41 protein-coding genes are annotated in these 48,046 nt (G+C 71.9%); 17 read left to right on the top strand and 24 right to left on the bottom strand.

Going from position 1 to position 48,046, the window contains the following annotated elements; all coding sequences use genetic code 11:
* Positions 1-116: 116 nt before the first annotated feature.
* Positions 117-2,528 (bottom strand): endopeptidase La, encoded by a 2,412-nt coding sequence (lon, locus tag ACZ7LS_RS08370; RefSeq protein ID WP_382517879.1) that lies wholly within the window; start codon positions 2,526-2,528, stop codon positions 117-119.
* A gap of 236 nt (positions 2,529-2,764) precedes the next feature.
* On the opposite strand from lon, the gene ACZ7LS_RS08365 reads away from it, so the two are divergent.
* The 6 genes from ACZ7LS_RS08365 (at position 2,765) to ACZ7LS_RS08340 (ending at position 11,573) form a co-directional block, all read left to right on the top strand.
* Positions 2,765-3,118 carry a hypothetical protein gene (locus ACZ7LS_RS08365; protein WP_385137133.1) on the top strand — a complete coding sequence of 118 codons (354 nt, stop codon included), beginning with the start codon at positions 2,765-2,767 and terminating at the stop codon, positions 3,116-3,118.
* Between the two features lie 152 nt (positions 3,119-3,270).
* Positions 3,271-4,023 carry a flavin reductase family protein gene (locus tag ACZ7LS_RS08360; RefSeq protein ID WP_385137135.1) on the top strand — a complete coding sequence of 251 codons (753 nt, stop codon included), beginning with the start codon at positions 3,271-3,273 and terminating at the stop codon, positions 4,021-4,023.
* Positions 4,024-4,364: 341 nt separating this feature from the next.
* On the top strand, positions 4,365-5,081 hold the full coding sequence (locus ACZ7LS_RS08355; RefSeq protein WP_385137137.1) for a spermidine synthase family protein: 717 nt from the start codon (positions 4,365-4,367) through the stop codon (positions 5,079-5,081).
* Between the two features lie 104 nt (positions 5,082-5,185).
* A complete protein-coding gene (locus ACZ7LS_RS08350; protein ID WP_030355662.1) occupies positions 5,186-5,923 on the top strand; it encodes a response regulator transcription factor in 738 nt (245 codons plus the stop codon).
* Between the two features lie 437 nt (positions 5,924-6,360).
* Positions 6,361-7,416: a HAMP domain-containing sensor histidine kinase gene (locus ACZ7LS_RS08345; protein ID WP_385137147.1), complete on the top strand. Its 1,056-nt coding sequence runs from the start codon at positions 6,361-6,363 to the stop codon at positions 7,414-7,416.
* 269 nt (positions 7,417-7,685) lie between these two features.
* Positions 7,686-11,573 (top strand): multifunctional oxoglutarate decarboxylase/oxoglutarate dehydrogenase thiamine pyrophosphate-binding subunit/dihydrolipoyllysine-residue succinyltransferase subunit, encoded by a 3,888-nt coding sequence (locus ACZ7LS_RS08340; protein WP_385137139.1) that lies wholly within the window; start codon positions 7,686-7,688, stop codon positions 11,571-11,573.
* A 173-nt stretch (positions 11,574-11,746) separates the two neighbouring features.
* Here the strand turns inward: ACZ7LS_RS08340 and fxsT are convergent, their stop codons facing one another.
* The 8 genes from fxsT to ACZ7LS_RS08300 all read right to left on the bottom strand — a co-directional run bounded on the left by fxsT (position 11,747) and on the right by ACZ7LS_RS08300 (position 25,514).
* The gene (gene fxsT / locus ACZ7LS_RS08335; RefSeq protein WP_382675888.1) at positions 11,747-14,770 is read right to left on the bottom strand and encodes an FxSxx-COOH system tetratricopeptide repeat protein; all 3,024 of its coding nucleotides are present in this window, start codon (positions 14,768-14,770) and stop codon (positions 11,747-11,749) included.
* Between the two features lie 78 nt (positions 14,771-14,848).
* Positions 14,849-16,255, bottom strand: coding sequence for an aKG-HExxH-type peptide beta-hydroxylase (locus ACZ7LS_RS08330; protein ID WP_385137140.1), 1,407 nt, complete (start codon positions 16,253-16,255; stop codon positions 14,849-14,851).
* Positions 16,252-17,499, bottom strand: a complete 1,248-nt coding sequence (locus ACZ7LS_RS08325; protein WP_385137149.1) for an FxsB family cyclophane-forming radical SAM/SPASM peptide maturase — start codon at positions 17,497-17,499, stop codon at positions 16,252-16,254. The genes ACZ7LS_RS08330 and ACZ7LS_RS08325 overlap by 4 nt, the downstream gene beginning before the upstream one ends.
* Before the next feature lie 318 nt (positions 17,500-17,817).
* Positions 17,818-18,111: an FxSxx-COOH cyclophane-containing RiPP peptide gene (gene fxsA / locus ACZ7LS_RS08320; protein WP_385137142.1), complete on the bottom strand. Its 294-nt coding sequence runs from the start codon at positions 18,109-18,111 to the stop codon at positions 17,818-17,820.
* 73 nt (positions 18,112-18,184) lie between these two features.
* Positions 18,185-21,577, bottom strand: a complete 3,393-nt coding sequence (locus ACZ7LS_RS08315) for an SAV_2336 N-terminal domain-related protein (RefSeq protein WP_385137143.1) — start codon at positions 21,575-21,577, stop codon at positions 18,185-18,187.
* A 7-nt stretch (positions 21,578-21,584) separates the two neighbouring features.
* Entirely contained in the window at positions 21,585-22,703 is a 1,119-nt protein-coding gene (locus ACZ7LS_RS08310) for an AAA family ATPase (RefSeq protein WP_385137145.1), read from the bottom strand.
* Positions 22,704-22,809: 106 nt separating this feature from the next.
* Positions 22,810-24,894: a VMAP-C domain-containing protein gene (locus tag ACZ7LS_RS08305; RefSeq protein WP_382524867.1), complete on the bottom strand. Its 2,085-nt coding sequence runs from the start codon at positions 24,892-24,894 to the stop codon at positions 22,810-22,812.
* A complete protein-coding gene (locus ACZ7LS_RS08300; RefSeq protein ID WP_385371177.1) occupies positions 24,891-25,514 on the bottom strand; it encodes a CU044_2847 family protein in 624 nt (207 codons plus the stop codon). The genes ACZ7LS_RS08305 and ACZ7LS_RS08300 overlap by 4 nt, the downstream gene beginning before the upstream one ends.
* 163 nt (positions 25,515-25,677) lie before the next feature.
* On the opposite strand from ACZ7LS_RS08300, the gene ACZ7LS_RS08295 reads away from it, so the two are divergent.
* Entirely contained in the window at positions 25,678-25,860 is a 183-nt protein-coding gene (locus ACZ7LS_RS08295) for a DUF6104 family protein (RefSeq protein ID WP_003961784.1), read from the top strand.
* A 63-nt stretch (positions 25,861-25,923) separates the two neighbouring features.
* On the opposite strand, the gene ACZ7LS_RS08290 is transcribed toward ACZ7LS_RS08295, so the two are convergent.
* Complete coding sequence (locus ACZ7LS_RS08290; protein ID WP_382524871.1) at positions 25,924-26,730, bottom strand: hypothetical protein; 807 nt, start codon at positions 26,728-26,730, stop codon at positions 25,924-25,926.
* Between the two features lie 175 nt (positions 26,731-26,905).
* Here ACZ7LS_RS08290 and ACZ7LS_RS08285 point away from each other — a divergent pair, with 175 nt between their 5' ends.
* Both ACZ7LS_RS08285 and ACZ7LS_RS08280 read left to right on the top strand, forming a co-directional pair.
* A complete protein-coding gene (locus tag ACZ7LS_RS08285) occupies positions 26,906-27,808 on the top strand; it encodes a DUF4097 family beta strand repeat-containing protein (RefSeq protein ID WP_382675902.1) in 903 nt (300 codons plus the stop codon).
* A gap of 2 nt (positions 27,809-27,810) precedes the next feature.
* Complete coding sequence (locus ACZ7LS_RS08280) at positions 27,811-28,731, top strand: PadR family transcriptional regulator (RefSeq protein ID WP_385135370.1); 921 nt, start codon at positions 27,811-27,813, stop codon at positions 28,729-28,731.
* Between the two features lie 221 nt (positions 28,732-28,952).
* Here ACZ7LS_RS08280 and ACZ7LS_RS08275 read toward each other — a convergent pair whose 3' ends face one another.
* The 6 genes from ACZ7LS_RS08275 to ACZ7LS_RS08250 form a co-directional block, all read right to left on the bottom strand.
* Entirely contained in the window at positions 28,953-29,513 is a 561-nt protein-coding gene (locus ACZ7LS_RS08275; protein ID WP_382524877.1) for a Clp protease N-terminal domain-containing protein, read from the bottom strand.
* The gene (locus ACZ7LS_RS08270) at positions 29,513-29,722 is read right to left on the bottom strand and encodes a helix-turn-helix domain-containing protein (RefSeq protein WP_329063560.1); all 210 of its coding nucleotides are present in this window, start codon (positions 29,720-29,722) and stop codon (positions 29,513-29,515) included. The genes ACZ7LS_RS08275 and ACZ7LS_RS08270 overlap by 1 nt, the downstream gene beginning before the upstream one ends.
* Positions 29,723-29,772: 50 nt before the next feature.
* Positions 29,773-30,726, bottom strand: a complete 954-nt coding sequence (locus ACZ7LS_RS08265) for a zinc-binding dehydrogenase (protein WP_382524879.1) — start codon at positions 30,724-30,726, stop codon at positions 29,773-29,775.
* A 73-nt stretch (positions 30,727-30,799) separates the two neighbouring features.
* Positions 30,800-32,359 carry an alkaline phosphatase D family protein gene (locus tag ACZ7LS_RS08260; protein WP_385135367.1) on the bottom strand — a complete coding sequence of 520 codons (1,560 nt, stop codon included), beginning with the start codon at positions 32,357-32,359 and terminating at the stop codon, positions 30,800-30,802.
* Positions 32,356-32,940 carry a phosphoesterase gene (locus ACZ7LS_RS08255; RefSeq protein WP_385135365.1) on the bottom strand — a complete coding sequence of 195 codons (585 nt, stop codon included), beginning with the start codon at positions 32,938-32,940 and terminating at the stop codon, positions 32,356-32,358. The genes ACZ7LS_RS08260 and ACZ7LS_RS08255 overlap by 4 nt, the downstream gene beginning before the upstream one ends.
* Positions 32,941-33,356: 416 nt before the next feature.
* Entirely contained in the window at positions 33,357-34,586 is a 1,230-nt protein-coding gene (locus tag ACZ7LS_RS08250; RefSeq protein WP_382524885.1) for an NAD(P)-dependent malic enzyme, read from the bottom strand.
* Positions 34,587-35,119: 533 nt separating this feature from the next.
* Between ACZ7LS_RS08250 and ACZ7LS_RS08245 the strand changes: the two genes are divergently transcribed.
* The 3 genes from ACZ7LS_RS08245 to ACZ7LS_RS08235 are packed head-to-tail and all read left to right on the top strand — an operon-like array spanning position 35,120 to position 37,835.
* A complete protein-coding gene (locus tag ACZ7LS_RS08245; RefSeq protein WP_385135363.1) occupies positions 35,120-36,082 on the top strand; it encodes an ABC transporter substrate-binding protein in 963 nt (320 codons plus the stop codon).
* Between the two features lie 44 nt (positions 36,083-36,126).
* Positions 36,127-37,077, top strand: coding sequence for an amino acid ABC transporter permease (locus tag ACZ7LS_RS08240; RefSeq protein WP_382524889.1), 951 nt, complete (start codon positions 36,127-36,129; stop codon positions 37,075-37,077).
* Positions 37,078-37,082: 5 nt separating this feature from the next.
* Positions 37,083-37,835: an amino acid ABC transporter ATP-binding protein gene (locus tag ACZ7LS_RS08235; RefSeq protein ID WP_129770882.1), complete on the top strand. Its 753-nt coding sequence runs from the start codon at positions 37,083-37,085 to the stop codon at positions 37,833-37,835.
* Between the two features lie 99 nt (positions 37,836-37,934).
* Here the strand turns inward: ACZ7LS_RS08235 and ACZ7LS_RS08230 are convergent, their stop codons facing one another.
* Positions 37,935-38,750, bottom strand: a complete 816-nt coding sequence (locus ACZ7LS_RS08230; protein ID WP_385135361.1) for a class I SAM-dependent methyltransferase — start codon at positions 38,748-38,750, stop codon at positions 37,935-37,937.
* Positions 38,751-38,841: 91 nt separating this feature from the next.
* Between ACZ7LS_RS08230 and ACZ7LS_RS08225 the strand changes: the two genes are divergently transcribed.
* The gene (locus tag ACZ7LS_RS08225) at positions 38,842-39,471 is read left to right on the top strand and encodes a CGNR zinc finger domain-containing protein (protein WP_129770380.1); all 630 of its coding nucleotides are present in this window, start codon (positions 38,842-38,844) and stop codon (positions 39,469-39,471) included.
* On the opposite strand, the gene sodX is transcribed toward ACZ7LS_RS08225, so the two are convergent.
* Positions 39,375-39,791 carry a nickel-type superoxide dismutase maturation protease gene (gene sodX, locus ACZ7LS_RS08220; RefSeq protein ID WP_382675918.1) on the bottom strand — a complete coding sequence of 139 codons (417 nt, stop codon included), beginning with the start codon at positions 39,789-39,791 and terminating at the stop codon, positions 39,375-39,377. The two genes, ACZ7LS_RS08225 and sodX, sit on opposite strands and share 97 nt — an antisense overlap.
* 150 nt (positions 39,792-39,941) lie before the next feature.
* Here sodX and sodN point away from each other — a divergent pair, with 150 nt between their 5' ends.
* Positions 39,942-40,337 carry a superoxide dismutase, Ni gene (sodN, locus tag ACZ7LS_RS08215; RefSeq protein ID WP_382524895.1) on the top strand — a complete coding sequence of 132 codons (396 nt, stop codon included), beginning with the start codon at positions 39,942-39,944 and terminating at the stop codon, positions 40,335-40,337.
* A 32-nt stretch (positions 40,338-40,369) separates the two neighbouring features.
* Here the strand turns inward: sodN and ACZ7LS_RS08210 are convergent, their stop codons facing one another.
* On the bottom strand, positions 40,370-41,365 hold the full coding sequence (locus tag ACZ7LS_RS08210; protein WP_385135358.1) for a DMT family transporter: 996 nt from the start codon (positions 41,363-41,365) through the stop codon (positions 40,370-40,372).
* 92 nt (positions 41,366-41,457) lie between these two features.
* Here ACZ7LS_RS08210 and ACZ7LS_RS08205 point away from each other — a divergent pair, with 92 nt between their 5' ends.
* Complete coding sequence (locus tag ACZ7LS_RS08205; RefSeq protein ID WP_385135357.1) at positions 41,458-42,102, top strand: TetR/AcrR family transcriptional regulator; 645 nt, start codon at positions 41,458-41,460, stop codon at positions 42,100-42,102.
* A 22-nt stretch (positions 42,103-42,124) separates the two neighbouring features.
* Here the strand turns inward: ACZ7LS_RS08205 and ACZ7LS_RS08200 are convergent, their stop codons facing one another.
* The gene (locus ACZ7LS_RS08200) at positions 42,125-43,105 is read right to left on the bottom strand and encodes a LysR family transcriptional regulator (RefSeq protein ID WP_385135355.1); all 981 of its coding nucleotides are present in this window, start codon (positions 43,103-43,105) and stop codon (positions 42,125-42,127) included.
* Positions 43,106-43,295: 190 nt separating this feature from the next.
* Between ACZ7LS_RS08200 and snpA the strand changes: the two genes are divergently transcribed.
* Positions 43,296-43,952, top strand: a complete 657-nt coding sequence (gene snpA / locus ACZ7LS_RS08195) for a snapalysin (RefSeq protein WP_382524903.1) — start codon at positions 43,296-43,298, stop codon at positions 43,950-43,952.
* A gap of 116 nt (positions 43,953-44,068) precedes the next feature.
* Complete coding sequence (locus ACZ7LS_RS08190) at positions 44,069-44,749, top strand: hypothetical protein (RefSeq protein WP_385135353.1); 681 nt, start codon at positions 44,069-44,071, stop codon at positions 44,747-44,749.
* Positions 44,750-44,830: 81 nt separating this feature from the next.
* On the opposite strand, the gene ACZ7LS_RS08185 is transcribed toward ACZ7LS_RS08190, so the two are convergent.
* The 4 genes from ACZ7LS_RS08185 to ACZ7LS_RS08170 all read right to left on the bottom strand — a co-directional run bounded on the left by ACZ7LS_RS08185 (position 44,831) and on the right by ACZ7LS_RS08170 (position 47,862).
* Positions 44,831-45,274 (bottom strand): DUF6304 family protein, encoded by a 444-nt coding sequence (locus ACZ7LS_RS08185; protein WP_382524907.1) that lies wholly within the window; start codon positions 45,272-45,274, stop codon positions 44,831-44,833.
* A 43-nt stretch (positions 45,275-45,317) separates the two neighbouring features.
* Positions 45,318-45,902 carry a dihydrofolate reductase family protein gene (locus tag ACZ7LS_RS08180; RefSeq protein ID WP_385135352.1) on the bottom strand — a complete coding sequence of 195 codons (585 nt, stop codon included), beginning with the start codon at positions 45,900-45,902 and terminating at the stop codon, positions 45,318-45,320.
* 121 nt (positions 45,903-46,023) lie between these two features.
* Positions 46,024-46,680 (bottom strand): GNAT family N-acetyltransferase, encoded by a 657-nt coding sequence (locus tag ACZ7LS_RS08175; protein WP_382524910.1) that lies wholly within the window; start codon positions 46,678-46,680, stop codon positions 46,024-46,026.
* Between the two features lie 141 nt (positions 46,681-46,821).
* On the bottom strand, positions 46,822-47,862 hold the full coding sequence (locus ACZ7LS_RS08170; RefSeq protein ID WP_382524912.1) for a family 2 encapsulin nanocompartment cargo protein polyprenyl transferase: 1,041 nt from the start codon (positions 47,860-47,862) through the stop codon (positions 46,822-46,824).
* Positions 47,863-48,046 lie beyond the last annotated feature (184 nt).

Genomic DNA, 48,046 nt, shown 5'->3' with positions numbered 1-48,046 from the left:
GGGGTGGGCCAGGGCGGGGTTAGAGGGGGGGGGGGGGGGGGTGGGGGCCGCGGCCGGGACTCTCGTTCCGGGCGCGGCCACTTCCGATACGTCGGGTGCCGGGGCCTGTGCGGGCGTCAGGCCGCGGCCGTGACCAGGACCTCCGCCGGGGCCAGCGCGATGTCCAGGACCTGGCGGACATCCGTCACCGGGTGGACCTCCAGCTTGTCGAGGATCTCGGCCGGGACATCGTCCAGATCCGGTTCGTTGCGCTTCGGGATCACGACCGTCGTGATGCCCGCGCGGTGCGCGGCCAGCAGCTTCTGCTTGAGACCGCCGATGGGCAGGACGCGTCCGGTCAGCGAGACCTCGCCGGTCATGGCGACATCCGTGCGGACCAGCCGGCCGCTGAGCAGCGAGGCCAGCGCGGTCGTCATCGTGATGCCCGCGCTCGGGCCGTCCTTCGGCACCGCACCCGCCGGGAAGTGGATGTGCACGCCCCGGTCCTTCAGATCCGCCACCGGCAGCTCCATTTCGGCGCCGCGCGAGCGGAGGAAGGAGAGCGCGATCTGTGCCGACTCCTTCATCACGTCACCGAGCTGTCCGGTCAGGGTCAGGCCGGAGCCGCCCGTCTCCGGGTCGGCCAGCGACGCCTCGACGTAGAGGACGTCACCGCCCGCGCCCGTGACCGCGAGGCCCGTGGCCACGCCCGGCACCGCCGTGCGGCGCTCGGCCGGGTCCTGGGCGGACTCGGGCACGTGGTGCGGCCGGCCGATCAGCTTGCGCAGATGCTCGGCGCCGAGGGTGAACGGCAGCTCCCGCTCGCCCAGTTCGTGCTCGGCCGCGACCTTGCGGAGCAGCCGTGCGATGGCGCGCTCCAGGTTTCGTACGCCCGCCTCGCGGGTGTACTCACCGGCCAGCTTGCGCAGCGCGTCGTCCTCCAGCGTGACCTCGCCGGACTCCAGGCCCGCGCGCTCCAGCTGCCTGGGCAGCAGGTGGTCCCTGGCGATGACGACCTTCTCGTCCTCCGTGTAGCCGTCGAGCCTGACCAGCTCCATACGGTCGAGCAGCGCCTCCGGAATCGCTTCCAGGACATTCGCCGTGGCGAGGAACACCACGTCGGACAGGTCGAGTTCGACCTCCAGGTAGTGATCACGGAAGGTGTGGTTCTGCGCCGGGTCCAGGACTTCGAGCAGCGCGGCGGCCGGGTCGCCCCGGAAGTCGGAGCCGACCTTGTCGATCTCGTCGAGCAGGACGACCGGGTTCATCGAACCGGCCTCCTTGATGGCCCGGACGATACGGCCGGGCAGCGCGCCGACGTACGTACGCCGGTGGCCGCGGATCTCCGCCTCGTCCCGTACGCCGCCGAGCGCGACCCGGACGAACTTACGGCCCATGGCGTGCGCGACGCTTTCGCCGAGCGAGGTCTTTCCGACGCCGGGAGGGCCCACCAGGGCCAGTACGGCGCCGCCGCGACGGCCGCCGACCACACCGAGACCGCGGTCCGCGCGCCGCTTGCGCACGGCCAGGTACTCGGTGATGCGTTCCTTCACGTCCTCCAGGCCGGAGTGCTCCGCGTCGAGCACGGCCTGGGCGCCTCTGATGTCGTACTCGTCCTCCGTGCGCTCGTTCCAGGGCAGTTCGAGGACGGTGTCCAGCCATGTGCGGATCCAGGAGCCCTCGGGGCTCTGGTCGGACGACCGCTCCAGCTTGTCGACTTCCTTCAGCGCGGCTTCCCGCACCTTCTCGGGGAGGTCGGCGTTCTCGACGCGGGTCCGGTAGTCGGCGGACTCGTCGTCGTCACCCTCGCCGTTGATCTCGCGCAGCTCCTTGCGTACGGCGTCGAGCTGGCGCCGGAGCAGGAACTCGCGCTGCTGCTTGTCGACGCCCTCCTGGACGTCCTTCGCGATGGACTCGGCGACATCCTGTTCCGCGAGGTGTTCGCGCAGCTGCTCGGTGGCGAGCTTGAGCCGGGCCACCGGGTCGGTGGTCTCCAGCAGCGCCACCTTCTGGGCGGTGGTCAGGAACGGTGAGTAACCGGAATTGTCGGCGAGCGTGGACACGTCGTCGATCTGCTGGACGCGGTCCACCACCTGCCAGGCGCCGCGCTTCTTGAGCCAGTCGGTGGCGAGCGCCTTGTATTCCTTGATCAGCTCGGTCACGGAGCCGGGGATCGGGTCGGGTGCCGTCTCGTCGACGGCGATGCCCTCGATCCAGAGGGCCGCGCCGGGCCCGGTCGTACCGGCACCGATGCGCACACGGCCGCGGCCGCGGATCAGCGCGCCCGGATCCCCGTCGGAGAGCCGGCCGACCTGCTCGACGGTCCCCAGCACACCCGTCCCGGCGTACGTCCCGTCGATGCGCGGCACGAGCAGCACCTTGGGCTTTCCGCCACCGTCGCCCCCGTCACGGGCGGCCGCCTGCGCGGCTTCCACCGCGGCGCGGACTTCGGCGTCGGACAGATCCAGAGGCACCACCATGCCGGGCAGGACGACCTCGTCGTCGAGCGGCAGCACGGGAAGCGTGAGCGATGTAGAGGTGTCAGCCATGATCTCCCCTTCGGCAGTCAAGTTGAGCTATACCGACTCAATGCTTGTGAGTCTCCGGATGTTCCCCGGGTCCTGTTCGCTCTGAGCGATCACCGGGCGTTGGGTCCATCGGCGGCGGCGGGGCCTGCGGCCAAGAGCGCGGGACCCGCTACAACGCAGGCCGGAGGTCGTTATTCCGCAACCACGTCGAACCCGACCTCACCCGCACGTGGACCCCGCCCATTAGCCTCGCGGCCATGGATGCGCTCTTACCGTTCCTGATCGCGGCCGGCGTCCTCGCCGTGGTCCTCGGCTTCTTCACATGGCTGGCCGCGCGCATCCGGCGCCGTGGCCTCGCCGGCGGGGCCATGAGTGCGGCCCTGGCCTCCTACGAGGAGGCGTTCCGCATCACGGCCCACGAGTCCTACGTCGAGGTCCGGGCTCAAGCGGAACGCAGGGCGCCGATGCTGTCACCCGACGGTCACTGGGAACGAAGCCCCGGCGAAGCCGGCCGGACGGGCGCGGAGAATCCACGACGCCCTCAGCCGCGCCTTCGCCGCTCGCGACGGAGGCTCGGCCGGTGGGCCGGTCGGCTGAGGCGCGGCCGCTGACCGGTGGCCACCCCGGATACACCGGATACACCGGAGAACGATCACCGGGCGACCGCCGGCCGATGGACCGCCGCGCGGCGCGCGACCAGCGCTGATCCTTCGGGCTGATCCTTCGGCCGGGGCCGAAGCGTCCGCGTCCTAGCGTCGGCCGTATGGACACCTCGACGGACACCCTGACGGATTCCCCGACCGGTTCCGTGACCGAGCGCGTGACCGGCTCCGTGAGGGAGCCATCGACGGCGGCCGAGACCCGCCATCTGGTCATCGAACCGAGCATTCTCTACTTCGGGACCCCCGTCATCCTGCTCACCACCGAGAACGACGACGGCTCGGCCAATCTCGCCCCGATCTCATCGGCCTGGGCGCTCGGGCAGGTGGTGGTGCTGGGGCTCGGTGCCGACGGGCAGACCGCGCACAATCTCGGCGCCGGGCCGGGACCCCGCCGCGAGCTGGTGATCAGCCTGCCCGCTCCGGATCAGTGGCCCGCCGTGGAACGGCTGGCCCCGCTCACCGGACGCGATCCCGTCCCGGCGAGCAAACCCCCCGCGTGCCGCTTCGAACCGGACAAATTCGGCGCGTCCGGCTTCACCCCCACTCCCTCCCACCTGGTCGGGCCGCCACGCGTCGCCGAGTGCCCCCTCCAACTGGAGGCGTACGCCGACCGGGTCCAGCCCGATGTCTCGGGCCGCTTCCTGATCGTCGAGGCGGTGGTACGGAAGGTCCACGCGGCCCCGGACATCGTCGTACCCGGCACCGACCACGTCGATCCCGCCGCGTGGAGTCCGCTCATCTACAACTTCCGCCACTACTTCGGCCTCGGCCCGGAACGCGGCCACACCTACCGGAGCGAAACGGCGGCGATGACGGGAACGACCGCGGGGGTGCCGGAACCGGCGCCCCGATGACCCGGTTGCCGCCACCGCTCCCCACGACCGCTCCCCGCTCGGCTCCAGCCAGGCGCGGGCCGGGCGGTACGTATCTATGGGGACAAGGGGACGCCACGTCTATAAGGACAAGGGGACACCACGCCGCCGGCGCATGGCTCAATCCCGCTACTCGTCCCCCGTACGTCTGGTACCACCCGGGGAGCGGTGATCCCAGCTCCGGGACAGGGCCCCGCCCGGCGCGCCCTGTCCGCGCCCTGGGCCGCGTCCATGGCCGGGGCCGGAGGAAACGGATTGTCCCGCTCCAGCCCCTGCGAGCAGGATGTCAGGCGGTACCAGCCGCCCTGACGAAAAGGTCCAGCATGTCCGTACCCGCACCCGGCGCCGCGCTCGCGCCTCAGCTCGATCCCGTCACCCTCGACCGCCGCGACGGCCCCTACGGCGAGGTCGTGCTGCGCCGGCGTGGTGAACGGCTGGAAATCATCGCCAACGGCTGCTTCCTGATGGACACCTCGGACGGCCGCTCCGAGCGGCTGCTCATCGACGCGGCCCTGGCGGCGCTGCCCGAGGACCGGTCCGGAGAGCGGGGGCGGCCGGCCGTTCTGGTCGGTGGGCTCGGGGTCGGGTTCTCGCTCGCGCACGCCGCCGCCGATCCCCGCTGGGGCCGGATCGTGGTGGTCGAGCGCGAGCGGGCCGTCATCGACTGGCACCGGGACGGGCCGCTCCGGCGGATCTCCGGGGCGGCGCTCGCCGATCCGCGCGTTGTGATCCTGCACACCGAGCTGGTGGCGTATCTGACGACAACCACGGACCGTTACGACGCCCTCTGCCTGGACATCGACAACGGGCCCGAGTGGACCGTCACCGAGGACAACGAGAACCTGTACTCGCCCGACGGACTGGCCGCCTGCCGGGCGCGGCTGAATCCGGGCGGTGTCCTCGCCGTATGGTCGGCGAATCCCTCTCCCGCCTTTGCCGAAGCGTTGGGGAATGCCGGATTCAGCGGGGTACGGGCGGAAGAGATCCAAGTTGCCCGAGGCGTACCCGACGTGGTCCATCTCGCTGTTCGCACTGCGTAGCCGGAAGGCTCCCGCTGCCTCTACGCTGCTCCACACACACGGATCTGCATACTTCATGCAGATCGCGGAACAAGGATCGCGGAACGCGTACCAGGGGCGGGGCGATGGAGCAGACACACACCAGCCACAACGGAGTCGCGGCGACGCCCGGCGCCCAGCGCCGGGTCCTGGTGGTCGAGGACGATGCCACGATCGTCGACGCCATCGCCGCACGGCTGCGTGCCGAGGGTTTTCTGGTGCAGACGGCGCTGGACGGACCCGCGGCCGTGGACGCGGCCGAGGCCTGGCAGCCGGACCTGATGGTCCTCGACGTCATGCTGCCGGGCTTCGACGGGCTGGAGGTCTGCCGCCGTGTCCAGGCGCAGCGCCCGGTGCCGGTGCTGATGCTGACGGCGCGCGACGACGAGACCGACATGCTGGTCGGCCTCGGGGTCGGTGCCGACGACTACATGACCAAGCCGTTCTCGATGCGGGAGCTGGCCGCGCGCGTGCATGTGCTGCTGCGCCGGGTGGAGCGGGCCGCGCTCGCCGCGGTGACCCCGCGCAGCGGCATCCTGCGGCTGGGCGAGCTGGAGATCGACCACGCGCAGCGCCGGGTCCGGGTGCGCGGTGACGACGTCCATCTGACGCCCACCGAGTTCGATCTGCTGGTCTGCCTGGCGAACACCCCGCGCGCGGTGCTCTCCCGGGAGCAGCTGCTCGCCGAGGTGTGGGACTGGGCGGACGCCTCGGGGACCCGTACGGTCGACAGCCACATCAAGGCGCTGCGCCGGAAGATCGGCGCCGAGCGGATCCGTACCGTCCATGGCGTCGGCTACGCGCTGGAGACCCCGGCGCCATGACCGGGCAGGGTGACGGCGGCGGCGCCGACGGCGACAGAACCGGAACCGGGGCCGACGGACGGGGCGCTCCGGCGTCCCCCGCCACCTCCGGCTCCTCCCCGAAGCCCGGCTCTCCGCGTAAGCCCGGCTCCTCCCCGAAGCCCGGCTCTCCGCCTAAGCCCGGCTCCTCCCGGCAGCCCGGCTCTCCGCGTAAGCCCGGTGCTCCCTGGAGGTCCGGCTCGCTCCGGAAGCCCGGCGTGTTCTGGCGACGCGGCTCGCTCCGGGAGCCCGGTTCTCCCCGGAAGCCCGGCTCCGGCGCCACCCGCGCCGCCAGGAACAACGTCGGAAACAGCGGCAGGGGCAACGTCGGGACCGGCGCCCGTGGCGACAGCCGCGGGGGCCGACGCCCCCCGGCCCTGGAATTCCGCCCCGGACCCCGCGGCCTCGACGCCAGCGGCCTGCGGCCCTTCTCCATCAAGGCCAAGCTCGGCGCCCTCGTCGTCATCTCCGTCTTCATCACCACCGGGCTGCTGATGGTGGCCCTGCGCACCGAGACCGAGCTGCGCTTCATCACCGTCTTCTCGATGATCGCCACGCTGCTGATCACCCAGTTCGTGGCGCACGGCCTGACCGCGCCCCTGGACGAGATGAACACGGTCGCGAAGGGCATCTCGCACGGTGACTACACCCGCCGTGTCAGCGGCGCGGACCGCCGCGACGAGCTGGGCGACCTCGCCTCCACGATCAATCGCATGGCCGACGATCTGGAGGCCGAGGACCGGCACCGCAAGGAGCTGATCGCCAATGTCTCGCACGAGCTGCGCACGCCCATCGCGGCCCTCCGCGCCGTGCTGGAGAACGTCGTGGACGGGGTCTCGCCCGCCGATCCCGAGACGATGCTCACGGCCCTGCGGCAGACCGAGCGGCTGGGCCGGCTGACGGAGACGCTGCTCGATCTGTCCCGGTTGGACAACGGGGTCGTACCGCTTCGGTCACAGCGCTTCGAGGTCTGGCCGTACCTCTCCGGGGTGCTGAAGGAGGCCAATCTGGCGTCCTCGCAGCGCGGGCCGATCTCCGGCTCCGGCCATCACACCCGTACGGACGTACATCTCCACCTGGACGTCTCGCCGCCCGAGCTGACCGCGCACGCGGACGCGGAGCGGCTGCACCAGGTCGTCGCCAACCTCATCGACAACGCGGTCAAGCACAGCCCGCCGCACGGCCGGGTCACCGTACGGGCCCGGCGCGGCACCGGCCCCGAGTCGCTGGACCTGGAGGTGCAGGACGAGGGGCCCGGGATCCCGGAGCAGGAGCGGCACCGCGTCTTCGAGCGGTTCAACCGGGGCACCGCGCAGTACCCGCACGGGCCGGGCAGCGACGGCGGTACGGGCCTGGGCCTGGCGATCGCCCGCTGGGCCGTGGATCTGCACGGCGGGCGGATAGGAGTGGCCGAATCGGCCCGCGGCTGCCTGATACGGGTCACTCTGCCGGGAGCACCGGGACCCCGCCGTTGACGTAGAGTTCGAAGCGAAAGCGCACGATCTCCGGGCACGGAGTCGGGGACGGGCGAGCAACAGGCCGTGAACCGGCCGTTCCCGGAGCGTCGCGCGTTCCTGGCACAACGGAACCTGGCTTGTTTCCCGCCATTTATTACGCTGAAACTCGCCGTCCGATGTGACTTGCACGACGATGGCACGCCCGGCCTGCACCTCCTGGCCTGGTAGGCGTAGCCTTGATTCCCGCTGTCCATCACCTTGTGAAGCGGAAGAGGGCGGTTCACGCCGTGTCGTCTCAGTCCCCCAGTAACGCGAGCATCTCGACCGACGAAGACGGGCAGGGCAAGAACCCTGCCGCGGCCTTCGGTGCCAATGAGTGGCTTGTCGACGAGATCTACCAGCAGTACCTCCAGGATCCGAATTCGGTTGACCGTGCCTGGTGGGACTTCTTCGCCGACTACAAGCCGGGCACTCCCGGTACGGCGGACAGGTCCGATGAGGCCGCGGCGACCGCAGCCGCGGGGGCTGCGGTGCCCACGACCCAGGTGCCCACGACCCAGGCGACCGCCCCAGCGACCCCGGCGCCCGCCGCCCCGGCACAGGCCCAGACGCAGGCTCCGGCACAGGCCCAGACGCAGGCTCCGGCACAGCCGGCCGCCCCGGCGGCGGCCCCCGCCGCGCCGTCGAAGCCCGCTGCCGCCGCCCCGGCGCCCGCACGGCCCGCCGCCCCCGCGCAGCCCCCGGCGGCTCCCGCCCCGGCGAAGGCCAAGCCCGCCGCGACCGGTGGCGAGGCCACCGCGGCCGCCGAGGGCCCGGAGTACGTGACGCTGCGTGGCCCGTCCGCCGCCGTCGCGAAGAACATGAACGCCTCGCTGGAGCTGCCCACGGCCACGTCCGTGCGCGCGGTCCCGGTGAAGCTCCTCTTCGACAACCGCATCGTCATCAACAACCACCTGAAGCGCGCGCGTGGCGGCAAGATCTCCTTCACGCACCTCATCGGGTACGCGATGGTGCAGGCCATCAAGGCCATGCCGTCGATGAACCACTCCTTCGCGGAGCGGGACGGCAAGCCGACCCTCGTCAAGCCGGAGCACATCAACTTCGGTCTGGCCATCGACCTGGTGAAGCCGAACGGCGACCGCCAGCTGGTCGTCGCCGGCATCAAGAAGGCCGAGACGCTCAACTTCTTCGAGTTCTGGCAGGCGTACGAGGACATCGTCCGCCGCGCCCGCAACAACAAGCTGACGATGGACGACTTCACGGGCGTCACCGTCTCGCTGACCAACCCCGGCGGCCTCGGCACGGTCCACTCCGTACCGCGGCTGATGCCCGGTCAGTCGGTCATCATGGGCGTCGGATCCATGGACTACCCGGCCGAGTTCCAGGGCACGTCGCAGGACACCCTGAACAAGCTGGGCATCTCCAAGGTCATGACGCTGACCTCGACGTACGACCACCGCGTCATCCAGGGCGCCGCGTCCGGCGAGTTCCTGCGGATCGTCAGCCAGCTGCTGCTCGGCGAGAACGAGTTCTACGACGAGATCTTCCAGGCGCTGCGCATCCCGTACGAGCCGGTGCGCTGGCTCAAGGACATCGACGCCTCGCACGACGAGGACGTCACCAAGCCCGCCCGGGTCTTCGAGCTGATCCACTCCTACCGGGTCCGCGGCCATGTCATGGCCGACACCGACCCGTTGGACTACCTCCAGCGCAAGCACCCCGACCTGGACATCACCGAGCACGGGCTCACGCTGTGGGACCTGGAGCGGGAGTTCGCGGTCGGCGGCTTCGCCGGCAAGTCCATGATGAAGCTGCGCGACATCCTGGGCGTGCTGCGCGAGTCGTACTGCCGCACCACCGGCATCGAGTTCATGCACATCCAGGACCCGAAGCAGCGCAAGTGGCTCCAGGACCGGGTGGAGCGTCCCCGCGCCAAGCCCGAGCGCGAGGAGCAGCTGCGGATCCTGCGCAGGCTCAACGCGGCCGAGGCGTTCGAGACCTTCCTGCAGACGAAGTACGTCGGCCAGAAGCGCTTCTCGCTGGAGGGCGGCGAGTCCGTCATCCCGCTGCTCGACGCGGTCATCGACTCCGCCGCCGAGTCGCGGCTCGACGAGGTCGTCATCGGCATGGCCCACCGCGGCCGGCTGAACGTCCTCGCCAACATCGTGGGCAAGTCGTACGCGCAGATCTTCCGGGAGTTCGAGGGCAACCTCGACCCGAAGTCGATGCATGGCTCCGGCGACGTGAAGTACCACCTGGGCGCCGAGGGCACCTTCACCGGTCTGGACGGCGAGCAGATCAAGGTCTCGCTGACCGCCAACCCCTCGCACCTGGAGGCGGTGGACCCGGTCCTGGAGGGCGTCGTCCGCGCCAAGCAGGACATCATCAACAAGGGCGGTACGGACTTCACGGTCCTGCCGCTCGCGCTGCACGGCGACGCGGCCTTCGCGGGCCAGGGTGTGGTCGCCGAGACGCTCAACATGTCGCAGCTGCGCGGCTACCGCACCGGCGGCACGGTCCACATCGTGATCAACAACCAGGTCGGCTTCACCGCCGCGCCCGAGGCGTCGCGCTCCTCCATGTACGCGACCGACGTGGCCCGCATGATCGAGGCGCCGATCATCCATGTGAACGGTGACGACCCGGAGGCCGTGGTCCGCGTCGGACGGCTCGCCTTCGAGTTCCGCCAGACGTTCAACAAGGACGTCGTGATCGACCTCATCTGCTACCGCCGCCGCGGTCACAACGAGGGCGACAACCCGCAGTTCACCAACCCGCAGATGGTCCGTCTGATCGACAAGAAGCGCTCGGTGCGCAAGCTCTACACCGAGTCGCTGATCGGCCGCGGCGACATCACGCTGGAAGAGGCGGAGCAGGCGCTCCAGGACTTCCAGGGCCAGCTGGAGAAGGTCTTCGCCGAGGTCCGCGAGGCCACCTCGCACCCGGGCACGGCCCAGGTGCCGGACGCCCAGGCGGAGTTCCCGGTGGCCGTCACCACCGCGGTCTCCCAGGAGGTCGTCAAGCGGATCGCCGAGTCGCAGGTCAACATCCCGGACACGGTCACCGTCCACCCGCGCCTGATGCCGCAGATGCAGCGCCGGGCGGCCTCGGTGGAGGACGGCACGATCGACTGGGGCATGGGCGAGACCCTCGCCATCGGCTCGCTGCTGATGGAGGGCACGCCGGTGCGGCTCTCCGGTCAGGACACCCGCCGCGGTACGTTCGGCCAGCGCCACGCGGTCCTGGTCGACCAGGGCACGGGCGAGGACTACACCCCGCTCCAGTACCTCACCGACGAGCAGGCCCGCTACAACGTCTACGACTCGCTGCTCAGCGAGTACGCGGCGATGGGCTTCGAGTACGGCTACTCCCTGGCCAGGCCGGACGCGCTGGTCATGTGGGAGGCGCAGTTCGGTGACTTCGTCAACGGCGCGCAGACGGTCGTGGACGAGTTCATCTCGTCGGCCGAGCAGAAGTGGGGCCAGACCTCCGGCGTCACGCTGCTGCTGCCGCACGGCTACGAGGGCCAGGGCCCGGACCACTCGTCCGCCCGCCCGGAGCGCTTCCTCCAGATGTGCGCGCAGAACAACATGACGGTCGCCATGCCGACCCTGCCGTCGAACTACTTCCACCTGCTGCGCTGGCAGGTCCACAACCCGCACCACAAGCCGCTCGTCGTCTTCACCCCGAAGTCGATGCTGCGTCTGAAGGCGGCGGCGTCCAAGGCGGAGGAGTTCACCACCGGCGGCTTCCGCCCGGTGATCGGCGACACGAGCGTGGACCCGAACGCCGTGCGCAAGGTCGTCTTCACCGCGGGCAAGGTCTACTACGACCTCGACGCCGAGCGGCAGAAGCGCGGCGTGACGGACACCGCGATCCTGCGCCTGGAGCGCCTGTACCCGCTGCCGGGTGCGGAACTGCAGGCCGAGATCGCCAAGTTCCCGAACGCCGAGAAGTACCTGTGGGCCCAGGAGGAGCCGGCGAACCAGGGTGCCTGGCCGTTCATCGCGCTCAACCTGATCGACCACCTCGACCTGGCGGTCGGCGCGGATGTGCCGCACGGCGAGCGGCTGCGCCGTATCTCGCGTCCGCACTCCTCGTCCCCGGCGGTCGGCTCGGCCAAGCGCCACCAGGCCGAGCAGCAGCAGCTGGTCAACGAGGTCTTCGACGCCTGACGGACCCGCCGTACGTACCGGAGGGCCCGGCCCCGCGATCTCCGCGGGGCCGGGCCCTCCGGCTTTTCCCGGCCCTTTCCGGCCCGCCGGGCGCCGGGCGCCGGATTCCAGGCGCCGGGCGCCGGGCTCCGGGCTCCGGGCGCCGTGGCTCCGTGGCTCCGTGGCTCCGGGCGTCAGACGATCGGGGGCTCGAAGTCCCAGTAGGGGCGGTTACGGGACCGGGCCGCGACGGTGTGGACATGCTGCGCGCCCAGCGTCGCCGCCAGGTCGTCCAGCGCCTCCCCCTCGACCTTCTCGGCGCGCTGCCCCTCGCGCAGGGCCCGCAGGTCCGCGGCGTGCGCGATCCGGGCCGAGAGCGTCAGCGGATGGGTCCTGCCGAGCGTCTCGGTGGCGCGGGTGATGGTGTCGGCGGTCAGCGCCGCCGCGCCCTCCGGGTCGCCCACCAGATTGCGCAGCGCCGAGGCGTTGATGGCGGACCCCAGCGTCCAGGGATGCCGTTCGCCGACGGCCCGGGTCATGTCGGTGAGGGCGTCCTCGATCAGCGCGTGCGCCTGCTCGCGCTCCCCCACACCGCGCAGGATCAGCGCGTGGTTGGCGCGGGCGCCCGCGACGAACGGATGGCCCTCCCCGAGCATCGCCAGATAGCCGTGGACGACCTTGTCGCTTATGTCCTTGGCCTGGTCGATGTCGCCGTGCTCGCGGGCGAAACAGCTCTGGCCGGCGGCGAACATCATGGTGAGCGGGTCGTGTTCGCCGAGGACGCGCTCGCAGTTCTCCAGGACCTGGGTGAACAGCACCCCCGCCTTGCCGCGTTCGCCCGAGCGGTACAGGCACAGCGCGAGGTTGTGCTCCGCGCGCAGTGTCTGGGGGTTGTCCCGGCCCAGCACCATCCGGTGGACGCGCACGCTCTGCGACTGGAGCGATTCGGCCTCGTTGTACCGGCCGAGCAGCCGCAGGTCGGTGGCGTAGTTGATCTCGGAGAAGAGGGTCCAGTTGTGCCGCAGGCGCAGTGTCTGCCGACGGGCCTCCAGCGTCCGCCGGTTGAGGTCGAGGGACTCCTCGTACCGGCCGAGCAGCCGCAGCGAGACGGCCAGGTTGTTCTGGGCGTTGAGGGTGCGGGAGTCCTGTTCGCCCAGCAGTTCGCGGTAGCAGACCAGGATCCAGGAGGAGACCTCCAGGGCCTCCTCGTACCGGCCGAGGCCGCGCAGATCGGCGGCGAGCCCTCCGGAGGCCCGCAGATGCTCCAGGTCCTTCGGGCCGCGCTCGGCGCGCAGATGGTCGACGGCGGCGCGCTCGATGGCCTCGGTGCCCGCGTAGTCGCCGACGGCGCGCATCAGGTTGGCGTAGTGGTAGCTGACGTCCCAGATCCTCGGGTGCGTCTCGCCGAGGAGCCGCCGCCAGGCCGTCAGCGCGCGCCGGCCGAGGTTGATGCCCGCGCGGTACTCCCCGGAGAGGTACATGTAGCGCAGGCAGTTGAGGATCAGGGTGTGCATCGCCGGGTCGGTGCTCTTCAGGACATCGGCCCACTTGAGGTGCGGGGTGATCTCCGCGTACCGGGGCCACAGCCGGGTGTCGGTCGGTCTGCCGGGGTCGGCGGCCACCAGTGCCCGGCGCACCACCTCGATGAAGTCCTTGTGGTCCTGCTCGGGCATGTCCTGGTGGACGATCTGGTGGACCATACGGTGCATGTAGAGGGTGTCGCCCGCCACGCCGGAGGGACCGGCGTCGTGCACCGAGTCATGGACCTCGCGCTCGCCGACCCCGGCGGCCCGTACGACGGCGTACTGCCGCAGCTTGTTGATCGCCCGCGCCCAGCGCACCGGATCGTCGACCAGCCCGCGCAGCTTCTCCGGGAGCGTGTCCACGGGCAGGTCGCGCACCAGCCGTACGGGGATGGCGCCCGGCGCGAAGAAGGTGCACAGCCGGAGCAGGTCGACGGATTCGGGGACCGTCTCGCGGAGCTTGTTGAGCAGTATCGACCAGCCGGTCTGGAAGGCGAGCGGGAAGTCGGCGGAGACCCGGACGACATCCTGGTCGATGCCGTCCTCCAGCATCGCGATGTACTCGTCGACCGACATGTCCGAGTCGTTGAGCCAGCCCGCGGTCTGGTCGAGCAGCAGCGGCAGGTCTTCGAGGGCCTCCGCGAGCTGCCCGGCCTCCGTGTGGGTGAGGCGCGGGGCGCGGCGTCGGATGAACGCGACCGACTCGTCGCGCTCGTAGACGGGCACCTCCATCAGGGCGCTGTTGTGTTCGTCCCACTCCGGGTTGCGCGCCGTGATCAGCACATGGCCGGGGCCGGTGGGCACCAGGTCCCAGATCTGGTCGGGTTCGTCGGCTCCGTCCAGGACCAGCAGCCAGCGGCGGTACGGATCGCCGCGGCGCAGCGCGTCCCGGGCGGCGCGCAGCCGCTCGCCGTACTCCACACCGGTGGACAGGCCGAGCGCCGGGGCGAGTTCGGCGAGTCTCTGCCGGCAGGTGACCCGCTTGTCCGCGGCGACCCACCACACCACGTCGTACTCGGCGCCGAAGCGGTACACGTACTCGGCGGCCAGCTGGGTCTTGCCGACGCCCGACATGCCGTGCAGGGTCACCACACCGGCGCCTCCGTCGGCCTCCTGGAGCGCCTGGTACGCGTTGTTGAGGAGCGTCTCGCGGCCGGTGAAGCGGGTGTTGCGGCGGGGGACGCCGCCCCACACGTCGGGGGTGTCGGCGGGATAGCGCGGGCCGGACAGCAGCGCCTCGCCGAGATCGGGCAGCGGGTCGGTGGGCAGTCCGAGGCGGGCGAGGACGCGCCGCTCGGCCTCCGAGGCGCCGACGGTCGTCAGATCGGCGGCGGCGAACACGGCGGTGGCGCCGGGCAGCGCCGATGTGGTGACCGTGACGGCGGCGAACCGGTCGGGCTGTGCCGCGACCACTTGGCGCAGGGCGCGGTTCCACTCGTCGTGGCTGCGTGGGCCGAGCTGGAAGTACCAGTCGCTGAGGATCACGAGGACGGGGCCGGGCGCCAGCAGCAGATCCTCCAGCCCCTCCTCCAGGGACAGCTCCACCGGCGGGTCCCACCGCTGGTAGACGACCGGGAGTCCGCGGCGCTGGAGCCGGTCCCCGATCCAGGCCGCCCAGGCCCGGTTGAAACCGGCGAAACTGATGGTGACAGCCTGCGTCCCGGTTGCTCCAACTGGCTTACGCGCTCCGGGCATTCGACCGTCTCCCTGCTTCGTCATACGCCCTTTTAACATACCCCTGGGGCCCTGGAATCCATCCGGGTGCGCGCCGTATTAACTTGCGTTCCTTTGGCGCCAGATCATGCGCGCGGTGCGTACGTACGCCACTGCCCGCGCGAGATGTCCGGGCGGCGGCGGTGTGTCGGCGAGCCGGTGGTACATGGAGATCATCTCGTTGACGACTACGCGGCCTTCCGGGGTCAGCGCGCCGGAGGCCGCCAGCACCGGCAGGACCGCGCCCACCTGTTCCTGGCAGCGGGCGTGTTCGGCCCACGCCGCGTCGCGGGCGGAGCGGCGGTCCGTACCGAGCGCGCGGCGCTGCCAGTAGTCGGCGAGCGCGAGGTGCGAGTACGCGCCCTGGAGGAGGCCGTCGAAGGGCCTGGCGTCGGGGCGCCAGGGCGCGAAGTGCCGTGGTGTCGCGTCCTCGTGGTGCAGCGGGGTGAGGGCCGCGAGCGCGGCGAGCTTGGTGTGCTGGAGTTCGTGGACGAGGGTCGACGCGAAGTGGGCGGCGGTGGCGGGCCTGCTGCTGAGGATCGCGCCGAACGCCTCGCGCCGGGTCCCGCTGCACTGCGCGGCGCCCTCGCGGCTGGACGGCGGGCCGGTGGCGGCGCCCGCGGCCGAGCCGGGCGGCGGGGAGAGCGGGACCAGACAGCGCAGCAGGGCGGCCGTCTCGGCGATGCGGTGGGCGCCGCCGGTCCTGAGCATGGGCGCCACCCCGGCCCACAGCTCCCGCCAGGCCGCGCGTTCGCTCCCGTCGAGGCCCGCGACGGAGGAGAGCCCGAACCGCTGGAGACCGCTGCCCGCGGTGCGGTACGGGTCGAGGTCGTCCAGCGGTACGGGCGCGGTGCCCGGCAGGACGGCGGGGAGTGTGAGGACGGGCAGCCAGCGCGGGTCGCCGGAGGCCGCGCCGCTCTCCTCCAGCCGTATGGTGACGACTCCGGCGTTTCCCTGACGCAACGTCACCTCGCGTTCGTTCTGGGCGACATGGACCACGGGCGTTCCCGGGCCGGTGCGCAGCGCGCCGAGCGTGGGCAGGACGAGCAGTCCGTCGGGGGCGGTGAGCCGCGCCTCGAAGGGCAGCCCCGCGCGGATCGCCGCCGCCGCGGCGAGGGCGCTGAAGTGGGCCAGATCGGCGGTGAGTTCGGGGGTCGGCGCGGCGGCGGTGAGGCCGCGCAGACAGCGCTGCGCCCAGGGTCCAGCGAGCGGATGGAGGAGGACGGAGCGCGTGGCGGCCCTGTCCGCGCGCTCGGCGGCCTCCAGCAGCGCCCAGTCCTGGCGCAGCCGGTCGAGCCGGCCGGGCGCGCAGACGGCGGCGGGGGCGGCGGACGCCGCGTCGAGCAGGGCCCGCAGCAGCACGAGCCGGCGCGTGTGCTGGTCGCGCACGAGCAGCCCGAGGGCTTCCGATCCGCCTTCGGTACGGCCGAGTTCACGCAGCAGCGGCTCCGGTACGGCGCCGCTCACCCGGGGCCTCCGCGCCGGCCCGCCGGCCGGGGTGCCGTCGCTTCGGTGAGCCTGGCCGCCACATGGCGGATCAGCCGCTGGAGGTCCGCGCAGTAGACGGAGGGGTTGGTGAAGCCGTGCCCCGCGCGGTAGCGGTGCGCGTAGTGGCCGCCGCCGCAGACCGTGAGCAGCGGACAGGCGCGGCAGCCGGCGGCGAGCGACGCGGCGCCCGACTGGCGGGCGGCGACGGCGGGATGGCGGGTGGCGTCGTCGAGGGTGTGCCGGAAGATGTCGAGGCCGGTGGCGGCGGCCGTGTCGTAGGCGGACTTCAGGGAGTCGACCTGTTCGATGGCGCCGTCCGTCTCGATCACGATGGCGTTCACGGGATCGAGCCCCAGGGACTCGGTGGCGCCGGGCAGGCCGAGCAGCAGGGCGAGACACTCCTCGAAGAGCCGGATCCGGGTCTCCCTGCGCCCGGCCGACCACCAGCGGTCGAAGACCGCGCTCAGCCAGTCGCCGTACGGGGTGGGGCGGTCGGGGAGGTCGCGGTCGGGGCGGTCGCGGTCGGGGCGGTCGCGGTCGCCGGGACCGGCGGCGGGCAGACCGGGCGGCGGGGCGGACCAGTTGCCGTGCGGGAGCAGCAGATCGAGGGCGGGCGGGCGCAGCGCGAGCAGCGACGCGTACACCTCGGCGGGGTCGGTGCGCGGGTCGACGACGGTGAGGATGCCCGCGTACGCCTCGGGGTGGTGCTCGGCGAGCAGCCGGGCGCCGCGCGAGGCCGCGGGCCAGGAGGGGCGGCCCGCGTGGTCGACGCGGGGGGTGTTGTGGGCGGCCAGCCCCCCGTCGAGGCTGATGCCGACGCGTATCCCGTGCCGGGCGAGGGTGGCGATCCGGCCCTCGGTGAGCAGGGTGGCGTTGGTCTGCACGGTGGTGTGGACGGTGCTGCCGTGCGGTACCCGTTCGCGTACGAGTGCGGCGAAGGCGCCCAGCCGGCCCGCGCCCGCGAGCAGCGGCTCACCGCCGTGCAGGACGAGCGAGAGGTCCCGGAGCGCGTGCGTGGCGGCGTGCTCGGCGATCCGGGACGCCGCGCGGTCCAGGACGGCGGGCGGGGCGGCGGCGGGGCGCTCGCGCCAGGTGCGGTCGGGGCCCTCGTACAGATAGCAGTAGCGGCAGGCGAGGTTGCAGCGGCCGTGCACCTTGACGATGAACTGCCCGAAGGGCACGGGCGGTTGCGAGGGAGCGGGGACGGGGGCCGGTACGGGCACGGGGTCGGCGGCGCGTACGGGAGCGGCGGCGGACGCTCCTCGGACCACCGGTGCCGCCACGGGCGTCGTCCCGCGCGGCAGCGCCTGTCGAGACACTCCACACCCCCGATGCTGAACGGCGTCCGGGACGCCCGGGGATCGCCCGGACAGGTCCCAGGGACACCGGGCCTGGTTCCCTGGGCGACCGGGCGGGCAAACGCGGGGCGCGACAGGTTGTCCTGTTCAACGCGACAGGTTGTCCTGTTCAAAAAGGGCCCCGGGCCGAAAACAACCGCGGGCCCAGGGCGGGGACCGGGGGCGGTGCCGGGATCCGTCCGGTCAGAACGCGTTGGTGAAGCCCCACAGCATCTCGCGGGGCTGTTCGGCCCGGCCGCGCAGATCCGCCACCACCTCGGCGAGGACCGGGTGGTCGAGGGTACGCAGCGCTTCCAGGTCCAGCGCCAGCAGATCCGGCAGCCCGCCGGGGCCGTCCTGTGCGCCCGCGCCCGTCGCGTCCGTCCCGCCCGCCCGGTGCGCCGTACCCGTCGTGTCCGTCCCGTGCGCGGCGCCCGTCGCGTCCGTCCCGTGCGCGGCGCCCGTCGTGTGCGCCGTCCGCCGTGCCAACTCGTCCATCACGCCTCCCCGTTGCGGTGCCCGTGCCGTCGTACCGGTCGTACCCCTTCCGTACCCCGTACGCGCCCGGTCCTCACCGCTCCAGCTCGGCCAGCCGTTCCATCGTCGAGCGCGCCCGGTCGCCGCCGCCGTCCGGCAGCTTGCCCCACTCCGTACGCGCCGCGCGGTACGCCTCGCGCGCGGCCCGGGGCCTGCCGGCCTCCTCGTAGGTCATGCCCCGCCAGTGGTTGGCCTCGGCGCGCAGTGCCACGGCTTCCAGCCGCTGCCCCGGATTGTCCAGCTCCGTTTCCGCGGTCCTGGCCGAGTCCGCCGCGGCCCTGAACGCCTCGGCCGCCTCGTCGAGCCGGGCCGGCCGGTGCAGGATCCGGTGCGCGTCGAAGTGGGAGCGGCCCAGTTCCAGCCAGCAGCGGGCGGCGGTCAGCGGATCGCGCGCCTCCTGGGCCGCGAGTCCGAAGAGATGCTCGGCCTCCCGCAGATCCACCCGGTCGCCGCCCAGCCGGTGGCGCAGCATCAGGGCCTTCCCCAGCATCAGCAGCCGGTCGGCCTGCCGGATGCCGGGCACCGTTTCCGTACGGCAGTCGCGCAGCACCCGTACGGCCGCGCCGATGTACCGGCTGCCGTCCGGCCGTTCCGCGCGCCTCAGCAGGGCGCTGCCCCACTCGGCGAGCAGATCCGCGTGGGCCCGGGAGTCGCGGGGCACTCCGCGCGAGGCACGGGCGAAGTACTCGGCGGCCTCCTCCAGATCGCCCGGGTCGCCGGAGCGTTCGTACCGGGCGACCCGCACCCGGCCCGCCCTCGTCCTGAGCGAGGCGAGCAGCCGTTCGTCCCGTACGGTCACCAGCGACTGCTCGACGAGCGTCCCCGCCTCGTCCAGGCCGTCGCCCGACCGCAGCAGCGCGTCCACCAGATCGAGCAGGATCCGGGCCTGTGTGCCGACGGTGTGGCCGCCGGGGGCGAGCGCCCTGCGCAGCGAGCGCGCCGCCTGGCCCGCGTACACCTGGGACTGTTCGAGGTCGCCGGTCGCGCCGGACAGCCGCAGCAGCGTCCGTCCATGGGCCAGCGGCAGGCCGGGCGGCCGGTTCTCCTGGTCGGGCCAGACGTCGGCGAACGCCTCCAGCATGCCGATCGCGCCGTGCAGCAGCGCGCTGTCGCCGCCCAGCCGCCACTGCTCCTCCAGGGCGCGCACCCGCTCCAGGGTCAGCCGCAGGGCCTCGCCGGGTTCCAGGCCCGGCGCCGCGCAGGCGACGGTGTACTCGCGGTCGGCGCGGCGCAGCAGCTCCAGCGCGCCGCGCCGGTCACCGCGCCGGCGCCGGTCGTCGGCCGAGGCGTGCAACACCTTGGCGAGCACGGCCCGTTCGCGTACGGCGCGGGGGTGCGCGGCGGCCTTCTGGGCGGCGCGTTCGGCCTCGCGCAGCAGTCCGCCGCCGCCCTGGACCTCCCACAGCCGCAGCAGACAGCGGGCGAACTCGGCCCACAGCTCGGGGTCGGAGCCGGACGCCGGTTCCTCGCGCTCGGTGGCGCCGCGCAGCAGTTGTACGGCGTCGATCAGATACTGCACCATGCTGTCCGAGTCGAACTGGCGCAGCAGCCCGCGGGCGCTCTCCACCGCGTCGTTGGTGGGCGGGGCGAGGACCTGGCCGCCGTACGGCGCGAACGGCGGGGGCAGCGGCATGAACCGTTCGAGCACCCGGGCCGCGACCTCGGCGAAGGGGTCGGGGGCGCGCCGCGCGCCGCCCTCGGGCCCGCCGTTCTCCGCGGCGTCGCCGTTCTCGCCGTCGGGCTCGATCTCCGTCTCGCCCTCGCCGCGGAAGGCGTCGTCGTCGAGACCGCCGCGCGGGAGGTACGGGGCGCGACCGCCATGCCCCAGCTGGGCCACGGCCAGGGCCGGGAAGTTGGGGCCGCCCCTGCCGAATCTCTGCTCGATGTACTCCGAGCAGTGCTTGAGCACGAGCAGCGCCTCGTCCCGTCCCAGCGGTCCGAGCAGCGCGTCCTGGACACCGGGCGCGAACTCGTACCACTGCCCGTCGTCCGCGCCGTCGCCCTTGCTGCGCGAGAGCAGCCCGCTGAGCAGCACCTCGGCCAGTTCGGACGGGCCGGAGTCGGGCAGCATCGTGCGCTGCACCAGCTGCATCACCGGCAGGTAGAGCGGGGCCGCGGCGAGATAGACGGCCAGCTGCCCGGCGGCCGGCGAGGCCGCCGAACGGAACCGGCTGACCAGCTGGAGCGAGGACATCCGGTCGCCGTGGCGCGGCACCGGCGCGGCGGGCTGGTCGGCGCGCACCCAGGCGACCGCGCCGGAGATCTGGCCCGCGCCGGTGCCCGACAGCAGTCTCGCCCAGGCGTCGAGCGCGCCGGCGACCGGTGGCAGTACGGGGATCGCGAGTGCTCCCGGCCGTGCGGCGGGCGCCGTGGCGGCGTCGCCGCCGACCTTCAGCACGGCCGCGCCGCCAGGACCCTCGCCCCGGGACAGCACGCCGTAGGAGACGGGCAGCCGGGTGCGGTTCCACATGCGCTGCGGCAGCGGTTGCAGTACGGCGGTGGGCGCCTGGCGGCCGAGCTGGTGCAGCAGCCGCTGGGCGCGTCCGCTGTGCCAGAGCGGGCCCGCGCAGTCGCTGACGACGACGGTGACACGGCGTCCGGTCGGGTCGCTCAGCCGGTCGGCGGAGCTGAGCGGCGCGGCGGCCGGGTCGGGGCTTCTGCTGACGGCGGGCGCGCCGTCGGGCCCTTGGTGCAGATAGCGCACCTGCACATCGCGGAAGGCGCCCAACTGGCCGAATATCTGCTGGAGTTCCGCGAAGAGCCGCTCCCAGACGCGCATCGACGACGAGGCGTCCATGACAAATTGGAGCAGCGCGTCGGCCCGCGACACTCCGCGGAATACCGGGATGATCAGCCCGCCGGCCCGAGCGCTGAGTTCCACTGTCGCCACCTCGTCAAGGGTACGGCGCAACGGCGGCGCGGCGGGCCGGTAGCGCTGAAGTGGCCGTAACGCGCGCTGGAGTTCGAGTGGAGCGGGCAGCGCGGGGGCCGCGGGCACCCCGAGCGTGAGCGTGGTGGCACCGCGCCCGTGGCGCGTGCGCCGTACGCCGTGGCTCGGTACGGGGTAGAGCGAGATCCGGCGGTCGTCCTCCGCGCCTGGATCCGGCAGCGGCGCGGGCTCGTCCTCCGGCTCGGTCTCCTGGGCGGCGTCGCCGGGGATCGCCGGTGCCACGGCCGTCGCGCCGGTCGGGGTCGCCCACTCGGCGCCGGCCGTGCCGTCCGCGCCGTCCTCGCCGGTGCCCTGCCCCGTCCGGCCGCGTCCGGTCTGCTCGGCCAGCCAGAGGGCGTCGCAGATCTGCTCGACGTCGGGGTCGAGACCGGCCTCGCGCAGCCGGGCGACGAGTGCGGTCAGCAGTGCGCCGTCGTACGGCACCCGCCCGTCCGCCGGGCCGCCGTCCGTCGTACGGTCCGCCGTTCCGCCCGCCATCAGCGCATCACCTCGGCCGGTCGAGTCGCTGGATGAGCAGGTCGGCGAGGCGGTCGCGACCCGCCGGGGCGGCGGCGTCGGTGAGATAGATGGCGTTCAGCAGCTGGTCGGTGGAGATCAGTTCGCTGCGCGAGCGCTCCAGGAAGTGGCTGATCAGATCGTCACCTGCGCGCGCGGCCTCGTCGCCGAGGTGTGCCCGTACGAACGTGGCGAGCCGCTGGTGGTCGGGGCGGCCCAGCTCCAGATGGATACAGCGGCGCATCAGGGGCGCCGGGAAGTCGCGTTCGCCGTTGCTGGTGAGGACGACGAACGGGAAGGCACGGCACTGCACCCGGCCGCCCTTGATCCTCACCTTCTTGCCGTCGTCGGTGAGGACCTCGGCCTCGCCGTCGGGCAGCCGGTCGGCGATCCGCTCCAGCTCCGGAATGCCGAACTCCCCTTCTTCCAGGACATTGAGGAGGTCGTTCGGCAGGTCGATGTCGCTCTTGTCCAGCTCGTCGATGAGCAGCACGCGGGGCTGCTCGGAGGGCAGCAGCGCGGTGCCCAGCGGGCCGAGCCGGATATAGCTGCCGATGTCCGCCGACGGGTCATGGCGGTCGGTGCCGCCCGTACCGTCCGCGCCACCCGTTCCGTTCGCGCCATCCGTTCCGTTCGCGCCGTTCGTACCGTTCGGGCCGGCGGCGCTGTGCGCGGCCAGTTGCACGTCCTGGAGCCGCGCGATCGCGTCGTAGTGGTACAGCCCGTCCTGGAGGGCGGACCTGCTGACGATGGGCCAGCGCAGCACCCTGCCGAGCCCCAGTTCATGCGCGACGGAGTGGGCCAGCGTGCTCTTGCCCGCGCCGGGGCTTCCGGTGACCAGCAGCGGGCGCCTCAAGTAGAGGGCCGCGTTGATCATTTCCAGCTCCTCGGCGCCCGGCCGGTGCAGCTCCGCCTCGTGCCGGTAGCCGCCGAGCCGCCGGTCGGCGGAGCCGTCGCCGCCGCTGTCGCCCGTATCGCCCTCGCCGTGCGGGGAGTTGTCGCCGCGGCCCGCGAAGTCCCGCCAGGGAGGCGGCGGCGGCAGTTGTGTGATGCCTCCGTGCGGCTCGCCGGCCCCTCGGTAGATGAGCCACTCGCTGGATTCACTCATTGCGTGTTCCTCGTCATCACTCGTCCGCCAGGGGCAGCAACCGCCGAACGTGCCACACGGTAGCGATCCGCCGCCGACCCCGTAAGAGGCCGATGGCCGGGGCGGTTCACGGCGCTTCCAGCAACTGGCCGGAGCCGGGAAGCGGGTGGTGCGGATCGTCGTAGAAGAGCGCGACCCCGTCCGACCAGAACATCTCCGTACGGCCCGCGCGCACTCCCTGTCTCAGTTCCTGGATCTTCCACGGCAGCTGATCGGCGGTGCCCGCCTCCGCGACGGTGGCCACCGCGCCCCGGTGGAAGTCCGCGCAGACCACGTCGGGACGGTCCATGCCGCGGCGCAGGAGGGCCACATGGAAGCCGCCGCGCACCACCCGCGCCAGACCGGCGGAGGTCTCCCCGTCGGGCCGGTCGCCGTAGCGGCAGAGCACGGGCACGGTCTCGTACGCCAGAGAGCGCAGCCCCTCCTCCGTAGGAACGGGTACCCGCAATCCGTCCTCGCAGTCGATGATCTCGGCCTGCATCGCCGCACTCCACGTACGGCTCCAGCGCGCCCTGCGCTCCCGCGCCTCGTCCTCCGAGAGCGGTGACTCCTGGTCCGAACAGCGCACGACCACCGGACGCGTCACCCCGAGCGGTGGCTCGTCGGGCGACAACTGCCAGCAGTCGACCTCAAGACCGAGCAGCGCCTGTACGACGGCGACCTGGAGCATGGCGGGGCTGTCCGGCTCGTCGCAGCGGCGGAACGCCTCGGTCAGCGCGGCGGTGAGGCGCGTGCGCAGCGAGTGGCCGGGGGTGCCGCGGCTGTCCTCGGCGACCGGCACCACCTCGCCGCTGTGCCGGGCGACGCCCACCCGCCAGTCGTAGCTGTCCCGCTCCCAGCCGCGCGGCTCCAGCTCCAGCAGGACGAAGGGGCGCTCCCCCTCCCGTGGCCGCTCCCCGTAGGCGGGGGCCGCCCGCCGCTGCTCGCGGTCCGTGCGGTGGCGTCCGGCCGACCAGAGCCGGGTGATCTCGTTGCGGAACTCCCGCGAGAGCCGCTCGTCGGCGATCAGCTTCACCCAGCCCCAGAGCGCTTCCTCGGCCGCCGCGGTGGTGTGGGTGACATAGGGGCGCTCGGCGGAGATGACGCTCATGCAGTAGCGCAGGACGAGTTCGAGCGCGGCCTCCCCGCCACGGGTCTCGTAGAGCGCCCCGAGCCCGTCCCGCCAGCTGCGCGGCGCCGGATAGCGGTCCACGGAGTGCACATTGGGCAGCCGGAAGAGCAGATCGAGCAGGCTGTGGGTGGAGACCGGCGGCGGCAGCTCGGCGAGCCTGCCGAGCAGCATGACCCGCTGCTGCGGGGTCAGCGCGCGGTCGGCGCCGGTGGCGAGGGAGCTCTGTACGTCGGTCCACGTACGGTCGGTGCCCACCCGGCTGATGTGCCGGTCGGCGTGGTAGCGGTCATGGGCGTGGAACACCGCCTGGTAGTCGTCGTCCGACTCCGCCCCGGCCATGGCGGCGGGCACCGGCAGCGAACGCAGCCGGTCGATGGCGATGGAGGTCCCGCCCATGGCGCCGAGGAGCTGCGACTTCAGCACCCCGACCACTTCGCCGCGGTGCAGATCGACGGCGGGCCCGCCGGAGACCCCCGGCGGCAGCACGTCTCCGCCGAGCCGCATCTGCTCGTCGGAGTCGGCCCAGCCGCCGACGGTGCCCTGTACGGCGCACTGCCCGCTGAGCCGCTTCAGCCGGCCGCCCACCTCGGTCCAGCCCGAGTAGAGCACCTGCTCGCCGCCGAAGAACTTCGCGGGGCGCTCGCTCACGTACACACACGCGTGGTCGACGGGCCTGCTGAGCCGGACGAGCGCGAGATCGGGCGCCGGCCAGCCCGCGCCGGGACCGGCACCGCCAGGAGGCGCCTCGGGAAGCGCCGCCACGACGGCCCCCGCGACCGCCGTCTCGCCGCTTCGGGGACCGGTTTCGAAGACCACGGTCACGTCCCGCCCCTCCCCCTGCAACGCCACATGCGCACATGTGAGAACCCAGCTCGGGGCGATGAAGAAGCCGCTCCCCAGGAAGCTTCCGCTTGGCCCATCAGGGTCATACCCGCCCCCCGGGCCATGGATGCGCACGGTGGCGGCCATGACGAGGTCGCGGAGGGCGAGTCCGCCGTCGCCGAAGGCCCCGGGCACCCCCCGGCCGAGCCCGTCGATCATGCTCCGCTCCCGGCCGGGGGCGTGGGCCCGTCGGGATGCGCCGGTGCGCCGGGTTGTGCGCCGGGCGTGCCACCGGCGGTCGGCGCGGCGGGCGGGACGGCCGGCGGACCCGCGGGTGCGACAGCCGGCGGCGCCGGCGGTGGCGCGGCGGGCGGTGACCCGGCGGGCGGTGACCCGGCGGGCGACGGCCCGACCGACGGCGGCGCGGCGGGCGGTGGCGGTGGCGCCGTCTGGGACGGCACCAGCGGCCGCGGCCCGGCGAGATCGGCGGGCGGACCGCCGTCGTTCCAGGTCAGGGTGACCTTGATGCCCCCCTTGGCCTCACCGTCCGCGAGCAGTCCGACGATCTTCCCGGACTTGGCGGTGAGTTCGATGCCGAACTCGACACTCACCTCGTCGGGACGCACCGCGCGTAGAGGCCCGGCGAGAGACCGCGCGACGCTGGTCACGACGGATTGCAGACTCTCGACCCGGGCCTGCACCTGGTCGGCGAACCCGGTGTCCGCGTATGTCAGGCCCCCGGAAGGACGGCGCAGTTCCGCGGCCCCCGAGATCCGGGCCCATACGGGCGTGCCGTCCGGCATTTCGATGCGCGTGACATTGGCCTCGTCATCACCCATGACTTCCCCCGTTTTCCCCAATTCCCCGCAGATTAACGGCAGTAGAGGGCCGGCGCGAGGGTCGGGGGAAAGGACGGCGGCGGGCACCCGAACGGTTCTCCGCGGCGGCGGGATCCTCGTTCCCGGTCCTCGCACCCCGCTCACCAGGCATTAGGCTGATTCCATGTACTTCACCGACCGTGGGATCGAGGAACTGGAGAAACGGCGCGGCGAGGAGGAGGTCACTTTCGAGTGGCTGGCCGAACAGCTGCGTACGTTCGTCGACCTCAATCCCGATTTCGAGGTCCCGGTCGAACGTCTCGCGACCTGGCTGGCGCGACTGGACGACGAGGACGAGGACGAATAGCCGCTCATCCCATCGGCCGCCCAATCGGCCGTCGGCCGGCCGTCCCGCCGGCCGTCCCGCCGCTCATTCCTGGGCGCGGAACCGGTCGTACGCGAGTCCCAGCACGCCGTGCGTGACGAGCAGCGTGCCCGCGAAGGCCCACCCGGCGCTCCGGCGGCGGGCCGCCCAGAGGACCAGCGGTACGCCCGTCGCGAGTTGGGCGGCGGCGAGCAGCCGGGCCTTGGGGCCGCGCAGCCAGGGGCCCAGCGGCCCGTCCTCGACCACGTCCAGCTCGGCCCGTACGGTGTCGCGCCAGCCCGCCCATTCGAGGTGCTCGGCGTCCGGCTGGATCCGCGCGACCTCACGCAGCCGGTCGGCCGGTTCGCCGGGGGTGAGACCCGCCGGAAGCATGAGGCCGGTACGGGTGAGGAACGCGGCCAGCGCGCGCAGCCTGGCCCGGGAGTCGGCCTCCGGGTCCTGACGGGTCAGCGGCTCCAGCGCCTGGAGATCCAGGACGGGATCGAGGCCGAGGCGGGCCGCGAACGTACGCATCGCCTCGTCCTCCCCCGCGGGTGTGCCGTCCGCGAGCCAGACGTACCCGACGGTGCGCCGGAAGCCGGCCGCGAGGGTGTAGCCGGCCCGGGTCGTGTCCCACCACAGGGCGAGAACCGGCCAGTTGGAGCCGACGGCGAGCGCGGTGGCCCAGCTCACGACCACCCGGTCGACCGGTTCGCCGCCGTGCAGCCAGGGCTTGCCCTCGGGCACCAGCACCGTCCAGCCCTCGCCCGCGGGAGCGAGCAGCAGCCGTTCGCGGAGCAGATGGGCGGCGGGCCGTACCACCGCCGGCTCGGCCCGGCAGAGCAGGAGAGCCCCCACGGAAGTCGCGTTCATAGCCTTACGCTAGGCCACTTTGCCCGGATATGGGCGCCGTGACCTCCGGGCGGCCGCCGTCGCGCCCCACGGGTTCGGCCACCCGGCCTTGACTTCCGATAACCGCGATATATCGTGTCCGGCAAGAGACGCGATATGTTGCGTTAAGCCGCCGGGGCCCCAGGAGGTCAGCACCATGGCAGAGTCGACGTGGGAAGTCGCCGAGCCGAGAAAGCTCACCTTCGACGACCCGGTGACCTCGCTCAACGTGCGGGTGGTCAACGGGACCGTGAACGTCGTCGGCACGGACGAGGCCGTACTGAACGGACAGGGCGGCGCCCATCTGGAGATCTCCCGGATCGAGGGCCCGCCGCTGATCGTGACCAGAAGCGGTTCCACGCTCACGGTCGCCTACGAGGACCTGCCCTGGAAGGGCTTCCTCAACTGGCTGGACCGCAAGGGCAGGCACCGCAGCGCGGTCGTCTCCGTCGCGGTCCCCGCCGGGACCGAGGTCGAGGTCGGGGTGGTCGGCGCCGGGGCCGTGGTCTCGGGCGTACGGGGGCGCACGGACGTCCGGGGCGTCAGCGGCGACACCACGCTCGTGGGGCTGTCCGGCGAGGTACGCGCCGACACGGTCTCCGGCAATGTGGAGGCCCAGGCGGTCACCGGCAGCCTCCGCTTCCAGTCCGTCTCGGGCGATCTGACGGTCGTCGAGGGCGCGGGATCGTCCGTACGGGCCGACTCGGTCAGCGGCGACATGGTCGTCGACCTCGACCCGGCGGGCGTGCCCACCGACATCAAGCTCACCACGGTCTCGGGCGAGATCGCGATCCGGCTGCCGCACCCCGCGGACGCGCGGGTCGAGGTGAACACGACGAGCGGCGCCGTCTCCAACGCGTTCGACGATCTGCGGGTCAGCGGCCAGTGGGGCGCACACAAGATCACCGGCACGCTGGGGGCGGGCACGGGCACGCTCAAGGCGACCACACTGTCCGGCTCGGTCGCGCTGCTGAGAAGGCCACCGGTGGAGGACGGCCCGTACGACTCCCCCGCACCCTCCCGGGCCGGCTCCACGCCGTCCGACACGAAGGAGTTCTGACCATGCCTCCGGTCTTCGCCCACGGCCGACTCCGCCTCTACCTGCTCAAGCTCCTCGACGAGGCGCCGCGCCACGGCTACGAGGTGATCCGCCTCCTGGAGGAGCGCTTCCAGGGCCTGTACGCACCGTCCGCCGGCACGGTCTACCCCCGGCTGGCCAAGCTGGAGGCCGAGGGCCTCGTCACGCACGCCACCGAGGGCGGCCGCAAGGTCTACTCGATCACGGACGCCGGCCGCGCCGAACTGGCGGGCCGCGGAGGCGAGCTGGCCGACCTGGAGCTGGAGATCCGCGAGTCCGTGGCCGAGCTGGCCTCGGAGATCCGGGACGACGTACGGGGCGCGGCGGGCCGGCTGCGCAGCGAGATGCGCGCGGCGGCCTCCGAGACCCGCAAGGGCGGCACGCGGACGGACTGGGAGTCGGCCTTCGGGGACAACGACTCCTGGCGCGCGGCCAAGGAGGAGCTCAAGCGCGCGAAGCAGGAGTGGAAGGAGCAGGCCCGCCGCGCGAAGGACGAGTCCCGCCGGGCCCGCGAGGACGCGCAGCAGACCCGCGAGACGGTGGAGCGCATCGCGAAGCAGGTGCAGGACCAGGTCCAGGACCACTTCGGACGGGGCGACTGGCCGAATGCCGTACGCGAGGGCATGTCGGAACTGGCCGACCAGCTGAGCGGCCTGGCCGGCACGGCATGGTCCACCCGCGAACCGCCGCCCGCCCAGCAGGCGGAGCCCGACCCGGGCTGGGCGAAGGACACCCCGCGGACGGGGGACCCGGCACGCGACCTGGACCGGCTGCTGGACCGCTTCCGCGACGACATCCGCGACGCGGCGCGGGACAACGGGGTGACGGAGGCGCAACTGACGGAGGCGAGAAAGCACTTGTCGGCGGCGGCGACGCGGATCGACGGAGTGTTGCGCGGCAGCTGACGCGGGGCTTTCCGCCGGGCCGGGGTGCGTTTCGGCCGGGGCCGGAAGCCGGGTGCGGGTCGTCGCCGGGGTGCGTTTCGGCCGGGGCCGGAAGCCGGATGCGGGCCGTCGCCGGCGTGCGTTTCGGCCGGGGCCGGAAGCCGGATGCGGGCCGTCGCCGGGGTGCGCTCCATGGCGGTGCGCACCCCGGCGGAAGGCGTCCTCCGCCCATGGGCCCCGGCTCAGCTCGCCTGTGACAGGCCGCCGAACATCGCGCGTTCCACCGCCGCGTACGTCGCCCCGTGGTCCGCCAGGACCTCCGCCACCACCCCCGGCCGCGCCGTCAGCGCGAGCAGGAGGTGTGCGTCGCCGATGTGGCGGTCGCCGCGGCCCACCGCGATCCGGAGCGACTTCTCCAGCGTGGCCTTCGCCGCCGGGGTGAACCCCCGGTGCCCGGGCCACCATCGCCTCGGCTTCCTGGCGACCCGCAGCGCGCCCTCGCCGTGGGCCTCCTCGACCTTCGAGACGATCTCGCCCAGGTCGATCCCGAGCCCGGCCAGCGCGTCGGCGTCCGCCTGCGTCAGCCCGCCCCGCCTGCGCGCGCGGGCGAACGCGTCCTCCAGGGAGTCACGCCGGTCGGTGATCCCGAGCGCGGTCAGCGCGAAGGAGGCGCGGGTGCCCCGCTGGTCGAGCAGCGCCAGCAGGAGGTGTTCATCGGTGACCGTGTCCGCTCCCGAGCGCTCGGAGTGCCCGACGGCCCCGGTGACCACACCGCGGGCGCCCTCGGTGAACCGTTCGAACATCACTGCCTCCCGTGCTTCTTGTGCGCGGCCTGCCGGCTGACGCCCAGCTCGTCCGCGATCTCCTGCCACGACCAGCCCTGGTCGCGGGCGCCGCGTACCTGTACGGCTTCGAGTTGCTCCAGCAGCCGCCGCAGCGCGGCGACCGCCCTCAGCCCGACCCGGGGGTCGCGGTCACCCGCCCGCTCGGCGAGATCCGTCGCTTCGGTCATGACGTCAACGTACGTTGACATGGAGGCGTTGTCAACGCACATTGACACACTCAGGGGGTCAGTACGACCTTGCCGAACAGATCACCCGCCGCCATCCGCTCGAAGCCCTCCCGGGCCCGCTCCAGCGGCAGCACCTCGTCGATCACCGGCCGTACGCCCTTCACCGCGCAGAAGGCGAGCAGGTCCTCCAGCTCGTCCCTGGACCCCATGGTCGAGCCGACGACCCTCAGCTCCAGGAAGAAGATCCGGGTCAGCTCGGCGTGCGCCGGACGGTCGCCGCTCGTGGCGCCCGAGATCACCAGCGTGCCACCGCGCCGCAGGCACTTGATGGAGTGCGACCACGTCGCGGCGCCGACCGTCTCGATGACGGCGTCCACCCGGTGCGGCAGCCGTGCGCCCGGCTCGTACGCCTCCAGCGCGCCCAGTTCGACCGCGCGCGCCCGCTTGGCCTCGTCGCGGCTGGTCGCGTACACCCGCAGCCCCGCCGCGCTGCCGAGGACGATGGCCGCCGTGGCGACCCCGCCGCCCGCGCCCTGGACGAGGACCGAATCCCCGGGCCGCACCCCGGCGTTGGTGAACAGCATCCGGTACGCGGTCAGCCAGGCGGTCGGCAGACAGGCGGCCTGTGCGAAGGTCAGCTCGGGCGGCTTGGGCAGTACGTTCCCGGCGGGCACGGTGACCTGCTCGGCGAACGTGCCCTGGTAGTGCTCGGTGAGGATCGAGCGGGGCTCGGCGCCGTGGTCACCTCCGCCGATCACCGAATGCACGACGACCTCGTTGCCGTCCGGGTCGAGACCGGCGGCGTCACAGCCGAGGATCATCGGCAGCTTGCCCTCGGGCAGGCCGACCCCGCGCAGCGACCACAGATCGTGGTGGTTGAGCGAGGCGGCCTTCACCGTGACGGTGGTCCAGCCGGGGCGTGCCTCGGGCGCGGGGCGTTCGCCCAGCTCAAGGCCGTTGAGGGGGTGGTCGCGGTCAATACGGGCTGCGTAGGCGGCGAACATGACCTTGACGATAGAGCGGGCGCGGGACGCGGAGGAACCGTACGCGCGTGTGACACGCGTCCCGCGCCCCGGTTCAGTCCCTGCGGTACTGCGCGGGCGAGTTCCGCGTCGCCGGGTCCTCGTACGCGCCCGCCGTTCCCCGGTCCACATGGAAGGTGGTCAGCGTGGACACGGGCGAGGCCGGATCCCGGCGGTCCTCGATCACCCGCATATGGGTGGTGAAGCGCTCCGGTGTCACCTCGTACACGTCGTAGCCGTAGCGGTTGCCCTCGAAGTACTGGAGGTGCGGATTGGCCCGGCCCATGAGCGGGCCGTTGGCCGCGTTCCACTCCGGGTCGTACGCGCTGGACGTCACCGAGTGCGCCGTGAACTCCGTACCGATGACGGGCGATTCCGTGTCGTCGTAGTCCGGCCTGATGTCGTCGACGAACGCCGAGTGCCAGTCCCCCGTGAGGACGACGAGGTCCTCCAGGCCGCTCGTACGGACATGGTCGAGCACCTCCTTGCGCTCGGCGAGGAAGCCGTCCCACTGGTCGGTGAACATGTACGGACTGCCGGGCGAGCCGCGCAGCTGGCTGAGCATGATCGAGTTGGCCCAGATGTGCCAGGAGTCGGGGGCGCTGTCGACGGTCCGCTTGAGCCAGGCCTTCTGGTCGGCGCCGAGGATCGTGCCGTCCGGGAGGTTCTGCGCGGAGCGGTACTGCCGCAGGTCCAGCACGGCCAGCTCCAGCAGATCGCCCCAGCGGCGCACCCGGTGGATGTCCGGGTCGGGCAGGGCGGAGTCACCGGCGTCGCGGTGCGGCAGATGCTCGTACCACGCCTGGTAGGCGGCGGCCCGGCGCTGGAGGAACGGCGCGCCGCCGCCCGTACCGCTGTAGTCGTTGGCGACCTCGTGGTCGTCCCAGGTCAGGAACCAGGGATGGGCGGCGTGCGCCTCGCGCAGCGAGGGATCTCCCTTGTAGAGCGCGTGGCGCTTGCGGTAGTCGGCGAGCGTGTAGATCATCGGGCCGTTGTTGTCGCGGACGGCGTCGCCGCCCTCGGGCCCGTACTCGTAGATGTAGTCGCCGAGATGGATGACGAAGTCCAGCCGCTCACGGGCGATCCCGCGCAGCGCCGCGTAGTAACCCTGCGGGTAGTTCTGGCAGTTGGCCGTGGCGAAGCGGACACTCCCCACGCGTCCCGCAGGCGCGGTCCTGGTCCTGCCGAGCCTGCTGGTACGGCCCAGCGCGGTGAACGCGTACCAGTACTCACGGCCCGGACGCAGGCCGTGGACCGGTACGTGCACGCTGTGCCCGAGCGTCGCGGACGCGGGGGCCGTGCCCCGGGCGACGACCCGGCGCAGCGCCCGGTCCTCGGCCACGACCCAGCGCACCTCGACGACCTCCGGCAGCGGCTGTTCCCCGGGCTCGGCGAACGGCTCGGGCGCGAGGCGCGTCCACAGCACCACGCTCGTGGGCCGCGGATCGCCCGAGGCGACGCCGAGCGTGAACGGCGCGGCGTCGTACGTCGAGCCGAGGGCCCCGGCGGCCTCGCGGGCCCGCGCGGGCGAGAGCCCGGCGCTCAGCGGCCAGACCACGTTGAGCGCTCCGGCGGCTCCGGCCGCCTTGAGCAGATCGCGTCGGTTCAGTTTCATGCCCGTCCCCCCGAGGCCGTCAGAGTCAGCGATATCGCGTCGGCGTAACCGTCGTTGGAGACCCCGGAGCCTGTGCGGGTGAAGACGAGCAGCATCCGCGCGGACCGTGCGCCGGGCGGCACGGCGGCCTCGGCGCTCCGCTCGACCAGCGCGGTCCGGCCACCGCGTTCGGCCGCCGTGACCGGGCCGAGCACGGACAGGGCGACGGGGGTGCCCCTGCCGTCGCGGAACTCGACCGACAGCCGGGCGCCGTCCTCCTGCGTGGCGTATCCGCCGAGCCATGCGGACACGGCGTACCGCACGCGCCCGGCGTCCACGGCGGCGCGGCCGGCCGGCCCGGCGACGGGCAGCGGGACGTCCTGGACGAGCGCGGTGCGCGGGCTGTTGCCACCGGAGAAGAACCGGCTGCCACGGTGCGCGGGGGCGGGGCCAGGGTCGGCGGGAGTGGGATAGCCGTTCCCGACGTCGTACCCGACGAGCGCGGGCGCGCCTTCCCGTACGACCCATCCGTGAACGGCGGACACGGGCTCGGCGCTCCCTCCGGGCCCACGCTCGGCGTCACCGTTGACGAGCAGGTTCACAAGCGCCTCCTGTGTCGGTTGTCGTCACAGGGCATCACAACAGGCGGTCATGAACCAGGGGCTGATGGGGGATGAAGGATGACGCCGCCTCCCCCGCCCGCCCCGCGCGCGGCCGGGTCGCTTGTGGGGGAGGTGAGGGGGCGCGCAGGGGTCGTGGCCGGGACGTGGAGCGTGATGTGTGGCGCGCGGACGCCCGGACCATCGCCAGGGCGGCTACGCGCCGTACGGGGTCCGGGGGTTACCCGGAAAAGCACAGCACGCGGTCCCGGACGCGAGCCCCGGAGCGCCCCTCGCCAGCAACCCGCACCCGGACCACCGGCCCCGGCCGAAGACGACCGCGCCCCGGACCACAGCCCGCTGACGAGAACCGGCCCCGGCCGAGACGCACCCCGGACCACGACCCCCCGGCCGGACGGCTACCGGCGCGCCACGCCCTCCGCTCGCGCCGCCGCCGCCACCGCCGCCGTCACCGCCGGTGCCACCCGCTCGTCGAACGGCGACGGAATCACGTAGTCCGCCGCCAGCTCCTCGCCGACCACGTCGGCCAGCGCGTTCGCCGCCGCGATCTTCATGCCCTCCGTGATCCGGGACGCCCGGACCTGGAGCGCGCCCGCGAAGATCCCCGGGAAGGCGAGCACGTTGTTGATCTGGTTCGGGTAGTCGGAGCGCCCGGTGGCCACGACGGACGCGTACTGGTGCGCGATGTCCGGGTGGACCTCCGGGTTCGGGTTGGCCATCGCGAAGACGAACGCGCCCGGCGCCATCGACGCGACCGCCGGCTCCGGGACCGTACCGCCGGAGACGCCGATGAAGACGTCCGCGCCGGAGAGCGCGGACTCCAGCGAGCCGGAGAGCCCGGCGCGGTTGGTGATCTCGGCCAGTTCGCGCTTGACGTCGGTGAGGTCGTCGCGGTCACGGCTGACGACGCCCCTGCGGTCGGCGACCGCGACGTCGCCGATGCCCGCCTCCAGCAGGAACTTGGCGATGGCGACCCCGGCCGCCCCCGCGCCCGAGATGACGGCGCGCAACTCGCCCAGCTCACGCTTCGTCAGTTTCGCCGCGTTGCGCAGGGCGGCGAGCGTCACGACGGCCGTGCCGTGCTGGTCGTCGTGGAAGACGGGGATGTCCAGCCGTTCCTGGAGCCTGCGCTCGATCTCGAAGCAGCGCGGCGCCGAGATGTCTTCGAGGTTGACGCCGCCGAAGGACGGCGCGAGCCGCACGACGGTGTCGATGATCTCGTCCGTGTCGGTGGTCGCGAGCGCCAGCGGCACCGCGTCGACCCCGCCGAACTGCTTGAACAGGATCGCCTTGCCCTCCATCACGGGGAGCGAGGCCTCCGGCCCGATGTCGCCGAGTCCGAGCACGGCCGTACCGTCCGTCACGACGGCGACGACCTGCGACTTCCAGGTGTAGTCGTGCACCAGCTCGGGCCGCTCGGCGATCGCGCTGCACACCTTCGCGACCCCGGGGGTGTACGCGAGGGACAGGTCGTCCTTGTCACGCACCGGCACGGTGGCCCGGATGGCCATCTTGCCGCCGCGGTGCAGCGCGAAGGCCGGATCGAAGGGCTCGTCCGGAGCACTCCCCGTACCGCCCTGGTTGTCGGTGGCGCTGTCGCTGCGAGGATTGACGATCTCCGCTGCCATGTGGATGACCCCTTAAGTCTTCATCAGTTGAGGGTTGCCGCTCCTGGTTGAGGAGGGGTGGGTGGGCACCGCGTGCGCGATCCGTGCCGACGGTTGGTCCGCTCGGCCCGAAAAGGTGATAAGTACGCGCGGGCGCGCCGCACACGCGCCCTGAGCCCCGGATGAGGGGTGTAATCATCCTTCTTACCGGACAGACCGCATCGTCCACGAGTCCGTATCTCCCCGGCATCTCCCCGGTGAGATGACTCATAGCAGAATATTCGGACACTTCCGATAAGCGGCATGAATCGCGCCCCAGAAAGGAGACGGACCGGAGATTATCCGGCCGGAAGAAGGTATTCCAGCAGATGGTCCGGTCTTGATATACCGCCACGCCGGGGGCAGGGGGTCTCCCGTTACCCGATTTTGACATGCCCGGTCCCCTGAATGGGCCAGTCCGAATGGCAAGATGCCCTAATCACACTCGGTCGCGACACTCGAAGACGCGTGCTCGGCCATTTGGCAGCTCCCTCATCCGCCGGAGGATCCTGATCATGACCGCAAGCACCACTCGCCGGACGACCGCCGCGAAGTCCAGGATCGCCGCGGTCGGCGCGCTCGCGGTCGCGGGCACCCTGCTGCTGACCGCTTGCGGCGACCAAACCGAAAGCGCCAAGAAGGACAGCGGTTCGTCCGCCGGGGCCAAGGCCCCGCTCTTCGACCAGCTGCCGAAGGCGATCCAGGACAAGGGCGTCGTCAAGGTCGGCTCGGACATCGCGTACCCGCCGGTGGAATTCAAGGACAAGTCCGGCAAGACCGTCGGCATCGACCCGGATCTCGCCGACGCGCTCGGCAAGCAGCTCGGCGTGAAGTTCGAGTTCGAGAACGGCACCTTCGACACCCTGCTGACCGGTCTGCGGTCCAAGCGGTACGACATCGCCATGTCGGCCATGACGGACACGAAGGACCGGCAGAACGGTGTGGACGGCGACACCGGCAAGAAGGTCGGCGAGGGCGTCGACTTCGTCGACTACTTCACCGCCGGTGTCTCGATCTACACCAAGAAGGGCGACGACAAGGGGATCACCACCTGGTCCGACCTCTGCGGCAAGAAGATGGTCGTCCAGCGCGGCACCGTCTCGCACGATCTGGCCAAGGCCGAGAGCGAGAAGTGCGCACAGGCCGGCAAGGGCAAGATCACGCTGGAGGCCTTCGACAACGACCTGGAGGCGCAGACCCGGCTGCGCGGCGGCGGCGCGGACGCCGGTTCCAGTGACTTCCCGGTCGCGGCGTACGCGGTGAAGACCTCGGGCGGCGGCAATGACTTCCAGCTGGTCGGTGAGCAGGTCGAGGCGGCTCCGTACGGTATCGCCGTCGCCAAGAACAACCCGCTGACGAAGGCGCTCCAGTCCGCGCTGGACGCCATCATCAAGAACGGCGAGTACGACAAGGTCATCGCCAAGTGGGGCGTCGAGGACGGCGCGGTCAAGGAAGCCAAGCTCAACGGCGGTTCCTGATTCCGCGCCCGCTCCGAAGGCTCTGAAAGGCAGAGGCAACATCCGTGACGGTTGACATCGACAAGTCGGACGACCCCAAGGAAGACCCACGGGACGTGTCGTCCACCGCACCGGAATCCATCAAGGCGATTCCGGTGCGGCACTACGGGCGGTACGTGTCCGCGGTCGTCGCGATCGGCGTGCTGGTCGCGCTCGTGTACGCGTTCGCCCAGGCGGATGTGAACTGGGGCGCCATCCCCGACTACTTCTTCGACGGCCAGATCCTGACCGGCGTCAAGAACACCGTGATCATCACGGTGCTCGCGATGCTCCTCGGAGTGGTGCTCGGCATCGTCCTGGCGGTGATGCGGCTCTCCAAGAACCCGGTGACGTCCGCCATCGCCTGGTTCTACATCTGGTTCTTCCGCGGCACGCCGGTCTACGTACAGCTGCTGGTCTGGTTCAACCTGGGCATCGTCTTCGAGTACATCAACCTCGGGCCCGTCTACAAGGACGAGTGGTCCTCGTTCATGACCCCGTTCCTGTGCGCGCTGCTGGGCCTCGGGCTCAACGAGGCGGCGTACATGGCGGAGATCTGCCGGGCCGGCCTCCAGGCGGTCGACGAGGGCCAGACCGAGGCGGCGCACGCGCTGGGCATGAGCCACGCCAAGACGCTGCGCCGGGTCGTCGTGCCCCAGGCGATGCGCGTGATCGTGCCGCCCACGGGCAACGAGGTCATCAACATGCTGAAGACCTCGTCGCTCGCGGTGGCGGTGCAGTACACCGAGCTGCTGCGCTCGACCCAGAACGTGGCGCAGACCTCGGGCGCCACGGTGGAGATGCTGTTCCTGGCGGCGGCCTGGTACATGATCCTGACGTCGGTGCTCAGCATCGGCCAGTACTACCTGGAGCGGCACTACGCGCGCGGGTCGAGCCGCAGCCTGCCGATGACCCCGTTCCAGCGCGTCCGCGTCAACCTGCTGTCCCTCGGCCGGCCCAAGGGAGGCATGGCATGACCCAGATGGTGAAGGCCGAGGGCGTACACAAGTCCTTCGGCGCCGCCCATATCCTCAAGGGCATCGATCTGGAGGTCGCCCCGCGCGAGGTCTTCTGTCTGATCGGCCCCTCCGGCTCCGGCAAGTCGACCTTCCTGCGGTGCATCAACCACCTGGAGAAGATCAACGCGGGCCGGCTGTCGGTCGACGGCGAGCTGGTCGGCTACCGCCAGAAGGGCGACAAGCTGTACGAGCTGAAGGACAGCGAGGTCGCCAGGAAGCGCCGGGACATCGGCATGGTCTTCCAGCGCTTCAATCTCTTTCCGCACATGACGGCGGTCGAGAACATCATGGAGGCGCCGGTCCAGGTGCGCGGCGAGGCGAAGGCCGTGGCCCGCGCCCGCGCCGAACGGCTGCTGGACCGGGTCGGGCTCTCCGACAAGGCCGGCAGCTATCCGTCGCAGCTCTCCGGCGGCCAGCAGCAGCGGGTGGCGATCGCCCGCGCGCTGGCGATGGAGCCCAAGCTGATGCTCTTCGACGAGCCCACGTCGGCGCTCGACCCCGAGCTGGTCGGCGATGTGCTCGATGTGATGCGCGATCTGGCGCAGGACGGCATGACGATGATCGTGGTCACCCATGAGATGGGCTTCGCGCGGGAGGTCGGTGACGCGCTGGTCTTCATGGACGACGGTGTGGTCGTCGAATCGGGCCATCCGCGCGAGGTGCTGACGAACCCTCAGCACGACCGGACGAAGTCGTTCCTGTCGAAGGTGCTGTAGAAGGCGGTGCGGCATGTGTGGGGGGCGGCACGGACCCGTCCGTACCGCCCCTCATGCGTAGGCCGGCCCCGGCCCGGCCCCGCTTGGTCGGTCCGCCTCCTACTTGAGCGCGAGGAGGAGGGAGTCGGACGGTGAGGACCAGACCGCCCGTACCTCGTCGAAGCCCGCGTCACGCAACTTCCTCGCGTGCCAGTCCACGGATGGAGTATCGCCTTCCGCGTGTTCGCCGTAGATCCTGAAGCGCTCGGCGGTCGGTTCCGCGAGGACCGGGTCCCGGCCGGCCAGCTCCCACCAGTCCGCCCAGTCGAGGGCGCCCGCGGCCTTGGCACGGTCCATTCCGGCATGCCGGTGGGCGCGCTCGATCGCGTTGATCCTGGGGGTGGAACCGTCCGTCATATGGTCGGCGTTCATCAGCACGCCGCCGTCCCTGACCAGGCCCGCGAGCTGCCCGTACAGCACCGCGAGCGGCTCGGCGCGCAGCCAGTGGAGGGCGGTCGCGGTGAGTACGGCGTCGTACGGGGCGCCCGGCAGGAGCGCCGTCCAGCCCGGGTCCTTCAGATCGGCGGTCACGAAGCTCACGCGCTCGTCCCCGGCGAAGTAGCCGCGGGCGATGGCGAGGAGCGCGGGATCGAGGTCGACGCCGGTGCTGGTCGCGCCGGGGAACCGGCGGAGCAGCCTGTCCGTGATACTTCCCGTGCCGCAGGCGAGATCGAGCACTCTCGGTTCGGGGCCCACCGCGGCCTCGACCATGTCCAGCATGACCCGGAAGCGCTCCTCGCGGTCGGGCATGTACCACTCCTGCTGGCGGTCCCAGCTCTCCTGCCAGCCGCGCCAGTCGGTCCCCGAAGCCGTGGCTGCCGCGGCCGTGGCTCCCGTACTCGCGGTTTCCGTACTCGTGGTTCCCGTCTCCGTCATGGAAACCCTCCCCTGTAATACCCTAGAAGCACAACCAGCCATTACACCGTTCTTCCCTCCAGACCCTAGACCGCTTCCGTAAGGACTACAAGTGGAACTGGCCTCTTACTCGGACTCCGCCGTACGACTGGTCAACACCGAGGAACCGGCCCGCGGTACGGACACCCTGACCTCGGTCGAGGCCGTCCGCGCCCTCTTCGGCCCCAGCTCCCAGGCGGCCCGCCGCGCCACCGACGCGGACGTCACCCGCTTCCGGTCGGTACGGGCCCGGCTGCGCGCGGTCTTCACCGCCGCCGACGCGGGCGAGGCCACCCAGGCGGTGGACCTGCTCAACTCCCTGCTGCTCGAATTCCCGGTCAGCCCGCAGATCTCCGGCCATGACTTCCTCGACGACGAGGGGCATCCGCGCTGGCACATGCACCTCGCGGACCACCCCTCCAACGCGACAGCCGGGTTCGCGGCGACGGCTGCGATGGGGCTCGCGTTCCATCTGACGGAATACGGCGTCGACCGGCTCGGCCTGTGCCAGGCGGCGCCCTGCCGCAACGCCTATCTGGACACGTCCACCAACCGCTCGCGCCGCTACTGCTCGGACCGCTGCGCGACCCGCGCCAACGTCGCCGCCTACCGGGCCCGCAAACGCCTGGAGACCGAGCGCTCGGCCGGCACCGGCCGCAGCGCCGACACCAGCCAGGACACCACCGCGCGCGCCGACCGCTGATCCCCCAGCGGCCGGTACCGCGCCCGGACCCGCCCCAGCAGCAGCTCCTCGGGCACCGCGCCGAACACCCGGCTGTCCCCCTCGGCCCCCGGATTGTCCCCGAGCACCCACCACCCGCCGTCGCGCCGCTCCACCAGCCGCTTCACGATGAGCAAGTCCTGTTGCAGCGGATGTTTGAGCACCGCCACATCGCCCGGCTTGAGGGGAGCGCGATAGTGCACGAGGAGCTGATCGCCGTGCTTGAGCGTCGGATACATGGACGGACCCATCACTTCGGCGATCCCCAACGACACCCTCGACTCCCGCCCGTGCTCCGCCATTCGGCACCTCCCGGTCCCACGGTACGTTCCGCCACCGGTCCCATGGTGACCCCGGACTTTTGTCCTAAGCCCCAGGGGGCACCCGCGAAAACAGGCTTCTCACGGAGTAATGTCCCACCTGAGAAGACGATCACGAGGAAGGACAGCTCCATGCTTTCCCGCCTGTTTGCCCCCAAGGTGAAGGTCAGCGCCCACTGCGACCTCCCCTGCGGCGTGTACGACCCGGCCCAGGCCCGCATCGAGGCCGAGTCGGTCAAGGCCGTCCAGGAGAAGATGCAGGGCAACGACGACGCCCACTTCCAGGCGCGCGCGACGGTCATCAAGGAGCAGCGCGCCGAGCTCGCGAAGCACCACGTCTCGGTGCTCTGGAGCGACTACTTCAAGCCCCCGCACTTCGAGAAGTACCCGGAGCTGCACCAGCTGGTCAACGACACCCTCAAGGCGCTGTCGACCGCGAAGGGCTCGAAGGACCCGGCCACGGGCCAGAAGGCCCTGGACCACATCGCCCAGATCGACAAGATCTTCTGGGAGACGAAGAAGGCCTGATCGCCGATCATGCCGCTTGACCTGCGGTTACCTCACACGCAGCGCTTTCCGGCCGCACCCGGCCCGCAGGACTCCATACCGGAGCCCCTGCCGGACCGGGTGCGGTCGCTTTTTCGGCCGCCGTGCGGCCGTCGCGGGGGCCGGAGGGGGTGTCTTCCGGCCGCTCCGCGCCGTACGACCGTCACCGCGGCCAGGCCGGCCGCGAGACCGGCGGCTGTCTGTATGCCGAAGGGTTCGTCGAACATCGCCGCGCCCCACACCGCCGTGACCGGTGCCATCAGGAACATGAGCGTGTTGACCTCGGTCACCCCGGAGCGCCGCAGGACCAGCCAGTACAGGCCGTAGCCGCCGAAGGTCGCGAGGATCACCAGCCATGCGATCGCGGTCCAGAAGGACGCCTCGGCGGGCGGGGCCGCCGCTCCGGTGGCCGTCGCGAGCACGGTGAAGACGACGGCGCTGGTGGCGCAGTGGATCGTCATGGCGACCGAGGGGGCGGTACGGGTCGGTGAGCGGCCCTCCAGAAAGGTCGCCGCGACCAGCGAGAACATCCCGAGGAACGGCACCGCGTACGCCCAGGGCTCCACGGTCCCCGTGGCCGCGGCCGTCGCGTCGGCCACGGTGACGAGGGCGACGCCCGCCACTCCGAGGCCGAGACCGAGCCACTGCCGTCGCGAGACGTACTGGCCCAGCAACGGGCCGGCCAGGGCGCCGGCGACCAGGGGCTGGGTGCCGTCGATCAGCGCCGTCGTACCGCTGGAGACGCCGAGCTGGATCGCGTAGTACACGGTGAGGAGATAGCCGCTCTGCGACAACGCGCCGATCGCCGCCTGCCGCAGCACGGCGCGCGCGGTCAGTCCGCGCCAGGCGTGACGGGTGAGGGTGACCGCGACCAGTCCCAGGACGGCGGCGAGCGGCAGGAACCGCCACATCAGGATCGTCACCGCGTCGGCGCTGCCCGCCCCGAGCTTCGCCCCGATGAAGCCGGAGCTCCAGCAGAGCACGAACGCGGCCGAGAGGAGGAGGTTCATCCCGGGGCACCGTCCGGCGGGAGGAGGCGCGAGCTGGGTATACAGATCGGTTTACTCATGGGCTCACTATACAGATCGGTATACTCGGCCTCATGAGCCCTACGCCGGAACCCCGCCGGATCACGATGACCCCCGGCGCCCGGCGCGCCCTGGAGGCCGCCTCGCGGTTGTTCTACGAGCGCGGGATCCACGCGGTCGGGGTCGACCTGATCGCCGCCGAGGCGGGGGTGACGAAGAAGACGCTCTACGACCGGTTCGGCTCCAAGGACCAGCTGATCGTGGAGTACCTCGCCGCCCGCGACGAACGCTGGCGCGCCTTCCTCGCCGAACGCCTCGCTGCGGTTTCGCCGGGCGCGGACGACGTGCGGCCTCCCGGCGTCGCGCGTGTGCTCGCGGTGTTCGACGCCTCACGGGCATGGATGGAGGCGAACAGCCCCCGGGGCTGCGGCATGGTCAACGCCCACGCCGAGATCGACGACCGGACCCACCCCGCGTACACCGTCATCGCCGGTCAGAAGACCTGGATGCTGGAGCTGTTCACCCGCCTCGCCCGCGAAGCCGAATCCGGGGCCGGGGACGGGGCCGGGGACGGGGACGGTAACGAGGACGGGAAAGCCGTGCGCCTCGGCCGTACGCTCATGCTGCTCCACGAAGGCGCCCTCGTCGCCCACGGCCTGCGCGTCTTCCCCGACGCGCTCGGCGCGGCCCGGGAACAGGCGCGCGCCCTGCTCACCTGACGCGCGCGGTGCTCCGGCTCCCTCAGGCCGCCGGCGCGTGCAGCAGTGGGCTCTTGTGCGCGGTCAGCCATCTGCGGTAGTCGACCGCGCGCAGCGCCGCCTCCCGGTACGACGCCTCCAGATCCGCGAAGACCTCGTCGCGGCCACCGGCCCCCTCCGCGCCCGGCCCTTCCGCGCCCGACCGCGAGAACAACAGCAGCCGCACCGCCAGCGGATCGTCCCGCAGCGGCCGGATCGCCATGTCGTCGCGCGGACCCGAGGTGGGCTGGCAGGGCGCGACCGCCTCGCCGACCGCGATGAGTGAGGCCGCCGTGAGGTAATCCCCGTGCAGCACCGACGGGTTGAGTCCGGCCGCGCCCAATACCCGGCGCAGCCCGTCCCATTCGCCGTCCACCGTCGGGTCGACCATCCAGCGGTCCTCGGCGAGATCCGCCAGTTCCACCACCGGGCTGCCCGCCGCCGGATGGTCCCTGGCCATGGAGATGAACTGCGGTTCCCGTTCGACCAGTACGCGCCGCTGCAGCCCTTCGGGGACGAGCAGCGGACAGCCCTCCACCTCATGGACGAACGCGACGTCGAGCTGGCCCGCGGCGAGCATCCGCAGCAACGCGTTGGCGGAGACGTCCATATGGAGCGAGATGTCCGTACCGGGCAGCCGGTTCCTGAGCCGGCGCAGCCATCCCACCAGCGCGCGGCTCGCGGTGGAGCCGATCCGCAGCCTCGGTCCGTCGGCCAGACCGGCGGCCACCCTCGCCTCGGCGACCAGCGAGGCCATTCCGGAGACGAGCGGGCGGGCCCTGCTCAGTACCGAGCGGCCCAGCGGAGTGGGCCGGCAGCCGGTACGTTCCCGGGAGAACAGCTCCGCGCCCAACGCGTTCTCGATACGCCGCAATTGCGTGGTCAGGGATGGCTGGCTCATCCCCAGCTGTCGCGCCGCCTTGTGCAGACTGCCGGCATCGGCAATGGCGCACAGGGCACGCAGATGTCTCACCTCCAGCTCCATGCCCAGAGAGTAGAGCGGCCTCCCGCACCACACCAGATGTCCAAATGCCTGTAATTGGACGCGCATTCGAAGATATACGGCCCGGGTGATGCGCTCGTGTTATCGGACTTTGACATCATCCGCACACGGGCGGACTCCCCGAGACTCTGCGGTACCCAATCCGTTCTACGGACCAGTAGGAGCCCCCCACATGAGACACCCCAAGACCGCCATCTCCGCGATCGCCGGTATCGGTCTGGCCTTCGCGACGCTCGGTGTCGCGCCCACCGCCACCGCCGCTCCGGCCCCCGCCGCCGACGCCGCCACCTCCTCGTACGCCGCTTACGAGGGCTCGAAGGCGGAGGCCGCGGGCAACAAGGCCTTCTTCGAGGCCGTCCTGAAGTCGGTCGCCGAGAAGCGGGCCGCGAACCCCGGCGCCCAGGCCGTCACCGTGGTCTACAACGCGTCGAACGCGCCCACCTTCGCCGGCCAGATAGCCAGCTCCACCTCGATCTGGAACAGCGCCGTCTCCAATGTGAAGCTCCAGGCGGGCAGCAACGCGGACTTCACGTACTACGAGGGCAATGACTCGCGCGGCTCGTACGCGAGCACCGACGGTCACGGCTCCGGCTACATCTTCCTGGACTACCGGCAGAACCAGCAGTACAACTCCACCCGCGTCACCGCGCACGAGACCGGGCACGTCCTCGGCCTCCCCGACCACTACTCCGGCCCGTGCAGCGAGCTGATGTCCGGCGGCGGTCCGGGCACGTCCTGCCAGAACGCCCAGCCGAACGCGGCCGAGCGCTCCCGCGTCAACGCCCTCTGGGCGAACGGCCTCGCCGCAGCGCTGGCCAAGGTCTCCTGACCTCCCCCACGAAAGACCGCGCGACCGCACACCTGACCTCCCTCGCGTAACAGGGGCGCCCCGGAGCAATCGCCCAGGGGCGCCCCTTCCCGTGTCCCCCTTGGTAACGTCTCTCGGTGGACTTCAGTACGGAGACCGGCGCGTCGCCTCACCGCGAGCCCCACCGCGAGCCTCAGCGCGATCTCGGACCGATCATCAGCGGCGATTTCGAGACACTCCTGACCGTACGGGCCGACCGCCCGGACCGGGTCGCGTGTCTCCACGACTGGGCCGCCGCCCATGGCCTCGCGGTCAGCCTCGTCGTCCTGGACCGCGGCCGTACGCCGTCCCGGCCGACGCTCACCCTGCCCGGCAGGGGCACACTCGACGAGCAGCACCGGGCCGCCGAGCGGTGCGCGGAGCGCCTCGCGGAGGCCGGGTTCCCCGTCGTACGGACGAAGCTGGTGGCAGCGCCCTGGAACGAGGGCGTGCCGCAGACCGACGCCGAGGCCGCCGCGCTGCCCCCGCACTGCCACTTCGAGCACCACGTCACGCTGCGGCTGCCGATCCCGTACGACACCCAACGCCTGGCCGCGGTCGCGGAACGGCACAGCGCGCATGTCTCGCGCGCCGCGCGCCGGGTGCTGTCCCACGGGGTCCAGGAGCGCTCCGTGACACAGCGCGCCCGCGGGGTCGGCAGACCGGCGGCGCGCGCCCGGCTGGACGCGCTGCTCGACGGCCTGATGGTGGCCGGATTTCGGCCGGCCGACATCGCGGAGGAGTTCGTCCTCCACGACGACGCCCCCGTCCCGGACTAGGGGTCCCGGACCAGGGGCCTGTCTTCAGACGGCCGCGTGGGTCATGTCGGCCGCGGCGGCCACGTAAGCCACGTCAGCTCGTCAGGACGCTCCCACCAGCGGCCGGCCGCCCAGTTCCGTACCGCTCGGCAGCTGGCGCCGGATCCTGCCGAGCGCCTCCTCGAAGCCGCCCCCGGCGATCCCCGACGCGTAGGCCGCCCCGCCGCAGTGCAGCGTCAGGCTCAACTCGGCCCGGCCGACGGGGCCTTCGGCCGCTCGCTCACCGAGCGTCAGCAGACAGCTGAGCGTGGCCTGCTGGACCGTGCCCGCCGAGCTGACGGGCAGCGGTATGTCCCATTCCATGACGCAGGACGACAGCAGCCCGCCCGCCCCCACCGCTTCCAGGACGGCGAAATCCGCCCCTTCGTACTCAACTCCCCTGATATGAGTACGTACTTGCTGTCCACCCGCGCTCAGGGTGATCGCTTCCGCGCCCAGGCGGTCCCGGTACCAACCCGCCCATGAATCCGTCGACTCCGCTGTCATGGCGCGGACTGTAGCGGTACCGGATCTTCCGTCGCAGCACGGGTCACGGCTTCCGGTCATACTTGCGCACGAGCACACCGTTCCCGAACGTCCTCACCGACTCCAGGGTGTACTCGTCGAGGGCGAAATCCGTCGCGAACATCGGCATCCCCGAGCCGAGGACCAGCGGATACGTCTTGATGACCAGCTCGTCGATCTCACCGGTCAACTGCCCGGCGAGATCGGCGCCGCCGCAGAGATAGATCCCGAACTCGCCATCCTCCGCCTTCAGTTCCCGGACCTTCGCGACGACGTCCCCGGAGACGATCTCGACCGCCGGGTCCGGGCTCTCCTTGATACCGCGCGACACCACGTACTGGCGCAGATGCGCGTACGGGCTGGTGACCCCGATCCCCAGGGCGACGCCGTAACTGGCCCGGCCCTGGATGACGGTGTCGAAGTGCCGGTTCTCCAGATCGTCGATCCCCAGGTGCCGGCGGCCCGGGGTGGACAGGGTCTCCGGGTACTCCGCCTTCAGGAACGCGAGGAACTCCTCGTCCACGAAGCGTTCGAAGGCCGTCGCGTCGCCCGAGGGGTCACCGATGAAGCCGTCGATCGATACCGCGATGTAGTACGTGAGCTTGCGCAAGCCGGGTCCTCCGAGCACTCGACGACAGGAAAGGGCCGGCGTCCCGGAGGATCGCCTGACCACTGCACCCATAGTGATCCGGATGCAGTGGTTCAGCAAACTGATTATCCGGCCGCCCCGCTCAAGCGGTGCGCGGTTCCCGCCACATGGGCCACATGTGCGGCCCGTCCGGCAGATCGACCGTGGTGCCCGTGAAGGTGAACCCGAGCCGCTCGTAGAGCCGTCGGCTCCGCTCGCTGCTCGCCTCCAGATAGGCCGGAAGACCCTCGCGGTCGCAGCGCTCCAGCACGGGTTCGATCAGCGCGCGGCCCAGCCCCCGGCCCTGGTGGGCCGGGGACACCGCGATCATCAGCAGATACGCGTGCGCGCGGTCGTGCGGATGGACCGCGCCCGTCAGCCTGCCGACCAGTTCCGTACGCTCGTTGTCCGGGTCGGCGGTCGCCCGCATCCGGGCCGGCGTGTCGTCCTCCTCCTCCGGGAGCCCCGCCGGCACCGAGAGCCACAGCGCCATGCCCGTCCCGTCCTCCAGGATGTCCACCCACCCCTCGGCGAGCGCGACATCGGCGAACACGCCGAGGAAGAGACCGTGCACCCGCCGGCGGTGGTCCTTCTCCGGGAAGACCCAGCAGCTCACCGGGTCGTCGTCGAAGGCCTCTTCGAGCAGCCGTACCAACGTCGCCCGGTCGCTCTCCCCCGCCCGTCTCGTCCCGGCCCGTCTCGCCCCCGCCGGACCTGTCTCCGCCCGTCCTGTCCCCGCCCGTCCTGTCCCCGCACCCATTTCCCGGCCCTCCTCGGCACGACCGTCACGACCGTCACGACCGTCACGACTGCCGCGTCGTCACGTCGTCACCTCGTCACGTCGTCACTCAATACGACGAGGTGATCCTAGGGTTGGGCGGATCCGGGCCCTGCGCCCGCCTCAGCGGGTACGGCGCGTCACGAACTCCGCCAGGGCGAGGAGATCGTCCGCCGCCGAGAGGTCGGGCACCGCCCGGGACAGTTCGTGCACGGCCCGGGACATCCGCTCGGCGGCCTGGAACTGGGCCCAGTCGCGCCCGCCCGCCCGTTCGACGGCGGCGGCCGCGCGCGCCACGGCTCCAGCGTCCATCGGCCCCCGGTACAACTCGGCCAGTTCCCCGGCCGCCGGGGTGCCCGAGGCCAGGGCCGCGACCACCGGCAGGGACTTCTTGTGGGCGGCCAGATCGGCTCCGGCCGGTTTGCCCGTACGGTCGGGGTCGCCCCAGATCCCGATCAGGTCGTCGATCAGCTGGAAGGCGAGCCCCGCCTCCCTGCCGAAGGCGTCCAGCGCGGCGACCTGCTCCTCCCCCGCCCCCGCGTACAGCGCGCCGAGCGCACAGGACGTGCCCAGCAGGGCACCGGTCTTGGCGGTCGCCATGGCCACGCACTCGTCGAGCGAGACCTCGTGCGGATCGCGCTGCTCGAAGGCGCAGTCCGCCTGCTGGCCCGCGCACAGTTCGATGACGCAGGACGCGAGCCTCGCCGAGGCGGCGGCCGACGCCGGGTGCGGGTCCTCGGCGAGCAGCCGCAGCGCGAGGGCCATCATGGCGTCGCCCGCGATGATGGCGTCGGCGGTGCCGAAGACCGTCCAGGCGGTGGCGCGATGCCGCCGGGTCGGGTCCTCGTCGATCACGTCGTCGTGGAGCAGCGTGAAGTTGTGGGCCAGCTCGACGGCGACGGCGGCCCGTACGGCGTGGTGCGGATCCCCGCCGAGCGACCGCGCCGCGGCGAGGACGAGCGCGGGTCTGATCGCCTTGCCCTCCCGGCCCGAGGCCGGGGTGCCGTCGGCGTGCTCCCAGCCGAAGTGGTACATCGCGATCCGGCGCAGGGAGGCGGGCAACGACTCGACGGTGGAGCGGAGTTCGGGATGGACAGCGGTGCGGGTGCGCTCCAGGAGTGCCCTGGCCTCGTGGCCCTCGGTGGCGGCATCCGTGCTGGTCATGGTCACGGTCACTTCCTCTGCGGCATGCGGTGGGAACCTGGGCCGGAACACCGCGCGCCGGTGTCGCGCGCCGGCGCCCGAATGCCCCGAGTGCGCCGGGGGGGGGGGGGGGGGGGGGGGGGGGGGGGGGGGGGGGGGGGGGGGGTGGGGGGGGGGGGGGGGGTGGGGGTGGGGGGTGGGGGGG

The organism is Streptomyces sp. NPDC039430, assembly GCF_055639435.1.
The sequence above is the reverse complement of the archived record's forward strand: the minus strand, read 5'-3'. Positions and strand labels throughout refer to the sequence as shown.

Coding starts and splice junctions, on each gene's coding strand:
- ACZ7LS_RS08290 (WP_382524871.1), bottom strand. CDS start 26,730: ATGAACGCGACTTCCGTGGGGGCTCTCCTGCTCTGCCGGGCCGAGCCG.
- sodN (WP_382524895.1), top strand. CDS start 39,942: ATGCTTTCCCGCCTGTTTGCCCCCAAGGTGAAGGTCAGCGCCCACTGC.
- ACZ7LS_RS08265 (WP_382524879.1), bottom strand. CDS start 30,726: ATGTTCGCCGCCTACGCAGCCCGTATTGACCGCGACCACCCCCTCAAC.
- ACZ7LS_RS08295 (WP_003961784.1), top strand. CDS start 25,678: ATGTACTTCACCGACCGTGGGATCGAGGAACTGGAGAAACGGCGCGGC.
- ACZ7LS_RS08300 (WP_385371177.1), bottom strand. CDS start 25,514: ATGGGTGATGACGAGGCCAATGTCACGCGCATCGAAATGCCGGACGGC.
- ACZ7LS_RS08205 (WP_385135357.1), top strand. CDS start 41,458: ATGAGCCCTACGCCGGAACCCCGCCGGATCACGATGACCCCCGGCGCC.
- ACZ7LS_RS08230 (WP_385135361.1), bottom strand. CDS start 38,750: ATGACGGAGACGGGAACCACGAGTACGGAAACCGCGAGTACGGGAGCC.
- ACZ7LS_RS08365 (WP_385137133.1), top strand. CDS start 2,765: ATGGATGCGCTCTTACCGTTCCTGATCGCGGCCGGCGTCCTCGCCGTG.
- ACZ7LS_RS08170 (WP_382524912.1), bottom strand. CDS start 47,862: ATGACCAGCACGGATGCCGCCACCGAGGGCCACGAGGCCAGGGCACTC.
- ACZ7LS_RS08315 (WP_385137143.1), bottom strand. CDS start 21,577: ATGGCGGGCGGAACGGCGGACCGTACGACGGACGGCGGCCCGGCGGAC.
- ACZ7LS_RS08350 (WP_030355662.1), top strand. CDS start 5,186: ATGGAGCAGACACACACCAGCCACAACGGAGTCGCGGCGACGCCCGGC.
- ACZ7LS_RS08245 (WP_385135363.1), top strand. CDS start 35,120: ATGACCGCAAGCACCACTCGCCGGACGACCGCCGCGAAGTCCAGGATC.
- ACZ7LS_RS08275 (WP_382524877.1), bottom strand. CDS start 29,513: ATGTTCGAACGGTTCACCGAGGGCGCCCGCGGTGTGGTCACCGGGGCC.
- ACZ7LS_RS08175 (WP_382524910.1), bottom strand. CDS start 46,680: ATGGGTGCGGGGACAGGACGGGCGGGGACAGGACGGGCGGAGACAGGT.
- sodX (WP_382675918.1), bottom strand. CDS start 39,791: ATGGCGGAGCACGGGCGGGAGTCGAGGGTGTCGTTGGGGATCGCCGAA.
- ACZ7LS_RS08285 (WP_382675902.1), top strand. CDS start 26,906: ATGGCAGAGTCGACGTGGGAAGTCGCCGAGCCGAGAAAGCTCACCTTC.
- ACZ7LS_RS08360 (WP_385137135.1), top strand. CDS start 3,271: ATGGACACCTCGACGGACACCCTGACGGATTCCCCGACCGGTTCCGTG.
- ACZ7LS_RS08250 (WP_382524885.1), bottom strand. CDS start 34,586: ATGGCAGCGGAGATCGTCAATCCTCGCAGCGACAGCGCCACCGACAAC.
- ACZ7LS_RS08235 (WP_129770882.1), top strand. CDS start 37,083: ATGGTGAAGGCCGAGGGCGTACACAAGTCCTTCGGCGCCGCCCATATC.
- ACZ7LS_RS08280 (WP_385135370.1), top strand. CDS start 27,811: ATGCCTCCGGTCTTCGCCCACGGCCGACTCCGCCTCTACCTGCTCAAG.
- ACZ7LS_RS08200 (WP_385135355.1), bottom strand. CDS start 43,105: ATGGAGCTGGAGGTGAGACATCTGCGTGCCCTGTGCGCCATTGCCGAT.
- ACZ7LS_RS08270 (WP_329063560.1), bottom strand. CDS start 29,722: ATGACCGAAGCGACGGATCTCGCCGAGCGGGCGGGTGACCGCGACCCC.
- ACZ7LS_RS08210 (WP_385135358.1), bottom strand. CDS start 41,365: ATGAACCTCCTCCTCTCGGCCGCGTTCGTGCTCTGCTGGAGCTCCGGC.
- ACZ7LS_RS08260 (WP_385135367.1), bottom strand. CDS start 32,359: ATGAAACTGAACCGACGCGATCTGCTCAAGGCGGCCGGAGCCGCCGGA.
- lon (WP_382517879.1), bottom strand. CDS start 2,528: ATGGCTGACACCTCTACATCGCTCACGCTTCCCGTGCTGCCGCTCGAC.
- ACZ7LS_RS08355 (WP_385137137.1), top strand. CDS start 4,365: ATGTCCGTACCCGCACCCGGCGCCGCGCTCGCGCCTCAGCTCGATCCC.
- fxsA (WP_385137142.1), bottom strand. CDS start 18,111: ATGGACGAGTTGGCACGGCGGACGGCGCACACGACGGGCGCCGCGCAC.
- snpA (WP_382524903.1), top strand. CDS start 43,296: ATGAGACACCCCAAGACCGCCATCTCCGCGATCGCCGGTATCGGTCTG.
- ACZ7LS_RS08310 (WP_385137145.1), bottom strand. CDS start 22,703: ATGAGTGAATCCAGCGAGTGGCTCATCTACCGAGGGGCCGGCGAGCCG.
- fxsT (WP_382675888.1), bottom strand. CDS start 14,770: ATGCCCGGAGCGCGTAAGCCAGTTGGAGCAACCGGGACGCAGGCTGTC.
- ACZ7LS_RS08305 (WP_382524867.1), bottom strand. CDS start 24,894: ATGATCGACGGGCTCGGCCGGGGGGTGCCCGGGGCCTTCGGCGACGGC.
- ACZ7LS_RS08185 (WP_382524907.1), bottom strand. CDS start 45,274: ATGACAGCGGAGTCGACGGATTCATGGGCGGGTTGGTACCGGGACCGC.